The sequence below is a fragment of the Companilactobacillus insicii genome, assembly GCF_003946015.1.
In the GTDB taxonomy this organism is placed as follows: domain Bacteria; phylum Bacillota; class Bacilli; order Lactobacillales; family Lactobacillaceae; genus Companilactobacillus; species Companilactobacillus insicii.
In genome coordinates this window covers 1-55,252 of sequence record NZ_RHNU01000015.1, presented here as the reverse complement: position 1 = coordinate 55,252, position 55,252 = coordinate 1, and the positions used below count along the sequence as shown (strand labels likewise).

Sequence of the window (55,252 nt, the reverse complement as noted above, 5' to 3'; positions counted from 1 at the left end):
AAAACATCCTCTCGCTCTGTTTATTTTGGTTGGTAGCCGATAAACAGTATACCGAAAGGGTGTTTTTTTAGCTAAAGCCTTTACTAACCCCCACAAGTAAAACTTGTGGTTTATTTATCACAATAATATGAAAAAAATACAACTAGACACAAAATGTGTTTAGTTGTATTTTTTAAATCTATAAAGGAATACGGTCGCCTGAGGCGACCCCATAAATAATTCTAAATGGCGTAGCCATTAAGAAAGCAAAGGTATACGGTCGCCTGAGGCGACCCCATAAATAATTCTAAATGGCGTAGCCATTAAGAATTATTAATTAAGTTTCTTCTTACTTACAACTTGTAACTTGTCATCCAAGTCATAAACAACTGGTTCACCAGTAGCCATTTCAACGTCCATGATGTCAGCATCACTGATGTTTTCAATGTACTTAGTCAAAGCACGTAGTGAGTTACCATGGGCAGCGATGATTACGTTCTTGCCATCTAATAGCTTAGGAGCAATTTCATCTTCCCAGAATGGAATTACACGTTCCAAAGTAACTTTAAGGTTTTCACCACCAGGAATAATTCTTGGGTCCAAGTTAGCGTAACGACGGTCATTAGCTGCTGAACCTTCGTCTGTAGCTTTCAATAATGGTGGCAAAGTATCATATGAACGTCTCCAGATATGAACTTGTTCATCACCGTATTTTTCAGCTGTTTCTTTCTTGTTCAATCCTTGCAAAGCACCATAGTGACGTTCGTTAAGTCTCCATGTCTTTGTTTCAGGAATCCATAATTGGTCGCAGCCTTCAAGAGCGTAGTGCAATGTCTTGATAGCACGTGTCAATACAGATGTATATGCTTGGTCGAATTCGATTCCAGCTTCTTTAAGAAGTTTACCAGCATTTTGTGCTTGTTTAACTCCTTCTTCACTAAGGTCAACGTCAACCCAGCCAGTAAATTGGTTTGATAAATTCCATTCACTTTGTCCGTGACGAATGAAAACTAATTTTGACATTTAAAAATCCTCTTTTCATTTCTTATACAACATTACATTTTACACGAAAACAGCAATAAAAAAAAGCCAGTTTCATGTAAACTGACTCATTAAATACATTATTGTTTGTATACGGGTGTTTCCACATCACTAAGTGTAGAAATATCCATCTTGATCTTAGAATTCTTGTTCAAGTAACTATTAACCTTATCTGTACCTGCAAAGACTGCTGTGACTTGATCCTTACCACTTAATAGATCAGTTATAACCTTAGCATTTTGACTTTGTGTCATGATCACTGGTATCACTTCGAAACCATTATCACGAAGTGACAATAATTTCTTGTAATATACAGAATCAATAGATACAAATATCGTTGCATTAACTTGACGTAATGCTTGGTTTTTCAACCACCAAACAATCAAGTCTTCATCAGTATCAAATGTACTGATAAGTACGTTGCCTTGTGTAAATAATTGAATATACGGATCATCATTGGTATAGCTCTTAATTAGGACTAATGTTCCATCTTGGCGATAGAAGTTTTCACGAATAACCTTATTAGGATCATGGTGATTATAGAATTGTGTTGCGGAGATAACACCGTTAGCATCGAAGATATCACGACTCAACAACTTTCCATTGCTGTAATGGCGAATAACTTGTAATTGTTGGTTAGCTGTACGCGATACTTCCATAACCAAATTATCGTCAGCATCCAAAATCTTATCAGTCTTGTCACTGATATGTTGAATACGATATGATTCTTCGAACGGAATCTCAGCAGGTGTAGCCGCCATGTTCATTGAGCGTCCCTGCAAGTCATTGTACATGTTTAATAGATATGAGTTAGGGTCAACCCAACCAGCATTTTGATAGTTCATCCAAGTTTGGTTAACTTGATCATCATAAGCAACTGAAATAGCGTTAGCCATCAAATTATGACCGGCTAATGTACCAGTAACTTGTTGCCACATCTTACTTACTTCATTTTCAGGATTGGCGTCTAATTGATCGGTAAAGATGAAATAATTGCGGTTTGGATCAAGATAGATTTCGTTAGCCATCTCATCAGTGTCGAACCATTTTCTCAACAATGTATTGATCTTAGTAATACGTTCAGCAGCATTATCACGCACTTCTGTCTGATCACTACCAACACTACGCAATACATGGTTACAGTATCCACGATCTGCCAACAATTCATGACGCAATTGGCTCTTCAAGTTTTCACCTTGAGCTAGAGTATCTTGTAAATAATCCTCAGTATACTTCCAGTCTTGAGCATCTTCAGCTTCAGGAACCGGTTGCTCTTCATAATAATTACCATTTACTTCTGGTGAATTACTTTGAAGTGGACCTTGTCCTTGATCTTGAACGTTACTGAAATCTTGATATTGTTGATCCATCATTTGTTGGAAATTTTGTTGGTTATTATATGGATCTTGTTGTTGATCCATCTGTGGTTGTTGTGATTGTTGAGGCTGTTGTTGATTAGGATTTTGACCTTGATTGAAATCAAAATTCATTTGAGGTTGATTTGAGGACTCATTTTGATAATCGCCTGCATAATCATTTGAATAATCATTGTCCTTCTTTTTTCTATCAAAAAATGACATACACCTATTCTCCCATCTACTCAGTTATCCCTATTATATATGACTGTAATACTTTTTTATCGTAATTTCTTCAATTTTATTTTCTTTTTTGGTTCATTTTTTTGAATAGAATGAACTCCTAAAATATCTAAGAAGAAAACAAAGATTGGAATACCGATAATTAATCCCCAAGTACCGATCAATTCCTCTGATACGATTAGAATTACAAATGTGAAGAAGATTGGTAAGTGTGTCATGCTCGACATAAATTGTGGATTAAGGAAATATGTTTCAATCATATGAATAACAATTATCATAATTATAATATAAATTACATATTTAATTCCACCAACAGAATAAGCAATAAAGCCTAATGGTATTAATGAAATAATAACACCAGCTACTGGAATCAACGAAAGTATGAAAACCATAACCGCTAATGCAATAACACTTGGCATTTTCATTACCAATAAAGTTATCGTTGTCAAAGCTGTATTAACGACCGCAATCATTAATTGAGCTTCGATTACAACTCCAAATGTATTAACGAACTTCTGACCGTAATAGCGCAAGTCGTCGAATAACCATCCGTACTTACTATCTAAGAATTGTCGACCAAAGCCATTCATCTGTTCAACTTGACTAGTATAGAAAAAGCTCAATAAGAACGACAAGAAGAGATTCAATCCCATTGCTCCAATACTCGACAAGTAATTAACAGCTTGTGTAATTGCTGTCTTGATTTGAGCATCAAGATTGATCTGTTGTAAATAATCATAGACAACATTTAAATACACATTCGACCTCATCTCATCACTTTGATAGAACTTCTGTAATGATGTGAACATCTTGGCAGTCTGACTAATTATTTGTGGCACATAGTTTGCGACCGCAAAGACTATTCCAGCAATTATCAATAGATAAACAGGCACAATTACCCCAACCGGCCTAACACGTGGAAATTTTTTCTGAACCGCCCTTACTAACTGAACCGACAAAAATGTAAAAGTAAACGTCAGTAAAAACAAGCTCATCATACTACGAAACAAATAAAATAAACCCATTACTACAATTAGTAACATAAACCTTCGTAGCCGTTTATTGGCTACAAAATTATCGTATGAAATAACACGACACTCCCTACTGTAAAGCACTTAATAACAAAACTATGATGACAAAAATAACCGACATAACGGTGTACCTATAATACCAAACTATTGCCGTAAACTCACGGAACATTGCTGGCCAACGCAAAATTGGCAAAGTCCTTGCTGGCAAATAACTGACTGTAATTCCCAAACTTCTTAAATAACGCAATGTTCTGGGAATATGAAACTCACTAGTAACTATCGTTACTCTGGGACTAGATGAATCATGCCAATTTTTCTTCAACAAGATCGAAGAATACTCCAAGTTCTGCATAGTATTCAATGACTTATTCTCCAAGATAATCTTTGAAGCTGGTATTCCCTTATTGACCAAATAATCTCTCATTAAACTGGCCTCAGTTATTGGCAATTTGGAACTGTGACCGCCACTAACAATAATTATCGGTCGATTATTCAAGCGATGAAACGCCTCAACTGTAGCATCGAGTCTATCTTGCATAACTGGTGGAACTCGCTTGGTTATAAAGCTAGTGCCCAAAACCAATAAATAATCGGCATCTTCAAATTTAGCTTTTTTTAAGAAGTAATAAACATAAAACATATATCCTAACAAAACCATCAAGAACACTAAGTCCACTGCAAATAAAACAATCACATAGTATTGAATAATTGCTGGTGCCTTGCATCTTAAAATATGAACAAAAAACAAAACTAATAAGATGAATAACGCTACTGTCGTCACAACTGGATGTCGGCTGAACATGTAACGCGTCCGGAAAATCAAGAATAGTTCAATTACTCCGGCAGCAATTGCCAAAAGAACATATCCCATATGAATCCCTCCAGTAAATCTTCTAAGGAATTAGTCTAATGTAAATTTTAAAGCTGGAACTTTTAACTTAACATTATTAACCAAGGTCCAAGTCACGGTCGTTGAATCTTTATCTGGTTGTTTTAACAAGAACAAACGATTATTTAACATACCATAAATCAAGAACTTACCTTGATTAGTGGTAATTGTCGGTCCATTTTCTTTGTACACCGCTGGTGTTACCAAGAATAGATATTGCATCAAGGGCTGTTTATTGCCATCAATATCTACACCTTGATAATCGGTCGGTACTTGATCAATTCCGTATTTGCCACCAAAGTTTACTGCAATATCCCCTAACTTCTTATCATTATTATCAGAAATTGCTGCAGCTAACTGCATGAAGTCTGCATTTGATTGTACCGGATTAGCTAGATGATCCTTATGGACCTTGTATGTCTGCGTAATTGCATTATTCAGACTAACTTGTGGTGTATCAGATTTGGTCAAATAATTACCGTTTGACACCTTTTGGCCAGATTGCTTACGAACTGAAAAATCTGATGAGAATAAATATATTTGTCCACTATCAATTTCAATTCTTGTTCTGGCACGTTTTATTTGGTTTCCAGTACTCTTAGAATTTACTTTTAAATTAACGCTTTTTGGTAACAAATTGTCTTGATTCTGACCATGGAAATAATACGTGATCGTTAAGAAGTTCATTGGTACTAAGTAGACCTTGCCGTACATACTCTGAACTTGACCTGATTCAATGGTTGTAGCCATTACCACCTTACTATCAGTCGTATCAGTATTAGGTTGTGCAGCATGCTCTGTAAGAGTCATCTGATAAGTACCATTATTATTAACAGTCAAATTACCATCCGTACGACGATAATCTATAATAGTAGAAAAATTAAAATTACCCGCTAAATCCTGATTCTTAAGCGGTGTAGTCCCTGAATTAACATTGATAATATGATCGGGCATTGAACTGTATGCAATTGACTGCGACTTCTTCTTAGTTGGCGTATTGGCAGCCTTTTTGTCGACCTTAGTTATATACCCAAACTTATAAGTCTGTCCCTGATATTGGACATAGTAACCCTTCATATGTCTTCCATAAACATTATCCTTATATGGTTTAAGCAGCTTAAAGGCAACCTTCTCACTAGAATTGATCACAATCGTCTTGCCATCACGATCAAGTTCATAGCTAGGATTAGTATTATTATTATTCATTCGATTAATTCCAACACTATCTCCTAATGAAAGAATATCCTTAACTTCAGCCTTGTTATTCTTCAAGAACTTAATCGAAATAACGTTCGACTCTCCCTGATCTTGAAACATATACCAAGTCTTAGTAGTATCCACAACTTGAGCATTTTCCTTTTTACTACAACCCGACAGTAGAACAAAGAGGAACAATATACCCAATATTGCAAAAAGTCTTTTTCTCATCAACGCATTCTCCTACAATTTCAATCTCCTGTTTACGTATAATTATACAACGAGCTGTTATTCTTTAGGACTTAAACTATCAAAAAAGAACCCGCATTCCTGCGAGTCCTTGAATGTATCAAGATTAAATAACGTATTGTGTTGATACCCATTCGTTTGTAGCAACACGACGGTATGTAACACCATTAGATTCTCTTGTCTTATCTGTATACCATGGTGTCTTATTCATTAATGCACGGTTAGTTATATTCTTAACTGAACCATCATCTTGGAAGGCAACGATAGGAACATAATCACCATTAGCGTTATTAACATTAATAGTATTGCTATCTGTAACACCAGTATCAGTATCTGGGTTAGTAGAATTGCCTCCACCATTAGTTACTGAACCATTGTTCTTAAGATTGTTGTAGTATTGACCAATCAATTCATAGAATTGATCCATACTGTAACCCCATGATGAGAAATATCCAACTGGATCAGTATGGTTAGTGTCACCATAACGTTGTGAAACATCATTGTGTGACAATACTGTTGTACCAGGTGTAAATGGTAAGTTGTATTGAATCAACTTGCTAGCAATATAATAAGCATCATTAGAGATTGAACGAGCAAATGCATCTGTACTATTTACTTCACACAATTCGATTTGGATGTATTTACCGTTGGCAGTTGGACCAGCACCCCATACACCGTAATCAGTATTGTGAATATTAATAATTTCGTTATTATCAACAAAAGCATGAACGTATGAATACATATTTTGCCATTCACGGTTAAAATATGTTACTTCGTTTCTAGCAGTGGCACCTGGAGTAGCAGTCTCATGAACTACAACACCTTCCGGCTTACCAACCCCGTTGTCGTAACCGAACCAGTTGCTAAAAGTACCTTCTTCATATTGGATAGATACTGGTTGAATATTATTATTTGCAATATAATCGTTGATTGCTGAAGCAGCTTGAACATTTTGAATTCCTACATTAGGAACTACATTTTGAACAGTCACATATCCGGCGCCAGCCAAAGTAGCGGCAGTTGCTAGACTGACCATAAATTTCTTATTTGATACCATAATAGATAATTCCTTCCCACTGTTAATTTTCTTAACTCCTAAATTATAACAAGATTTTCCATAAATTAATTGAAAGTAACATATCTGTAATCAGATAGTAACCTTTATGCCGTTATGTGAGCACGCAATTTTACCAAAAGCCTATTCCGATGGTACCTGAGGTTACGAGTACTACATTCATAACGCCGTGCTAATATTACTAAGCTCTTATTGTAAATGAAATGTTCTTGCAATATTTGGATTTCTAATGCCGTTAAATCCTTTAAATTCAAGCTATCCAACAAATTATTAGTTTCCTGACTAATTGTCGAAAAATCAAATTCTTCTAACGAATGAATCTCAGAATATTTCATTTCTTGTCGTAATAAATCCGTCATTCTCCATCGTAATTTTTGATAAATATAGCTATTAAATTTATCTTCATCGTTATGCTCAGACATAAATTGTTCAAAAGTCAGTGCATAAATGATAATGGCTTCTTGAAAATAATCTTCATATTCTGCTCTACTGGAATAGACATGCAGTTCCTTCAAAACACCATGGATCAATCGTTGATTTTGGATAGCATGATTAAAACCTTCTTCTACTAAATTCAATTGTGAACCTTTATTCTGCAATACTCATAAGCGCTTATGGCATGTATAAAGATAAACTATTGAATTTTATTTGTTTAGTTGCTGGTTTGATCGTAGAAGTGCTGATATAACAGCATTCCATTTTTACTACAAACTAAAAACGCCCTACCAATGGTAGGACGTGATGGTTATTAGTAAAGTTTCATCAATCGATATATTTTTTGATGATAGATTTCTTTGGTAATATCTGATTCTATTTCACCTTTAGTTATAGCCTCCAGCAAAAATTGCTCGAACCTATCAACACTCAAATCTACATCGGTCAAATTCACAGGTATTTCTTTGTGGAACAAACAGTGACAATGAGCATATTTGTCAGACAAGCCAACATACTTCGGGGGTATCATCTTCATACCACCTTTGGATAATATTACATCCAACGTCTTTACCTGATGTTCACTTAAGAAGCAAGTATCATGAACACGGTCTTGCAGATTACCCCTTGGAAAATCCAGTTGGATTATTAATCCGTTGTCTGTTTCAAACCTAGCATGATCTCCACGTTGCTTTGCATCGTTCAACCAATGTAACGCGATCCAGTCGGTACAGGTTCTACTTCCTCCTCGCATTGGCATGTACGAACAATAGCCAAAGACCATTGGAATATTTTGTTTCAATTCAAAATAATTCATCAATGCCTTGGATAATAAGAAACCAATCTTATTGAACTTATAGAACTCATTCATAAGTTGTTTAGTAGTTCGCTCGACAAAGAATATGCCGTACTTGTCGTGAATCACAATGGTATTACCATTTATCATTCGAGGCATATTGCGAATATCAAGTAGTGCCACGATCTCATTATCAACCGTGAAGTCATTCTTACTAAATAACTGATTAATACCTTTATTTAGCAAATATTCAGATGTGATAATCACACCTTTGTAGTTATCTAATGTCACATTATTTACTCCCTCTGGGTAAATGGTCAAACCGTATAGCACTTCAGGGTACAAAAAAAGACGCATATGCGTCCTTTAATTTGCGGTAAATATGCAATACTTGCCATTCACCCAACCAGAAGATACTCTATACCATGTCTGTCCGTCAACTATTTGCTTCGAAGTAACTTGCCATGTTGTACCGTCGGCCAAACGAGTTCCTGTAAAGCGATTGTTAGCAGCAGGACTATTGTACACATTGACACCATAACCTGGAATATAGTTGATCTTGACTGAACCTTCAACGGTCTTAACGTAATTAGATCCTCTAACTTGAACATCATTAGCATTGACCCATTGGCCAGTTGCCACACGATACCACACAGAACCATCTGAATGTGTGGACTTCTTATCGATCTTCCAGTCAGTATTATTCAGTAAACTTACTGCTAGAGCAGTATGCTTGTCATTGTAGACCTTAGCACTTGGAGTTGCCGTTACATGGATAATGTCTGGATACGAAACAATTTGATCTTGTTTGTATTCTTCGTCATCCTTAGCAGACTTCAAGGTTACATCATCTTCTGATAAGTAAGAATTAGTTCCCACAAAGTAGAACTTCTTACCATGACTATCTAAAACATACTTAGTAGTGATCCACTCTGATTGATATGGTAATACACGATTGGTTACGGCATTACTATTAGCTTCACTGTATACTTTAGCACCAACGCCTTTAATAACTATTGCTGTATCCGAAATAGACACAGGTGGCTGTGTTGGTGTTGTTTCTTCAGACTTCAACTTAACATCTTCAGCCTTAACATATTCATTTGAAGAAACCTTGTAATAAGTCTGACCATCGTCAGTGACGACCTTAGCTGTGACTACCCAAGGGGTTTGATATCCGAGAGCACGATTGGCAGGTCGGTCTGGGTCAGCATATAAGTAGAGCATTGCACTCTTTGAATTGGTTACTGTAGCAACGTCATTCATCTTAGTTACAGTACCTTTAACTTGTTGGCTCGTATTATCACCCGAATTATTATTTGATCCGCTATCAGTGGAAGCTTCTCCATCATATTGAGTCAAATTATATTGTTCAATAACTCCATTTAGGGTTTGAGCGTAAATTGGACTCGTGGCATATTTGCCTTGCAGAGCAGCCGTGGCATCACGATAAGATGAGGCATTCTCTCTCCACGCTCCACTGTAGTAGCTGGTATTCCATGATACACCATTACGTAGCTTATCTCCATTATCTGCGAAAGATTCATAATAACTTGGATATTTTCTGAAATTAGCATAGATTACATAGTAACCTTTATCGGCACTCCATTCCTTAGTTGGATAGTTAATGTAGGCTCCATTGTATTCGCCCTTCATTCCAAATAAGTTATGTGCTTGTGTGGCTAGGTCAGATTGACCCCAACCACTTTCAATGATTGATTGAGCAAGCATAACAGAAGCAAACAATCCATATTTAGAAGCCGCCTTTTGTGCCATTGGTACTGCCTCATTCAAAAATGCTTGTTGGGCAGTAACACTGGCTGTGGTAGTAGCCTGTGTCAAAGCAGTGGCAGCACTTCTAGACATAACACTGGACTTCGATGAGTCAATCGCATCAGCAGTTGATTCATTGATTGGAGCGCCATCATTATCCATGACACTAGCTACAGTCGAATCTTTTGCGGTAGATACTTGATCAGTTTGATCTTGATTATCATTATTGTCGTCATTATCAGTTACCGCAGCACGAACATGTGCATTGTTGGATGAAATACCTACCGCAGCCAAAACACTTGCCAGAGCGGTAGAAGCGACCCATTTTTTGTTCATAATCTTACTCCCCCTTGGTTCTACATCTACCACCCAGATTACTATGTATTGTCATTCTCTTCAATTAAATCTTAAGAAATCTAACGTTTTTTAACATTTAATTAAAAAAAGCAAACTCTTACGAGTTCACTTAGTTTTAGTTAATGCTTATACTGTTCAAATTTAGTGTCAATACTCAAAACAAAAAATGTTTTATCAAGTAACTTCCTACTTTTATTAATTGTCCACTATTAGGATTATCAGTATTAATTTTTATTATACTTCATCATTAACAACAATCTTTTTAAAATAGTTAATCATTTCCTCATCAGAAATAGGCTCACTTTGCTCCGTATTTTTCCAGGGACTTTCCTTATGCGTTTGCTTCATCAAATCAATTGCTGACTTATTGCCAAAAGTGTCATAAACAGTATTAAGAACATTGGACACTTTTTCAACACTGTTTAATTCCTTATAATCGTCTCTATCTGTATCAGATATCTCACCAACAATTTCCCTTTTACCAGCATATCTATCATGAACTTTAGAAACAGCAGGTCCATATTTCCATGCAATTATATCTTGTGGAAACATTCGTTTACCTAAATATATCAAACTAGTACCTTGTACATAATAAAGTAACTTCATTACTTTCATTTGAGTAAGCTCTTCAGCAAAATCATCAGTTCTTAATTCTGCAAAATTCTTTACACGCATCCAATTAACAACCTTCATCACATCGTACATAATTTTAAGTCCTCCATGCATGTATTTTGTTTATTCAAAGGTTTATTTTAATTATCCATTTGAATGAAGTCAACGTATTCAGCTTCAATCCATTCGCCATCTTGAGCAATGCGGTAGAACGACTTACCATCATCACCTGTTCCCTTAGCATCTGTGTACCAAGTTGATTCACCCTTAACAAACTTATCTTGAAGCATCTTGCGATCCATTTCATATGAATCGAATAAGAATACAACATAACGACTATTTTGATTTACTTTTACAATACCATTTACATTTTCAAGCATTGAAAATACCACCTTTTAGATATTCTAGTCTAATTATACCCTATTTTTGATTCTATACTAAAGCATCAAATGATTTAATCAATTTGGCATCAACTGAATCATGAAATTTATCATTTATCGAAGTAAAGCCATCTCTCATACTATTTTTTTGCGAATGGTAGTTTTTTTCATTACTAAAAATCAGATGATAAGGATCATAAAAAATAACGTATAAAATATTTCCTTCAATTTTGTCATAATTATATAATGTAAAAACTCTAAATCGTCCCTTGTGAAACAAAGGTATATTGGAATCAGATACAATAGGTGTCTCTCTGAAGCTATCTTCATATTCATCCAAAACACTCTTATTCAAATAATTGCTCAAAATCATTTGAATTCTATTCCTATTGTTTGAATTAATTCTAATATAAGTACTATTTTTTGAAATAATTTTAGGATTCTCAATTAAATACTCTAAACAATTCTTAGTTATATAATCATTTGAAGTTATATAATTTAAAAATTTAAAATCTTTTAGATCAATGGACTTTCCACAATTGCTCATAAAATAAACTTTTGCGTCCAAGTTTCTAACATTTAAATTAGAATTCAGATGATCTTTATTCATTATTAATTTAGGTGCTGAGCCAGCATGTATATTATTAGATACAACATTGTTCGTTACACCTATATCAACGTTAAATTTTAGCTTGTTGTTCGACATAATGTATATAATCCCTTTTTATATCATTATTATTCATAGACGTATGTAATTCATTATCGTTGTAAACACTCTTATAAGCCTTATCCTTATGTGATCTTTCTACTAGACCAAAATCATTAACATTATCCACTTGAGAAATTATATCATCCAAGAATAATTTTATTTCCTTATCTTGAGTTGTCTCAGGCACAAAAGACTCCGTAAAATTATTAATAACATCAGATTTATTCCAGCTATACACATCATTATCAACTGGTCCGTATTTCCATGCCTCAAAATTAGCTTTGAATAAATATAATGGATACGTGTCTTCCTCTTTAAACTCAGATTCAGTATCATAATCAATATTACCGTATGTTGCAGCATAGAATGCCCAAACAAAATAAAGTGTCTTTTGCAATTTTATTGGTGTGGGATTAGATAATGCCTTGTATATGTATGAAACCAATTCTTTTTTGTCATCAAAAAAATATTTTTTGGTTTTAGTCATCAACATAACCTCCTACTCACTCCTAACTATATTATCATCAATCAATTTTAATTAATATATATTTGTTATCTGCTAATCATAGCGTACATATGTTCGCTAATCAATGAATTAAAATAGATATAAAAAGATAGTTATTAGTAGCATAAATATGTAAATAAAAAGTGTTCAAGTCAATCGGCTTGAACACTCGTTATTTACTTAACACCCTTTAGTTTAACCTGATACTTCTTCAAACTAACTTTGCCCTTATAAAACTCAATCATCAATAACTTTGCCAATATTGCTTTTAGAAATACGAATTTCACCATAATCATTATTTCCGAACAATTGATCATCCAGTATTTCATGTCTAGAACCATCCGGAGAAACAAATGCTGATTTTTCATTTATTGATGAATCAGTTACCGGCAAACCATATTTTTCAGCAACTTTTAAGATTCGATTTTTATCATACATAAGTCTTCCTCCATATCAACATTATACTTGTCTTAATTTCAAAATATCAAAACTTATCAATTCATATCAAAAATATTCCTTTAAACTTTACTATAAAAAACTCCTTAGTTTGGTTTTGTATCCAAACTAAGGGGTTAACCTCATTAAAATAAAAGTCGAGAAGTTTCTTAAACACTACATCAAATACTTATTAACAATCGGAATCTTACTCATTATCCAAACCGATACAATGCAGATAACTATCGCAACTGGAAATACAAATACATACTTCATTGGATCAATAATACTCTGAACTAGAGCAATTACAATTCCATGAATAAGATAAATACCATAAGTCAATGGAGCAACCCACTCAACTACAACTTGTAACTTAACAGGATATTTACCCTCAAACTTCTTTAGGATCAAGAACAATGAACCCGCTAAGATAGGAAGTAATATTGCCGTCGGAAATCCAGCCAATGGCTTCTGTTCTAATGCATATCTGTGCACAATGTACATATTAATAATTGCTACTAACATACCGATACTGAAGATACTGGTATGTAACTTCAAGTTAATCTTTTCTTTATCTATATTCGACAATTTATAACCCAAGATAAAGTACCCACCCATATTACACAAGAACATAAACACTGAACTATACGCATTGAAGTACACGCCATATTCTGGTGGCAATGATGCTACAATTCCCGGTAGAAAAATATTAGTAATATACCAAAGAACTAGAATGTAATTAATCACTGACTTACTGGCACCATCGATGAATGCCTTAATTGCTGGTGAAAGTAAATAAAATCCAATCAACGGATATAAGAACCAAAATGCCATTATTACAGGTTGATTGAACATCATCGCAATTTTCTTGAGAATAAGATCTAGCTTGAATCCATCGCCGGTTATTTGGAAGGAAAATGCCGAAATAATTGACCATAATATAAATGGCACTACAATTCTAACTATTCTGTGCTTGAATAAATACTTCAAATCACGTGTCTTAGAACTGTTCAAGATAGTCACCCCACTGATCATATAGAACAATGGAACTGCAATCTCAGAAATGGTCTCTAGGATATTCGCCGGAGCCCACAATATAGAACCCTGTCCTGAAACTACCATATTACTGCAAGTGTGAATGAAAACCACAGCCAACATGGCTACGTCCCTTATCACATCCACATAAATAATCCTCTTACTTTTCATCCTACTAAATTCCCCTATGTTTGATATTATTCAATTATACATGAATATTTTCAAAAAAATTAAGGCAAGGGTGCCAATTTAAAAAAAGTTTATTAAAAATAAAAGAACCACACAAATGTGTAATCCTAGTTGAATAATGCTTATTACTAAAATTATATTAAATAATTAAACGCTATATAATCTATCAATTAATTGACTGTATAATTAAATAATAACAATCACAAAGGATCTGAAAAATGAGACGTAAAAGAATTATTTATATTGATATCATCCGGGTGGTTGCCATGCTGGCGGTTGTCTTCGCTCACACATGTGCCAATATACTAATTGCCGGACCAAGTTCTAGCAGGACGTGGGCTCCGGCTAATATGTTGGTCACTGTGACCGAGATTGCTGTACCGCTCTTCTACATGATTAGTGGTGCAACTATACTTAATAGTTCCAAGACAACAGATATAAAGTACCTATTCAAACATCGACTAGTTAGAGTTGGAGTACCATTTATAATCTGGGCAATCATCTCAGCCGTTTACTTCCAAACAATCAATGAAGGGTTCAATCTGGGAGCAATAGTTAATAAGGTTGCATTGCTTTACCATCAACCAGTTGTGACTGCCTTTTGGTTCCTGTACCCATTATTAGGATTTTACCTAGTCTCACCAGCCATCAAAGCATTCATTGATAAGGCAAGTGATTCAGTCATTAATTACATCTTAATCCTCTGGTATATCACCAATATCTTCTTACCAGGATTAGTATCGTCGTTGCCACCTGAATCAGGAATATACTTCACAGCCTATGGATCAGTATTCACATTCTTATCAAGAATGGCTGGATACTTCATATTAGGTTATAAACTATCTAACGTAGATAAAGAAAAGATAAATCTAAAGTTACATCTAAATACCTTCATCATTGGTATGTTACTGGCGATTGCTAATATGTATGTAATTAGTAAGTACTCATTACAACAGAAACCACTAGCTAGTTTATTAACAGCTGCATTATTACCTTTCCTAGCAAGTTCAGCGTTCTTAATATTGAAAAAGTTCGAAGATAAGTATCCAATGAGAATTCAAAGCAGTGTTGAAACCATTGCTCCACTTACATATGGTATTTACCTTACACATGGTATTGTGATTGACCTCGTTCAACATGTTATTAATCCATTAAATTACTTAGCTGTATTTCCCGTAGCTATACTTGTATGTATTGTTTTTGTTTGGGCTTTGAGTAACATCCCCTTTATTAACCATTATTTTATTTAATTACTATTTCATCGGTTCTTGCAACCGTCAGCACAAACTATTAAATAATAGAAACGATTTTATCGATATTTCCAGATCAATTAAAAATCGAATACATATGCAAAAAGACAAGAACAGTAGCTAATCAGCTATCATTCTTGTCTTTTCTGTTTGAACAAAGGATATTAATATGTGGAACTTTAATAGTATCTTTTTTCTCATATACTACATCAACGATAATTGCAGCACATAATAAAATAGCTATTAACCAAACATTCCTCATAATAATTGACCAAACACTTGGATTAGCATAAACCATTCCAATGATAAATATCACAGAAAAGCTAAATATCATAAGAAATCTTGTTGGGAATGAAGTCTTATAAGATTTATTTGTTAACTTCGAAATACCAGTTAACAATGCAATAAGAATCATATATGTACCAAATAGAAATACCGCACCTAGCATTAATTCACTACCCACATCTTGGTGTGAAAGATGTTTTATTTTTCCAAAAACATTTCCCAACAATTGCAGACCACCAAAAGTAGCAAACGTAATAGCTGTAAAAATGCCTAATATCGTAATAACATCTGAATACATTTTACCCTGCATAGATGTCAACTGCTTGTTAAGTCCTTCAACTTTTTCTTCAGATTGATCCAAACTTCTTTTATATTTATCAATATCTATTTTCAATCTAAATATTTCCGCTTTTCGATCATCTATTAGTTTCTCTTTTTGCATTGTTGCAAGTTGAATATGATCAATTAACTTATGCATTTTATTCTCTAGAACTGAATCCTTCTTTAATCCTTCTTTAATTCTTCATCGAGTTTATCATCCACAATTTCGTTAAGAACATCGAGAAACTGTGGATCAAGACTATTTTGATAAATAAGTCCAGATATTACAACATATGGAATTCTTGAAACATTTTTCAAATAATCCTTTAAAGAAATATAGTCTTTCGATTTTATTATTTCATTGGGAGAACCGACTAAAACTTCCATAGATTGAAGTATATTTCTAAATTGTTCATTGTCATTTTGCGCCATAAGCTATATCTTCCAAACTGTACTCCACCAGTTTATGCTTTTTAATCTTTTCTTCGTTATCTTTCCACTTATCTTCTTGATGACTTCTTTTAACCAATTCATAGACATTTTCATTAGAATTACTAATTATGTATTGATTAAATTTCTCAAAATCATCACACTCTTTACCACCATCGAAAATATCGTTACTACCATACATGCTATTCTTAAAGTATTCGTCTCTATTTACTGGACCATAGGGCCAAGCTTCGAAGGGGATATCATACATATCTTCCAACTCAGAATCTATTCCATTATCACGTATGTAATCTTGAATAGAAAAGTACATCACCTTTTGCAATTGCAAATTAGTAATTGTTTTATTTTTTGATGAATTATGAGCAACATATATGACATGTTCTGCAAATTTATTCATATTTTTCATACAATATGCACTCCCTTTCCTTAAAGCATTATACCAATTATTGTTACGCATTAGTAGAACTATAGTATATCAAACGTATGTTCCCTTAGCAACTATCTCCCATAATTTGTCTTCTTTGAATTTATAACTTGATCTAAATAATAAAGTAACATGGTATACTCATGCTTACTTGAAAATTCAGTAAACCAAAATGGTGAAAATAATCCAATCGAAAGTAAAGTAATAAATACAAGAAAAAATTCAATTGAAGGACCCACAAAAGTATTTATTTGCGATAACATTCCACCAAAAGTAAGTGGTATCATAACTTCATCTATCTTAATAAACAATCTTCTGACATCAAATCCATTCTGAATTTTTTCTCTCATTAAATACAGAGTACTGATATTTAAACCTCTAAGATTACTAACAAATATTTCAATATTCTTTTCTTTACTTAGATAATTATTCATATACAATACCGCTATTGATGAATACAGTTTTTTTAACACATAATAGTCTGTTGAATTAATATCAATCTTCTTTTTAGACATTAGTTCTATAACTTCTCTAAATCTCTTAGTTGGTAACACTACCCTTTCTTTAAAATCTTTATACTCAGGAATCAATACTGCTCTAATCTCAAAAACTAACGGAATAATCGTAATATAAAGAAATAATATTCCTAATAATATTTGAATATCAAACAAAATGGATATAACCTTTTCTCCTGTTATGACACCTATAATAATGACAATAATAAAAGTAATAACTAAAGAAACCAATAAATCAGATAAAATTTTTTTTGGAGCAAACATCTCCTTTATTAATTCCATAGTATTATCATCTCTCCTTTCATTGAGTCAAAAAAATCCACTGCAATAAGCAGTGGATTCACAATATTACTTAAAATAAAAATAAGCATCGTCATCTCTGACATATTGATTTGTTGCAACTAAATAATAAGAATGTCCATTATACTGGTATCCCTTAGTAGTTGCCCATGTACTGTTTTGAGGTAATCCACGATTTGTGAACTCTGAATTAAAATTACCGTTAGAATCATAGATACGAGCAATTGTGGAAGTAATAACTACCACTCCGCCAGTTCCACCAACACTAAATGGAGTTCCAACACTTGCTTGTACTGTCTGTACATTAGTAACTGCCATTGATACAACTGGTGCCATTCCAATACACATCACTGCTGCCCCTGCTAATAATTTATTCATCTTCATACAAATATCCCTCCAATACTTTAGTAAAAGATCACAAGTCATTATTTATAATAATTTGTGAATCTTTTCACTATTAGTATATACTTAGTTTTACATTATAACAACAGCCATAACCAAAATAAGACCACGACAGTAAACATACCATCGTGGTCTTATTTTGACTATTTTTTAACTTGTTTAATAGAATAACTAAACTTTTTCAAACTAATCTTACCCTTATACATCTTCTTGCTCTTAGCATACTTAAATGTTTTCTTGAAGTCTGATGACTTAACCTTATGAGGCTTCTTCATAGATAAACTATCCATATTATTCAAAATACCAACTGCTTTGTCACTTACTCCATACTTACTTAATACCATGTCATAAGCCACATAACCTTGCTTATTGATATCTCTAATTGTTTCTTTGATTACACTATATAACGAGTTAGTGGAAGCAACATTCTTACTTAAGAAATCCTTAGAAAATACAAGAATATTTCCGTTATCCTTCTTATAAGATTGCTTATTCAAAACCTTAGCGCCATTTGCCTTGGCATTACTAATCGAAGGATCACTTAAAATTGCAGCAGCAACTTTCTTATCCTTCAAGTCACTGACTCTAGTTGATTCTGAATCAACTTGCTTGATTTTAACATCAGATAACTTCATCTTGTTCTTCTTCTTCAAAAGATTCTTAAGATAATAGCCACTGATGTCTTTTTTATCTACAGCAATTTTTTTACCTTTTAAGCTCTTAATACTCTTGTACTTCTTATTTGCAACTAGGCCATTATAACCAGGCATAGTACTACCAATCTTCCAGTTACTTCCTTTAGCGAATGAAGAATAATTAACTAAATCTGTAACTGCAACATTGATCTCATTATTAGCAATTGCTTGATTCAATTCAGCATTTGTATCATAAAGCTTCAATTCAACATCGATACCATTCTTAGTGTATAACTTAGACTGTTCAGCCGCATACAATGGTAATGAAGATACTGACTTAGTTGAACCAACGATAATCTTATCTGTACCAGCATCTGCAGCCTTTACTTCGCTTGTTCCAGCCAATGCTAGTATTCCAATCGAGACTACCAACATAGACACGATCAATAGAACTCTTTTTATATTACGTAACATCTAATTCTCCTCTCAAACTCTATGTCTCTATCATATAGTTTTCAGAGTACTCTTTCCATCAAAATCCAGTAATTTTAAAAAAATGCAAAAAAAAGGAACTCCTTACGGAGTCCTTTAATTAAAGATTATTAGTTAGCAGCGTTGAAAGTAACGCCTTCGCCACCCATAACCCATTCGTTTGTAGCAACTTTGTAGTAAGTATTGCCATCAGCATCTTTAGCTGTAGCAGCTACTTGCCATGCAGTGTTGTCTCCACTTACGGCACGACCTTTGATAGTGTCACCGTTAGCGTCGAATAGTGGGTAAACGTAGTTAGCACCCTTGTTAATTACAACAACACCCTTTGTCTTAACGATATCTGTTAAGCCAGTACCATTGTTGTTGTCAGTTGCTTTGTCACTGAATGTAACTGAATCTGCATCGATCCATTCACCAGTAGCAACACGGTATTGTTTGTTACCGTTTTGGTCTGTACGAACAGCGTTTGTCTTCCAAGCAGTGTTCTTAGCAAGAGCACGGTTCTTGATTGAGTTGTTGTCGTTGTTCTTCAATGTGTAGTAGTCAGCATCGTTCTTTGTTGTAACTACGCCTGAAGTCTTTTCTGTTGTCCATTCAGCTTCTGAATCAGAAACATTGATAGCACGTACAAATGAAATTGTGTCATCAGTATTTACAAAATCATAACCTGCTGAAGCTTTCTTACCATTTACATATACTGAGTAACCATTAGGATCTGTTGTGAACTTGCCAAGTAATGTAGCAAGTGATGAACCACTCTTAGCAGTATATGTTACACGTTGGTAATATGTACCAGCTGTCTTGAATTCATCCAATGTAGTTTCATCATCTTTAAGACTGATATCTGCTTCTTTAACATCACCAGTATCAGGGTCAGTTGCCTTCATAGCTTCTGAATATGTATAGAAATAACCTTTACCAAGTGTGATTGAATCTGTAGCAATCGAGTCACCATTTTGGTCAGTCAATGATACGTTTGAGCCATTAACCAATTGTGTAGCAGCAACCTTAGAGTTCTTAGCAACTGTAAGTGGTGTTGTGAACTTAGCATTTACTGAAGTTAATTCGTCTTCGTCAGACTTGTTCAAGTTAAATGTAGCAGCTTGCTTGAATGGAGTATAACCAGTTCCATCAAGTGCATTGTATTGAACATAAACAGTAACTTTAATAGGTAGATAGCTGTCAAGTGCCATAACACTATTCAAGTCAGATGAGTCTTTACCAATTGTACCATCATAAGTTGTACCCTTAAAATCTGTAGCTGTAACATAAACTTTAGCACCTTGTGCTTTAAGCTTAGTTAATTTAGCTGTATTGTCAGTATTCAAAAGTGCACCAGCATTTGTTTGGAACGTTGCCAAGTCAACAGCATTATCTTTGCCTAAACCAATTAGATTTTTAGCAGCAAAAGTAACGTCAGAAGCATCTTGATCACCAAATTGGTTACCGAAATCAGTAATACCCTTGTCGATTTCGCTTTGGTCAGCATTCTTGTCTGAATCTGCAGCTTGTACAGTTGTTACGTTTGAGACAACAGGAGCAGCAACTGGTGCAACAGTTAGAAGTGTAGCAGCAGCGATTCCTGCATATTTAATAGATTTTTTCAATGTTAATCCTCCCCTGGACTACAAGAATTTATTATTTAATTTGTTCAGTGGGCTATCCCACTGACAATCATTATATGAAACTCCGGCTTATGAATCAACTATTAATTGAAAAAGGTTGAATTTTGTAACATTTCTGTATTATAACTAACAATTTTGTAACATTCTCGTATTAACAAGAGTCAAAATCATAGAAATGTTATTAACTCATTCTCTTTTAACTAATAGTATCTCCAAATAACGCCTACTCTTATAATAGTCGATTCGATTCAATCCCTCAAGGAATATCCATGAATTATTTAATTTTTTTCAACAAAAAACCTGTAACGGTTAAGTTACAGGTTTGAATGGTGATAATTGGAAGATTACATGATGATACAAGCTACGAAAATCAAAATGCTGGCTCTTGTTCTGTATTGTAATTGATTTTTTTATATAAACTACGAGGAATTATAATAATGATCCAAGAAAGTATAGTAACTAATACAATTGCAAGATAAACTTTATTATTCTGATAACTTGTAACAAGAACTAACTTGTCATGATCCTTAGGTGCTATTATTTCAGAACTACCTTTTTTATTCCTATAAACTGGTACTCGTCTATTACCAGTTTCAACTACTGTACCCTTATAGTAAGTTACAGGGATATCGATGATATCTCCTTTGTCAATATTTCGTAATGTATATACATTACCTTCTTGAGATATCTTTGGCTTAACTTGCTTTACTTCACCATTGATTTCTAAATTATGATTTACTACATCGTCCAAATGAGACTGGGCGTTTTTGGGAATGTATTGTTCTAAGTAGGAATCCGGAACTTTATTTTCTCTTATCATTTTATTAGTAATGACCAAATCATCTCTGGATAACAGAGTCTTATGAACAGAACTATTAAACGAAATTGACCATAACCCACAATTGATCACTATAAACATCCCCGCAATAACTAGCCCTGTTCTAACTCTATATTCTTGAGAAGACAGTTCAATTATCTTGGCGGTAATTACACCAGTAAAGAGTGTCGTAAACATCAATATCCTAAAAGGAAACTGAATAACATTAATTGGTGTATTTTGTAGTAATTTCCATGGGAACAAGTTAGTAGACAATAAGAAACTACAGATTGATATCCAATAAACAATTCTATATTTCTTTTCGAATCGTTTATAAAACAATATTCCAACAATTAAAATCATCAATAGAATGGGACCAATATTGTAGACATTACCCTCAATTGCTCGATTACTAGTATTGTTCCAACTGCTCATAACTAGTTTAGATATATTTTCACCTTTCAGTATTGTTGGCGATGGAACGCCGAACTTTTGAAATGTTTCTTCTATAATAAATGGAACGGTAAAAATACTAGTTGCTAAAATAGTCATAGTAACAGCCTTGACCAAAGATACCAATCTTTTATTAAGTCGATCAATAAACTGAAAATTAACTACTATTAATATAGCGAATAGGATAATTAGTAGGAATGTCGTAATGATATGTGAGAATATGACCATTGATATTCCAACAACTAGTGTCTTCCACTTACTAAAATCACGAAATACTACTTCATAGAATCCCAATAAACATAACGGCAAGAATATCGTTGCAATATATTCGGCAATCGAAGAACGAGCAATCATTTCAATAAGTCGATAAGTGCTGAAATTATATACCACTGCAAATATTACAGCTTGTTTAGTAGATCCTGAAAATGACTTCATTGAATAATGACTGATTATAAAAGAAATAAAAAAGAAAAACGACAATCCTGCGTAATATATAGTAATAGGGTTAGTTGTAAAAAAAGATATTATTGCAAACGGAAGTAGAGTTACCCATGGATAGAATATATTGATTCCATACCCTATTAATCCAAAATTATTAATAGATATTGTTGGTATCGTGTGTGCATCCCTGACTGAATAAATAATATTTTGAATTCTTTGGAATTGGTAATAGATATCATCACCATTCCAAATGAAGTTTCTTTTGATTGTTAAGAACATAAAAAGTGTCAGCCCTGAATATAGAAGGCAGAGTAGCAGGATGTTAGGTACTGTACCCCCCCCCCCGACTATTTATTGACTTTTTCAATTTTTCCCCCTGCGTACGTTTGATAATTCAATTTTATATTACTTACAAAATTATTAATATAGAGAATATGAAAAAACCTGTAACGGTTGGGTTACAGGTTTGATTGGTTGGTTTTGGGATTCTATTCTGAAACGAGTTGCGAAAATCAACTCCCTCCGCTTACTACGAATAGTGGCTTCACCACTTCGTGGCAAACCCACTATTCTAGGTAATGCTCAGGAGTTCCCGATTTTCTCCACTCTCTAGCGCTTAAACAACCATATCTTCTGAAAACAAGTGCGTTTCAGTACGTTCCACATATTTGGCAGCAGATACTTGCATATATAGTTTAATACCGTCTTTTTCAAATAATTGACTAGCCACGATCTTGTCCATGGCCTTTCTAACTGTGGGTGTGTCTAGATCATCTCGTACGTAATTCAATACCAAATTACGCTTTTGACCTTTTGATGTCTTGAATGTTAATTGTAGTTTCTTCATATAATATGTCCTCTTTTCTTAGTCTTAATTAGTCTGTAACAACGTCAGTGTGTTGTACTACTTCTGCCTTAACGAATGCATCCCCATCTGACAGAATTGTTAATGCTTCGGAGAATAAGTTGATTTGTTCCTTTGTTGGCTCCTTAACTACATTGTTGAATGGTTTGATTTTCTTACCACCTACATATTTGTCGTTCGCCATTGTTACATTAAGAGAAGTTCTTTTCCAGCTCATTGTGTTTACCTCATTTGTTTGATTTAGTAAGGAACTTATCGGCCGTTTAAGTTGCTTACATAAATAATAACGAGTGAGAAGGTCCAAAACGGAAATACTATTTGAAACTTTTTTCAATTAATTGTGATTTGAGATTTTTGCTGTTAAAATATGATTGTAATAAAAAAAGACGGTAAGCACCTACAATGTGCTATACCGCCACAACCCCACAAACGTGGTGGCAGGTAGTCTAACTCAAAAAATAAAGTCAGGGACCGTCCAAGTCAACCATGGCTTTATTTTTTTAGCGTCTTTTTTAGTTCCCTGTACGTCTCTACAAGGTGTATGAGCGCAGTCATCAATCCATCGGATTGTGTATCGACTACCTTTAGTACACCAAGCAGGACTCCCAACGCTAGCAAATAATACAACTGCTACTCCTTTCATTAGAGTTTAAACTATGTTATTCATAGCCAATACCTCGCTTTACTTGAAAGTAGCCACCACTTCGACAAGCTGTATTTATATTATGTATTAAGATTTAACCTATATAAAGGACAAAGGGAGAATACAATTACTTAAATACTATTTTAAATTATATAATTATGTAATCGACCATATTTTTGAATCACTACTTAACATGGTATAATTCAGTCAGCATCTTTAGGAGGAATTATATGAAAAAAGCACTAGCATTACTCGCAACAACTTTTGTTGGTATTTTGCTTGTTGGTTGTAGCAATGGTTCATCGTCTACATCTTCATCAAGCTCTAATAACAACAATGATTACAAAACCGAGATGTCTAAAGGTAATAAGGCTGTAGATAAGAAGGACTATGAGACAGCCGCAGATCACTTTGAATCCGCAAATGAAGCTAAGAATACTAAAAAATCTAAGGCATCTGAGATCCAAGCTGACAAACTTGCTGACGCTATTGAAGACATGAAGGATCGTGAATTCACTGACGCTAAGAAATCTTTGACAACAGCTAAGAATCAAACTGATGGTAATAGTAAGATGACTAGTCATTCTAAGAAGTTACTATCACAAGTTAAGACTATTATTAGAAGACGTAGTGATTACAACGCTAATATCAAAACAGCTAAGGAATTGATCAAGTCCAACAATAACGACCAAGCTCGTACGTTGCTTGAACAAGTAACCAACGCTGATGGTATTAAGGGCAAGTATTACTCAGATATTTATAAGAAGGCTAAGAAGTTATTGGATAACTTACCTGCTAGCTCTTCTACTTCTGAGAATACTACTGCTGATAATAACAGTTCTGATTCTAATTCTTCATCAACTGACAATAACTCAAATGACTCATCTGACGATAGCAACAATCCTGCTGCTAAGGGTGACTTCGATATTGAGAAGAAGGAAGTTGACGGTAAGAAGATTACTGATGAAGATATCGCTAAGGCTAGACAAGACTTAACAAACCAAGGTGTTAAGAATGTTGGCGCTTGGAGTGACAATGATATCGTTCGTGCAATTAAGAACGCTGCTGCTGATGGTAGAACAACTATTAAACCATCTGATGCACAAGTTAGATAAGATTATAATAATTAAGGAGCAAACCTGACGGCTTGCTCCTTTTATTGTTAATAATGATCTATCACAGAATATATAAATAACTGATTGTCCTGAACAACATATACTAGCCTATGTTCTGCAGTTATCCTTCGTGACCACTTACCTGCTAGTTCATACTTTAGAGGTTCAGGTTTACCCAAACCATTGAAAGGATGTCTTTCAATATCTTTTATTAGCTTGTTGATTCTTTTAATCATTTTATTATTACCTTGATCATACCAATACATGTATCCGTCCCACGCTTCATCTGACCACGTTTTTCTCATCATCTTCATCAATCAATTCATGTTCTTTAAATCCATTACTATTGAATTGCTTTTCAGAATTTTGCAATCTTTCCATCAACTCTGAATTAGACATAATTCTCATTGTTTCAGTCATTGAATCGTAATCATCCTTTGACATAACCACAACATCATCCTCCACATTTTTATTCGTAACGATTAATGGTTCCGAATTTTGATTTACTTGCTTAAAATACTTTTTTAAGTTTTGACGAAAATTAGAATAAGACACTGCTTCCATTATAATTACCTCATATTTTTATTGTACAACAAATTGTACAATGATTATTAGCGACTTTCAATAATTCCGTCTACTTGAATTACGTAGAATTTTAAAGAATGATATAAGAACTTCTGAATCAATTGTTAAAGACTACATAAGAGAATATGCTGGATTTAAATATGCTCAATGGGAGGGATATTTATCATGAAGAAGAACTCGCTACTTCTTGGTACGGCAATGGCGGTTTTGCTGGCACCGGGAATACTAACTAATGTATCGGCGCAAAATGTCGAAGCGGCATCTAAACTAGTCGGTGTCGTCAAGCGTGGCGGCGGTACTCTCTATGATGCTAATGGTAAGGCTATTGGTCGCACGGTAGATAATTTCACTTCTTGGCAACTCGGTAAGTCTACTACTATTGGTGGAGTTACCTATTATAAGGTTGCTACCAATGAATGGCTACGGGCTGACTCAATCGAGATTCAAGGTGCTACTGGTAATACTAATACTGGAACTACTTCCACTACTGAAGTCAAAACTTCAGGTTATATTGGACGTATCCTTAAAGGTGGAACTGTCTCAGTTGATGACAATGGTAAGTATACTGGCCAAACATTCGCTAACTACACCGCTTGGAAGTTAAGCGCCAAAAAGACTATCAACGGAACGACCTACTACAAGGTTGCTACCAATCAATGGATCAATGCCACAGCTATGACTGTGCATGATGCCGGTGGAACATTGGTCAACGAAGCAATTAACTCTACTACTATAACTAAGACTCCTGGCTACATCGGTACTATTCAAAAGGGTGGAACCTTGTCATACGACGATAAGGGTAATATGACTAATAATGCCTTTGGCAACTACTATACTTCGTGGAAGCTAGACGCTATGAAGGTCGTCAATGGTATCACCTATTACCGTGTGGCTACTAACCAATGGATATCTGCTAGTGCAATGACTGTCGCAGATAGTACCGGCAAAGTCGTAAGTGCTGCTGATACAACTGATCCAAGTGTTGACACTAACGCCAATGCATCTAGCAACATTACTAAGACTACTGGTTACATCGGCGAAGTATTAAGCAATGCCGGTTCCGGTACCAATTCATATGACGATAATGGTAATCCTACTGGCAAGTTCTACGATCAGTATTCCAGATGGAAATTGACCGGTACTAAAACGATCAATGGCAATCAATATTACCGAATTGCTACTCATGAATGGTTGCTTGGCAACACAATTAAGGTATTTGATGCCAGTGGCAATCAAGTAAATAACTCTACTTCTACTTCAAATAACAAAGTTGCTAAAGTAAACAACTACGCTGAAATATTTAATGACCAATTTGTTTCCACTCAATATGTCCTAACTAAGGATACCGAGTGGAACATCAGTGATTCTAAGACAGTCAACGGTGTCTTGTATTACAAAGTCGCTGATAATCAATGGATCAAGTCTAGCGCAGTGACTGTTAAAACGGTAGATAATACAACCACTCCTACTGTGAAGTACGTCTTGACTACTACTGCTAACGCACAGATTTATGACACTTCAACCAACTCATTCACAACTGATAAGAATCAAGCGGGAACGTCTTACAATATCTTAGGAATCGTTTACAACAAGAATAAGACTTACTTCTTCCAAGTAGGGCCTAATTCGTGGATTCTCGCTAAGTACACTAATGTCAAAGATGATTCCGTCTATCAAAATGCTGGATACGAACCTGATTTTTCATTGAGTGCAACTAACGCTCCTACCGAGACTCCTACAACTATCAATAATAAGGTTGCTACGGTAATTAACGGTGGAACGTACTTCTACAATGATTCTAACAATGGTTACGAAACTTCACCTGTAACGGGTGGAACTAGTTGGAGAGTATTCAAGATAGTAAAGAATGCTAACGGAGAATTGTTCTTCCAAGTCGGCAGTCATGAGTGGATTGATGGATCTCATGCATCTTTGAATTTTAACTTGAGTGACGTCAATATTGAAACTGATAATAACTTTGGTATTGCAAAATAATTTCAAAACTCTGTGTTTAAAGGTAATATTCCGCCTCCAGGAGCCAGAAAATGGAGTCGCTATGGGACCGTCCCGAGCCACAAAGCGGTCTCGGGTCTCGATTTTGAACTTCGCAAAGTACGCGAATTTCAAAATTCGTCCCGTGGTGTAAGGTCGGAAAACCACCGACCTTACACCACCTTCACAGCGACTAATTTTCTTGCTCCTTCCAGCTGTTTTGATAAACAATGTAAATAAAACAAGCGTGAGTAAATCCTGACTCTACTAGGATTTATTCACGCTTGTTTGCTATCTTGTGAAAAAAGTTATTTTTTATAAATTGTCTTATTAGTATTACTGACATTTAATTTTTTATATTTAATACGAATTATTCGTTATGCTTATTGCATAGAAAATAAGCTGATGTATAGGATAATAGAATGGCGTTAGTTAGTTAAGAAGGTGGCTAATTCTTATTTAGGAGGTGATGCGTATGGTTTATACGTATCTAATTCTATTGAAAGGAGAAGCACTTAGTATTATCCATCCATGGTACTCTGGAGTTAATGCTGATGTCTTGTCTGGTTTTATTGGCAATTCTGACGTACCTTCAGAATGGTAAGAAATGAGGACATGAAAAAAGCCATCTTAACTTTGGCAGGCTGATGACTTTTATCATTAGTTTTAAAATAGTTTCATAGTCACCGTTTCTTCTTAACGGGCTATCGTGGCGAGTCTATTACGACTCGTCGTTTTTTATTACATACACATTATATCAGCAGTGAAAATCCTTTACAATCAATAAGACATTAATCAAAATTGTTGACGGAAACGACACAACATCATAGGAAGAACAGCCAGACGTAAAAAAGCCATCTTAGCTTTGACGAGTCTGATGGCTTTTTCATTAGATTGAATTAATAGTTTCATAGTCACTGCTTCTTATTACACGCATATTATATCAGCAGTGAAAATTCTTTACAATCAATAAGAATCAAAGGAATTATTTAAATATGGCTAAATATAAAGCAACATATAAACAAATGATTCAAATTATGAAAGCTAAAGGTATTTCTTTTAATTTAATCTCTGAGAAAGAGGCGATTTATTATTTAAAGAATCAAAACTACTATTTTAAACTTACAGCATTTAGAAATAACTTTAAAAAATCTAATGGCACTTATATAGATCTAGATTTCCAATATTTAATAGAAATTGCCACAATAGATTCAGATTTACGAAAAATACTCCTCGACATGTCACTAGACATCGAACATTCACTTAAAGTAAAACTATTAGATATGATTACTCAAGATCCAAATGAAGATGGATATTCCATTGTCAGAAGATTTAAAGGGTTTAGTGAGTGGAACTACTCAGAAACCATAAAGTTTATGATGAAACCTAAAGAATATAAAACAGACTTTTATAACAAGCATCACATAAATACAGAAATATGGGCATTCTTAGAATGTGCGGGATTCGGGACTCTAGCAAAGTTCACAGAATTTTATTATGAAGAAAAAAGATATAAAGATTTGAAAGTTATAAAAGAACTCCTATACAATGTTAAGCACTTAAGAAATGTATCTGCACATAATTCCTGTATTCTTATAAATCTATTTGAGCCAATAGAGCGAATTTCAACATCAATAAATATTAAAAATATTAATAGAGATAATTACAAAATTTTAAATAAGAAACATTTGAATGACGTTAAAATCAATGATCTTATAAGTATATTCTTCCTGCACAAAAAGTTATGTAATAAATCAGTTGTTTCGAATAATATAAAATCATTTAATAAACTTCTAGAGCAAATTGAACTTAACAAAAATTATTACAAAAATTCTCCTAAAATTATGAGTTTCAATACAATATTAATCAAACTTGTTGACGGAAACGACACAACATTATAGTATTACATTATAGGAAGGACGGTTAGACCGTTCGTGGTATGAGCGCTAGACGCAATTATCATTATCGTTTTAATAAAAGAGGTCAACTTCTTTTCAGAAGTTGGCCTCTTTTATTTTAATCTTCAACAATATCTTCTTTATCATCTTTAACTACTTTACTCGCCTTGTCTGTATCTTCTTCTGCCTTTTTACCAAGGTATGAATGACGCATCCCATATGAGAAGTAGATTACCAATCCGATGGCGAACCAGATTCCAGCGTACAACTTAGCTTCATAGTCTAGTCCCCAGAATACGAACAAGGCTCCTAAGAACCCAAGTGCTGGCATTACTGGGTAGAATGGCATTTTGAATGATGGAACTGGTAAGTCTTTACCTTCACGTCTACGCAATGCGTAAATTCCTAGTGAAACAAACATAAAGGCAATCAATGTACCAGCTGAAATCAATTGTGCCAAGAAAGCAAATGGACATAAGGCACCGATAATAATACCGATAATTGTTAGTGCTGATAGAGCATGATTAGGTAGATTCTTATTGTTCAACTTACCCAACCAGCCTGGTAGCATTCCATCACGTCCGAATGAATAGATCAAACGTGAACCAGCTAACATCATACCGATCAAAGCAGTGAACATACCTACAACAGCAACGGCTTGAATCGTACTTGCAACAATCGGATGACCAGCCTGACGCAATGCCCAACCAACTGGTTCAGCATTATTAGCATAGTCTGAATAATGGAACATACCTACAAGAACCAAAGCAACAGCAACGAACAAGACAACGGCAATAGCCAACGATCCTAAGATACCACGAGGCATTGTCTTACCGGGATTCTTAGCTTCAGCAGAATTAGCAGCGATGGAATCAAATCCGATATATGATAGGAAGATCATTGATACACCAGCATAGATTCCTTGCCAACCACCAAAGGCTGTACCGTCAGCATTAACATGGTACTTAGGAACGAAAGGAACATAATTTTTAACATGAATGGCTGTAAGACCAACAACGATAAATGTAAGAACAGCTAGAACCTTGAGAACAACCAAGATATTTTCAACTTTGGCAGCTCCAGAAACACCCTTGGAAAGCAACCACGCTACGGCTGCCAGAACAATTACGGCAGTGATGTCGAGTACACCACCGTTGACCCCCATTGTATTAGAAATCGCATTTGGGAACTTGATTCCTAGTGGTAGAAGTAATCCTCTGAAATTGGCTGACAATCCAGAGGCAACAAAGGCCACGGCGATGAAATATTCTGCCAACAGTGCCCATCCGGCTACCCAGCCGAAGAATTCCCCAAACATAACATTGATCCACGAATACGCAGATCCCGCGAATGGCATGGCTGCAGCCATTTCCGCATATGCGAAAGCAACAAGACCAGCAACGATTGCGGCTACTAAGAATGAGATAGCAACAGCAGGACCAGCATGTTGGGCAGCAACTACTCCGGGCAATGTGAAGATTGAGGTTGAAACGATTGTTCCAACACCTAAGGCTAAGAAGTCCTTAACTGTTAAGACCCGCACCAAATGTGAATCCTTATCTTCGTAAATACTCGGATCTTCTTTTAAAGTTAATCTTTTAAAAAAACCACTCATATAATTTCCTCCTAAATTATCCTATTATATGTAATCCTAAAATGAGTTACTTAAACTAGCTTGTTCTACTTCCTACCAGCCGACTTTTCCTTCTGGTACAACAACTTCATCATTTTCAGCAGCTTTGATCCCTGCTTCTAGAACGTCTAGCACTTTGTCTAGTTGCGCTCTTGTAATTACCAACGGTGGTTGGAATCTTAGAATGTTCCCCTTCAGAGTAATGATGACTACTCCATGTTGGAAGGCGTAATAGATCACTTTTGTCGCAAAGTCAGTATTAGGAGTCTTCGATTCCTTATCTGTGACTAATTCGATTCCGCCATCTAAGCCATACATTCTAACATCGCCGATTTCTTCAAATTTTTGTTGCATATTTAAGAAACGCTTCTTAACATATTCCCCGTCTTCGACTGATTTTTCAAGTAATTTTTTCTCATCTAGAACATTTAATGTAGCAAGTGCTGCCGCACAGCAGACTGGGTTACCCGAAGTTGTGAATAAATGGGCTGGAGATTCGAGGCTCTCCATTACTTCCTTCTTACCAATTACCGCACTCAACGGCATCCCTGAAGCAAGTGATTTACCAACGGACATCAGGTCGGGTTCGATATCCTTGAATTGTTGAATACTCCACATCTTGCCAGTTCTTCCCATACCTTGATTGACTTCATCAACAGCGAAGAGAATTCCATTTTCATGACAGAATTGATATACGAGTTGCATGAATTCTTCTGGAGCTTTGCGAATACCTCCGTCACCTTGGATGGGTTCAATCAGTACACAAGCCGTTTCATCTGCTGGCAAGAATGTTTCGAATGGTTGCATGAATTCCTCAAAGTATCTTAACGCCACATCATGAACTGTTTCACCAGGTAATCGGCGATATAAATCTGGATACGGAACGTGCACTACTCCGGGAAGTAGTGGTCCCATCTTGCGTGTCATGTTCAAGCTGACACCTGAAAGTGTCATGGAGCCGTAAGTAGAACCATGATATGAGTCCATAAACGACACGATGTACGGACGGTCTGTATAGGCACGAGCAAATTTAATAATTGCATCGTTAGCATCTGACCCTGAATTACCAAATGTGACTTGTTTTGGCGCTCCGGGGACGAGCTTAGCCAGTCGTTCCGCCAACTCTTGTTCCGGTTGATGGTGGAAATAACCAGGAGTATAGTGAACCAGCTTTGCGGCTTGGTTTTGTATAGCTTTGACGACTTCTTCGTTAGTGTGTCCAACGTTAATAGCTGAGGCGCTAGCCAGGACATCAATATACTCATTCCCATCAACATCGACTAATGTTGCATCGTGTGCATGGTCGATTACTAAATCATAGTAATCCATCCGAGCTGATTTAGCGTAAAACTTATTTTCACGTTGAATCAATCGGTGAGCCTCCTCGTGATCATGATCTACTTTTTGTGCATCCATAATGACACCCCCTAGATTGTTTGGTTGAAATATTGTCATTCTAATAGTTTTCTAATTTACTTGCAAGACTTTTTATAAATTTGTAATATTTCACTAGAGTTTATGGGAATAAAAAAGGGAAATCACATTAAATTGTGATTTCCCTTTTATTAAATTTAATTTAATTTATCCTACAAGAATGAACGTAGGATTTCTTTCATTGGTGGTAATTCAGGCATAGACTTCTTGTCGATCAAGTGTCCCATACCGAACTTAGCGTAACCCTTAGCTTCATCCATAACGATTTTACCAGGTAGTGGAGCTTCGTCAGTTACAGCTACATCTAAGACAACTGGACGATCTGTATTCTTATACTTCTCGATTGCCTCAGCATATTGTTCATTAGTTGTAATAGTCTCACCAATTCCTCCACAGGCCTCAGCAAACTTAGCAAAGTCAATATCAGGTAAACTAATACCGTAGTTTTGTTGACCAGCTGATTGTTGTTCGTACTCAATGAATGCTAATAGTTTATTATTCAAGACAGTAATTACCATTGGCAACTTGTATCTAACTGCAGTTGCGAAATCTTGCATGACCATTGAGAAGGCACCATCACCGGCAACAGCATAAACTGGACGGTCAGGCATTGTCATCTTAGAAGCAATTGCGCCAGGCAATGCACATCCCATTGTTCCTAACCAAGCTGAGATTGTGTACTTCTGAGTTGGTTTAGCATCAATGAATCTAGCTCCAAAGGCTGTAGATGTTCCGACATCAATTGAGAAGACAGCATTATCCTGAGCAGTAGTTGATAAGTCATGGAACATTTTAGATGGCAAGACACCTTCATGATTCTTGCTATAAACATCTTTCATCCATGAACGCCATTGAGCCATGTGACTAACAGCTGTATCCAAGAATGGACGTTCCTTTACTTCATCACCTAATTCAATCATACGTTGTAATACCTTTTGAGTCTCTCCTTGAATGGCGACATTTACACGATGACGCTTACCTAGCTTATCCCCATTAATATCCACTTGAATAGCATCAATCTTGTGATTCAAATAAGGTGCATAAGGATAGTCAGTTCCAAGCATAATCAATAAATCTGCTTTTCGCATCATTTCATAAGCGGCTTTCGTACCCAACTTACCTAATTGTCCTAAATTATAAGGGTGACTATCATCAACCATCCCCTTAGCAGGCATAGTTTGAATAATAGGAAGTTTAAATTTTTCGATAAATTCAAGTGTTTCCTTCTTGGCGTTTCTAATACCAGTACCAGCTAATACGATTGGATTAGCGTGAACCTTGATCAAGTCAAGAGCTGCTTGGATTTCCTTATCATCAACTTGATAATCTTCAATCTTGAAGTTATCAACATTAGCGTTGAAATTATCAGAAATCATGTGTGCTGGAATATCATCAGGAATCGTTAATACAGCTACACCCTGCTTAGAATATGCAGTGCGAATGGCTTCATCAACTATACGTGGTAGTGATTGTGGATCCATGATCATCTTATTATATACAGCCACATCATCAAACAAGACATGAGTATCGACTTCTTGGAAGAAGTCTGTATTTAACATCTTCGATTGAACTTGTCCCAAAATTGCTAGAACTGGTGCATGATCCATCTTGGCATCATATAAACCATTAAGTAAGTGAATGGCACCTGGTCCACCAATTGAGAGACAAACTCCGATTTTTCCTGTTAATTTTGCTTGAGCAGCCGCAGACAATGCTGCAACTTCCTCGTGTAAAACATGCGTAAACTTGATTTTATCTTGTGCTCGATACATTGCATCAATTGTCGTGTCAACAGAATCCCCAGGTAATCCAAAAATATTGTCGATTCCCCATTGACTCATTATGTCGATCATCTTATCTGAAGCACGTACTTTCATTTATAACTTCCCCCTTGTAATTTAATCATCTATAATACAATACCACTTTTATTTCACAATCCAAAGTATATGCTTATTCCAGTTTTTGCAAGGATTATAGAGACAATTGCAATCAATTGTGAATCTTTTGTCTAATTCTAATAATTTATTTGTGGTAAAATTTTGTTATTATAGGAATATATGCATTTGGGGGAAGTGAAAAAATGGTCAAACAGTTCCAACTTTATCGTTGGCTGCGCTTTGTTTTTTTATTAGTGACAGGAATCTTAATTGTTATAGAACCGATTCGAAGTCTGAATATTATCATTTATTTGGTCTCAGGATATATCGCTATTTACGGAATTCTATCAATTATGGATGGAATTGGCATTCGCAAAAAAACTGGAGATACTAATATTGCCATCGGTTTAGGTGTTGGAGCTTTGATCCTTGCTGCAGCTATTCCTATCGTAGCGAGGCTAATCGTTGTATTAGTACCACCAGTTTTAGGAATCATTCTGTTAGTTAACGGCATCAATCAATTCAGAGATTCTCACGAGACAAAAAAACAAGTCAATATTACACCTTGGCTTGATTATTTTTATTCTGCACTGTTGATGATTGCTGGAGTAATGTTTATTCTACAACCACCAAAGATGATTATTTTTGTTTATCAACTATTTGGGATTGGTCTCATCCTACTAGCATTCTTTGAAATTGTTAATTCTAGACTGTACCGTAACTAATTTAGCTTAGTCTTTTTCAAGGTGACAGTACTCATGCTATTGTTGATAGCACTATCTTCTGGATGAGTTATGACTTGCCAAACTTGAATCGAATAACCAATTTTGATTGGTAGAGCTTCGGCTATCAGTTTTCCATCTTTAACAGTATTAAGGTGATGTGTCGATATGTCTACTCCAACAGCCACTTCATCAGGTTCTGATATGTTAAGATTAGCTCCAATACTAGCGGCGGTTTCTGCCAATACAGCATTAATTCCGCCGTGCATAATCTTGTATGGCTGTAGATGTTTATCTTCTACTTTCATCTGTAACGTAACACGATTTTTGTTCTGTTCTATTACTTCTATACCCAAATTTTCTAATAAGTTCATTATTAACACCTCGGAGGTTATTTTTATGAGTGAATGGAAAAACATTAAAGATTACAAAGAAATTATTTTTGAACGAATGGGCAAAATTGCCAAGATAACTATCAATCGTCCTGAAAAGCGCAATGCCTTCACACCTGTCACTGTACAGGAAATGATTGACGCTTTCAATATTTGCCGTGATGATGCAACAATTGGTGCCATCATTTTAACTGGACAAGGCGACCTAGCCTTCTGTTCTGGTGGTGACCAAAGCGTTCGTGGTAACGGTGGATACGTTGGCCCAGACCACATTGCTAGACTAAATGTCTTGGATCTACAACATCTGATCCGCATCATCCCTAAGCCAGTTATTGCCATGGTACGTGGCTGGTCAGTCGGTGGAGGAAATATCTTACAACTAGTGTGTGACTTAACTATCGCAGCTGACAATGCCAAGTTCATGCAAACTGGTCCAAAAGTTGGTAGTTTTGATGCCGGATACGGTTCAGCCTACTTAGCAAGAGTTATTGGCCACAAACGTGCTAAAGAAGTTTGGTTCCTATGCAAACCTTACACTGCTGAAGAAGCCTTCCAAATGGGATGGATCAACAAAGTGGTTCCACTAGCTGACGTTGAAAAAGAAACTATCGAATGGTGTAACGAAATTTTGAAGAAGTCCCCTACTGCCATCAGATTCATCAAAGCAGCTATGAACGCTGATACAGATGGTGTAGCCGGATTGCAACAATTAGCAGGCGATTCAACAATGCTATACTACACAACTGACGAAGGAAAAGAAGGCCGTGACGCCTTCCTTGAAAAACGTGATCCTGATTTTGATAGGTTTCCTAAGTTTCCATAGAAACCAGAGAGTGGAGAAAGCCGGGGGAACTTTTGAGCACTGCCTAGGATAACGCAGGTGGAACGAAGTGACGCATTCGTTATTCGTAGCAGGCGCAGAAAGTTGGCTTTCGCAACTCGTTTCAAAAATCAGAGAGTGGAGGAAGGGCGTTCAGACCTTGAGCATTACCTAGGTTAGTGAGTTTGCCACGTAGTGGTGAAGTCACTAATCGTAGTAAGCGGAGAGGTTTGCCCTTCTGCAACTCGTTTCAAAAATCAGAGAGTGGAACAAAACGTTTAACTTCTGAGCATTACCTAGGTTAATAGATTTGCCACGTAGTGGTGAAGCTATTAATCGTAGTAAGCGGAGGAAGTTGTTTTGTGCAACTCGTTTCAAAATAAGAGAGTGGAGAAGAGCGATTAACTCCTGAGCACTGCCTAAGATAGTGAAGGTGACAACGAAGTTGGCGCGTTTGCTATCTGTAGCAGGCGCAGGGAGTTGCTTTTCGTAACTCGTTTCAGAAATCAGAGAGTGGAACAAAACGCGCTTACAAAAGACAATACTCTGCGCTTACTACGATTAACAATTGCACCAACTCTGTTGGCACAATCGTTAATCTAGGTAATGCTCAAGTATTCCCGTCTTTTGACGCGCTCTAATTAAAAAAGGAGTAAAAACCGTGGAAAACTGGCTAACTAAACGTGCAAAATTAGACCCAAATAAAATTGCATTGATCATTGAACATTCAGATTTTACCTTTAGTGAACTGAATTCCACTGTTCAACTTTGTGCTAAAAAATTACATAATTATATTCATGAAGGAGATCGTGCTGCACTTTTTATCAGCAATTCATTTAATGGTTATATTGCTATTTTAGCGCTTCAACAAATCGGTGCTGAGATTGTTTTCTTAAATTCCAGATTGTCTAGTGACGAATTAAAGTATCAACTTAACGATTCTGATGCAAAAGTCTGCTTGGTCGATGATTCAAGTGAGTATCACCAAATAAATAAGGTAAACACTAACAAAATCTTCCTATCAGATATTCTAAGTATGAAGCCTGATCCTGATTACAAGCCTGTTGCGGAATTTGATAATAATTCTGTAACTTCTATAATGTACACTTCAGGTACTTCAGGTCGTCCAAAGGGTGTTCTACAAACTTTTGGTAACCACTTCTATTCAGCAATTGGAACTTCGTTGAATCTTGGCATTAACGACAAAGACTCTTGGGTCTTAACTGTCCCATTATTCCATATTTCAGGATTCTCTATTATGATGCGATCTTTGATTTACGGAATTCCTGTATATCTCATTACCAATTTCAACGAAGACTACATCAACAAAGTTCTCATCAATGAACGTGCTACGATAATATCACTCGTTCCTACTATGCTTAAGCGATTATTGAATAACCTCCCCGCCGGCAAACATTACAATGACAACTTCAAATGTGTCTTTCTTGGCGGTGGTCCCATCGATAATTGGACTTTGTTAAGATGCAATATGCTACACATCCCTGTCATCCAATCCTATGGTATGACTGAAACAGCATCTAATGTCGTTGCACTTAACTTCCGTGATGCCGAACGAAAAGTAGGTTCATCGGGGCAGGCACTATTTCCAGTCAACCTAAGAATCAGCAATCCTAATGATGATGGTATTGGTGATATTGAGATCAAGGCTCCTAATGTCGCAAAGGGATACTTAAATAAACAATTACTTTTTGACAAAAAAATAACCGACGACGGTTTCTATAAAACTGGCGATATCGGTTATCTAGATGACGAAAACTTCCTATTTGTAAAAGGCCGAAAAGATGACATGATAATTTCCGGTGGTGAAAATATTTACCCTGAAGAAGTTGAGAATATCTATGGAAAATTGTCAGGACTAGAAAGCATTTTTGTTATCGGTGTTCCAGATGATGAATGGGGCGAGGTCCCTGTTGCCTATGTAACAATGGCCAAAGATGCTTATTTATCAGGTGAAGATTTGATTAACTTCGGTCGTGAGAAAATGGCTCATTACAAAGTTCCTAAGGAATTTAGACTAGTGACTGATGTTCCTAGAACCGCTAGTGGTAAGGTCGTAAGACGTAAGTTTAAGGGTATTGAATATACTAAAATGTAAAAAAAGAGATTCCACATTTTTGCGGAATCTCTTTTGGTTTGTAATCAACTAAGATTTGAAACAATATCTTTTATTTTTCTAATGTATAAACACTGATTATTAGGTGTTCTATACGATAGTACCTCATTAAAATTATTTTCTAAATAAAACTTTCTCAAATGGATTTCATCATCAACTTCCAAATATAGGATTCTTCCACCTATTAATTCATAAATTTCTTCAACAGTTTTATAAATCAAATATAGCAGTTCATTTCCGGAAATTAAATCAGCATAATTATTATTTTTTCCTAATTGACCTACAAGAATAGATTTTATCTCATAGTTTTCTCTTTCCGTTTTATGTCCAATACCCAAAAGTTGCTTTTTCAAAGAATTAGAAAGTTTAGAAAAATTCCTTTTTGAAATAACTAAGGGCTTGTTTGTTATTGAATAATATCCTACTAAAACAAACTTTTTCTTATATGAAGAAAAAATAAGATACGTTCTTGATAAGTCCATTTTCTCAAATTGTATAGATTTATATAATAAAAATTCCTCCACATCTTTATTTACAGAGGAAAAACTTTTAAATATATTATTTAACTTAGATTCTTCAATATCTTTAAGTTGAATCACAGTATAACCCACTAATTAAAGTCCTTTAAAACTGAGTTAATAGTTTTTATATCTTTTTTATCAACAAATTTAACAGTTTTTTTTATTCGTATACTTTCATTGTTAACAGATATATTACTCAATGTATTAGCGAGACTTTTGCCACTTTTTTGAGTGAAAATAAACTCCGTCTGAAAACTCTTCGTTGACATTTTATAACACATCCTTTCGTTCAATTAAGTACTGTTTACGTAATCATATCATCTACAACATAAATTAAACAACCACTATTACTTAATAAATAAAATGAAATATTTTATGGTAATCAATACAAATAATACTCAAAAAAGTTAGCAATCTTATCCATAAGCCGTGTTTCAACTAGATGTTTTGCTTTATATCCAGTAATAAAGGCAACTTGCTCCGCGTACTCTTTACCTTGAATACTATCGAAAAACTTCTTAGATTGAGAGTATGGAATTCTCTCATCATCAGTTCCGTGCCAGAACAATAGCGGACGCTTATTAATTGTTTCCGGATAATTGCTCAAATCATACTCATCTATCCAACTAGTCAAACTCTTCATATCCGAAGGAATATACAAGTTATGTTTTTTTGCGGATTCTCTAACTAACTTAGCATAAGCACTTAGATTAGGTGTCCCCATAATTATTGTTGCCGCGGTTATTTCCGGGTGCTGCGTTAATAAAGCTCCGGTAGTCATGCCACCCATCGAATATCCACCGACACCGATTTTTTCATCCAAAATCAAATTTCGTTTCAAATAAAAATTCTTAATCAAGTCAAATTCAGCTAAATTACCTTGAATGCTATTCCAGAAAGTAAAGGACGGAATGGAAGAAACATCATGACGACGCTGCCCATGATTCATTGCATCAGGTAAAACTACACGAATTTTTTTCTTAGCGAGCTTTCTTGCTTGCGTCAAAACTAATTCCTTATCAGATCTCCAACCATGATAAAAAATTACTAGCGGAACCCTGCTATAACGATATTCTTCTTCAACAACTTCTAGTATCGGTACATCTTGCAACATCCTTCGATAAATTTTTACCATAATTATCACCTCATTCCTATCTTACTTGATTGAGGGTATAAAAAAAAGATTGAGACCATAGCCCCAATCCTAATATCTATTTGATCGATTAAAAGATTGATTAATCTTAAAAATAAGTTCGTCAACATCACGCTCATTAATATGATCTGTTTTTTCGTCGTATTCAATTAAGTCTCGTCGAAAATCTAATAATGCTGGCTCAAAGTCGCTGTTTTCGAAGCGATCAAGGTATTGCATAACTATGCCGATTAGATTTCTCTCAGAAAGCATGTTGAATTCTCCGACAGATTCTTCAATCGTCTGAATTATTTCTTTACGGTCCATTTTAAGCTCTCTCATTTCCTCCAAGGTATTCCCCCGCCTTTCTGTTTAGAAATTATTGAACTCCCCTGTATCTCATTGCGCAGAACTTGTTGTAAAGCTCATGAAGTCATTATCTAACAAAAGTTGGCGGTTTGGAATTCATTTTTATATAATAAAATTATATTTAATTGACGCATTGCCGTCCTGATAGGGTTTTTCACTTGCTCAAGCGGGAATAAATTTCTTTTGGCATGGTTTTAAATAATTTTGACCAATTCCTATCACATTTAAGATAAAATCATTTATCATTATTGAAATATTTATTAATTGATATAGATATTATGTTATTTGAGCTATATAATAAAGATGTTTATACGGGCGGGGATGTATAAACAAAATAACGAAAGTTATTAATTAAAAGTGGTACTCCTTCTCAACTGCTTATAGATTAGGGTTTGTGGTAGGCTTTAATCTTAATTCTCGCAAAGGGGGTAGAGACTCGTGGTAGGTCTCTGCCCTTTTATTTTCAGAGAGTGGAACAAAACGGGTAACTTCTGAGCATTACCTAGGTTAATAGATTTGCCACGGAGTGGTGAAGCTATTAATCGTAGTAAGCGGAGGAAGTTGTTTTGTGCAACTCGTTTCAAAAGTCAGAGAGCGAAAGAAGGGCGTTTAGACCTTGAGCATTACCTAGATTAGTGATTTTGCCACGAAGTGGTGAAGTCGCTAATCGTAGTAAGCGCAGAGGTTTGCCCTTCTGTAGCTCATTTCAGTCAGAGAGCGGAGAAATCCGGGTAAATTCTGAGCACTGCCTAAGATAAGGAAGGTGGCACGAAGTGACGCATTACTTATCTGTAGCAGGCGCAGGAATTTGGATTTCGTAGCTCATTTCAGAAAAATCAAAACAAATTCAAAAAGCTCGTCACAGAAAATAATTATTACTTTCCGTGGCGAGCTTCTTTAATATCATTACTAAGAATTATTAGAATCATCCATATCACGCTCAATATCAATGCCATATAAATTATTAACTGGTGCATCCTTGGGAGCTGGATGGACGACTAAGATGGTTGTTGCACCTTTACTACTTACATAACCAACAAATGTTGTTACTTCCTCAACATAATATGGCAATCCATCAGAATGAATTATGTATTGACCAGCAACTGGCATATTTTCAACAAATACTTTATTCATCCTAATATAATCATCCCCATCGTGGAGAACGATAAGTACCTTATACATTTTAATATTATCCCTCCTTTTTTAATACTTATACAAAAGTTGTAACATATCCTAGATATAGATTGACAGTAAATTACTTATGTTTTATTAAACGAGCACGATAAACTTCAGGTATCTTATCAATTTGTTGTAATAATTCCGAACTATTATCATTCAAATTATCCACATCAATGATTGTATATGCCGTATCCTTCTTAGCAGCATTAGACATACTCGCAATATTAATGCCAATTCTGGCCAATATTGTCGTTATCTGACCTACCATGTTAGGAACATTCTGATGAATAATGGTGAATCGATATGGTGCTTCAAATGGGACTTTCATTCCAGGAAGATTAACTGATTGTATCGTATCTCCAGTTTCTAAATATCTCATAATTGTAGTAGCTGCTTGCGTTGCCCCATTGGATTCAGCTTCTAATGTTGAACCACCGATGTGCGGAGTAATGATTACATTAGGTTGATCAGCAATAATTGGCTCACCAAAATCAGTTACATAATACTTTAACTTCTTATCCAGCACAGCTTCGAGTGCCACTTCATTATCAACAATCCCTAATCTAGAATAGTTGAATAGTATAGAACCATTCTTCATAGCAGTGACGACATCCCTATCAATCAACTTATCTGTTTCATTATTCTTCGGTACGTGGACTGTCACATAATCAGCATCTTTTACCGCTTGCTTGATTGTCTTAGAACGATCAACGTGATTGTTGATGTTCCATGCCGCATCTGTCGATAAATATGGATCATATCCGATAACATTCATACCAAGCTCTAGGGCAGCTTCTGCGACTAGTGATCCCACATGACCTAATCCAATAACGGCTAACTTCTTACCCATCAATTCTGTACCATTGAACTTAGTCTTATCAACTTCGGTACGCTTAGAAATATCAGCTCCAACGTGATCGTTAGAATATTCATTCGCCGCAAAAATATTTCTTGAAGCAGAAATCATCAATGATATTACCAATTCCTTCACAGCATTAGCATTGCTTCCTGGTGTGTTGAATACTGCAATACCAGCCTCAGTTGCTCGATGAATTGGAACGTTATTCGTACCCGCCCCTGCTCGAACTATTGTCTTAAGAGAACCAGGAAACTGTGCATCACGCAAATTAACTGAACGTATCAAATATGCATCCGCATTATTAGTTTGATTAATTTGAAAATCACTGCTGAAAGTATCTAGCCCTCTTTTAGCAATTGCATTAAAAGTTTTTACTTGATAAGTCATATTATATTTCCTCTTGATGTTTAGTTTCAAATTCATCCAAAAAGTCAACCAAAGCAGTGACACCTTCAATTGGCATCGCATTGTACAAACTTGCACGCATACCACCTACTAATCGATGTCCTTTAAGATTAACCAATCCACGAGCGGCCGCTTGTTTAATAAATTCTTGGTCGAGTTCTTTATTACCAGTCACAAAGGGAATATTAGTTAAAGAACGGTCTGAATCCTTAATCAAATTATTAAACATCTTCGACTGGTCTAGGAATTGATACAGCTGATTAGATTTAGCACGATTTATTTTTTCCATTTCGGCAATTCCACCAATATCCTTCAGCCACTTCAGAGTTAATCCGGCTACATAAATAGCGAACACTGGTGGTGTATTGAGCATTGAGTTCTTATTAGCTAGTAGTTGATAGTCCAACATACTTGGCAAATCCTTACTACCAATCAAATCATCCCTTACGATAACAACAGTTAATCCAGCAATGCCCAAGTTCTTTTGTGCACCAGCATAAATGGCGCCAAAATCCTCTACTCTATATTGCTGAGCTAAGAAGTTAGAAGACATATCTCCAACTAAGATTTGATCAGTTTTTGGTAATTTATCAAATGCAGTTCCTTCTATAGTGTTATTAGTGGTTAAATGAATATAGTCATATTGATTGCCGTCATCAATATAATCAGGCAATTGATGGTAATCATAATTTTTAGATGTCGCTACAGTTGTGACTTCAGTTCCAATTTTTTCAGCTTCTTCACCAGCTCTAACTGACCAGTGCCCGGTATCGATCAATCCAATATGATTGTATTTGGTTGCTAAGTTAAGAGGTAGCGCCGTAAATTGTAATGTTGCGCCACCTTGCAAAAACAAGACTTTGTAATTATTAGGTATATTCATCAGTTCTCTTAAATCCGCCTCAGCGTCACCAATTACATTGTCGAATAAGCTGGAACGATGAGATATTTCCATGACACTCATACCTGAATTATTAAATGAAGGAATGTCCTCTTTAATTTGATTTAATACTGGTTTTGGTAACATAGCTGGTCCAGCTGAAAAATTATAAACTGTCATTCTTATTTCCACCTTTGTTTTAGAATAAAAAAATAGAACCCTCACGAAGATGTGAGAGTTCCCAAACAAAAGTCTGAATTATTGCCCTCACAGCTTCAAAATCATGAATCCATGAGGGCTTAACCGGAAGTTTAATAGGCCTACATGGATAACCGTGTAGACAAGGAGGAGCTTATTAAGCTAAAATGTAATTGTTTAGTCATAATTAATTTACCTCCAATAAACTTAAAGATACTTTAACAATCCAATTGGAGAAAGTCAAACAGAAGGAGAACAAAATGACAGAATTTTATTTCATCAGACATGGACAAACAGACGCTAATGCCGAAGATATCAAGCAAGGTACAATAAACACAACCATAAGTAATCTTAACGATACTGGTAAGAGTCAAATGAAAAAATTGCACGAAGTTTTTAATATTAGCTTCGCTGACGAATTAGTTCACAGCCCTCTTAATAGAACATTAGAATCTGCTCAAATATTAAATGAAGGCTACAATCTACCGATGTCCACTGACGAACGTCTTCTCGAAATATCATATGGAGAGTGGGACGGACAAAAAAATTCTGAATTACGCGAAAAATATCCACGTTATTTTGATAAACACCTTCATGATGTTCTACCTGACTATGTTGAAGTTGCAACAAAGGGTGAGACTTTCCCACAAGTAGTAGCACGTGTTAAATCATTTATGCTAGAAAAGACTCTCAATACACCTGATAAAAAATACATTGTCGTTACTCACGGCTTTACAACAAAAGCCGCTGCACTCGGTGTAGTTGAACCGCAAAATCCGATGACACTCCCTGAACCGAACAACGCTAGTGTTACAAAAATAGTAACATTGGCGAGAACTCAGGATATGTATTTAGAATATTATAATCGGGAGTTTAAGTTTTAGAGAGTGGAGAAAACCGGGAGATTCTGAGCACTGCCTAGGTTAAGGAAGGTGCCACGAAGTGGTGCATTTCTTAATCGTAGCAGGCGCAGGAATCTGGTTTTCGGAACTCGTTTCAGAAACTCAATCTGGTTTTCCAAAACGAGTTACACAAAACAACTTCTTCCGCTTACTACGGATAGTGACTTCACCACTGCGTGGCAAATCCACTATCCTAGGTAATGCTCGGAAGTTACCCGTTTTGTTCCACTCTCTACTAAAATGGTGATAAACATGCAAAACAAACGCAAACTAATTTCAGATCGTATCGTAATAAAAGTGGGTACAAGTACCCTCATACATCAAAATAGCAAGGTTCGCTTAGAGGTCATCGACAAACTTGCCCATGTTATGAGTACTTTAAAAAAAGACGGCAAGGATGTTATTTTAGTTTCATCCGGTGCTATCGGAGTCGGAATGGGCGTTCTTCATCTCGATAGTCGTCCTGTCAAAATCTCTCAACAACAAGCTGTTGCCGCAATTGGACAGGCCGAGTTGATTCAAATCTACAATGAAGCACTTCATAAGTATGGAATGTGTGCTGCACAAATGTTGATAACTAAGGACGTAATAGACTATCCTGAAAGTCATACTAATGTAATGAACAACTTCCAAGCCCTATTGGGGATGCCCAATGCGATTCCTATCGTCAACGAAAATGACGCTATTACTGTTTCAGAATTGGATCACTTAACAAAGTTCGGTGACAATGACCAATTATCAGCTATCGTTACTAACTTGGTTGATGCCGATCTATTAATCATGCTATCTGACATCGACGGATTTTATACTGCAAACCCACTCAAAGTACCTGATGCAAAATTAATCGATCGTGTTAGAACAATTAATTCTGACATCATTGCTGCCGCAGGTGGCCATGGAACTAAGTTTGGTACTGGTGGAATGACAACTAAATTAAAGGCTGCTGAAAGAATTCTAAAACACAATCAACAAATGGTTCTCGCAAATGGCAAAGACCCCGACATTATCTTTAACATTTTATCAGGTGATACAGTTGGAACATTATTCACAAAAATTTAGGAGGTCATATCATGATTGATTTGATTGATATGGGTAAAAAAGCTCAAAGTGCCTCGTTTGATTTGGGACAACTAGGAACTAACGAAAAAAATAACGCATTGTTAAAAATGGCTGATGCTTTGATAGACAATACAGACAATATTATTTCTGAGAATAAAAAAGATATCGAAAATGCCAAAAGTAATGGCATTGCTAAAGCAATGATTGATCGATTAATGTTAGACAAAGATCGAATTGCTGGCATGGCGGATGGATTAAGGCAAGTCGTTGCCCTACCCGATCCTATTGGTAAAATCGACCGTGGCTGGACTACAACTACTGGTTTAGATATCGTCCAAGAACGTGTGCCTCTTGGAGTTATAGGGATGATTTATGAAGCTCGTCCTAACGTAACGGTTGATGCGGCTGGACTATGCTTTAAGGCAGGTAATGCGGTAATCTTACGTGGTGGTAAAGAAGCCATTAATTCAAATATTGTTTTGGCTGATACGTTACGTAATGCTTTAAGGGAGATTGGTATAACTGAAAATGCAGTCCAATTAGTATCAGACACTAGCCACGAAATAGCCAATGAAATGATGCAATTAACTGATTATATTGATGTCCTAATTCCTAGAGGATCTGGAAAATTCATTAAAATGGTCGTAAATAAAGCCAAAGTTCCAATCATTGAAACTGGTGCCGGTAACTGTCACATCTACGTCGATAAAGACGCCGACCTAGACAAGGCTTTGCCAATTATCATTAATGCCAAAGTCCAAAGACCATCAGTATGTAATGCCGCTGAAAAAGTCGTCTTACATAAAGACATTGCTGAAAAGTTCCTACCAAAACTATATCAAACTTTGAAGGATAACAATGTTGAAATACGTGGTGATGATCAAGCGGTTAAAATCGTACCTGATATCATCCCCGCTACTGAAGATGATTGGTATACTGAATATAATGATTACATTATTGCAATTAAGATCGTTGATGACTTAGATGAGGCTATCAAGCATATCAACAAATATAATACAAAACATAGTGAATCAATCATCACAGAAAACTACGCTGCAAGTCGCAAGTTTATGAAACAAATTGACGCTGCTGTAGTTTATGTTAATGCCTCAACACGTTTTACAGACGGAAATGAATTCGGCTTCGGTGCTGAGATTGGTATTAGTACACAAAAGCTACACGCCAGAGGTCCCATGGGTGCCAACGAATTAACTACTACTAAGTACTTAGTTCAAGGTGACGGACAAATTAGAAAGTGAAAAGTAAAAGGTAGACTGCTAACTTAAAAGTTAAAGCCGTCTACCTTTTTTTGTGACCTAATTAATTACCAATCTATTCGATAACTGTCTCTCATAAGTATACTGGTACATTAATAACAACACTGCACCAATAACGATACCAATTCCATTAGCAACTACATCACTAATATCACTAGTACGATTGATAAAGTATACATGGGACAAATAATACTGCATTGTTTCAATACCAGTTCCTGTAATAAAACCGATAGGGATCATTGAGCCCAATGACAAATTAGAAAAGGCTTGTTTGATCAAGAATCCTAGCGGTACGGTCAACACGATATTCTCTAAGAAACCTAAGTCATAATTAATATGATACAAGTTCACTCGTCCAATACCGGCGGGCATAATATAAATATTAGTTCCATCAAATGACAATGGTGTAAACAAAATAACTCCTAAGAAAGTCATATAAAACAAACTAACTAACGCTATTCTTCGATTATAAAATTCTTTTATATTATCCAGAATGTAAGCCCCATTTAAAAACGATAAAATTAAAATTATTAATAAAGGTATCCAACGCATAGGCAACACTCCTTTTTGCTTTGTACACTAAGACTACCGCCTATTTGTTTAATCCATCTTAAGAAAGTTAGACTTTTTTGTGACGAATTAAAAAATATGTCTAATCACATTCTTGTGATCAGACATATTATTGAAATCGGAATAGAACTCCTAAATCTAAGCTGGAGAACAAACACTAAGAAGTCCGCTGTGGTAGTGGTGTTAGAGATTCATCGCTTACTCCACTGGACGTATTTTGAAATTTGCGTTTTTCGCAAAGTTCAAAATCGAGATTCGAGACCGCTTCTCAGGCTCGAACCGGTCCTCATAGCGACTTCTTTGTTTTTGTTCGGAGGCGGAAACGCGCTTACGATAGACAACTCCCTCCGCTTACTACGGATAAGAAATGCACCAACTACGTTGGCACCTTCCTTATCCTAGGTAATGCTCAGGAGTTCCCGTCTATCGACACGCTCTACAATCTCCCGGCTTTTTACACTCTCTTTTAATACCCTTCATCATAATTAACAACATTCTCAACAACTTCACCATTTTCAACGTACGACTTCAAATTACGCTTAAAAATATCAAAAGCACGTTCAGCGTAGTGTACACTGGTTCCGGCATTATGAGGAGTAATAATTACATTCTTCATTTCCCACAATGGGCTGTCTTCATCTAGTGGTTCAGGTGTTACAACATCCAATGCCGCACCCGCAATTTTCTTTTCTTGTAAAGCATCAACTAAGTCATCCATACTAGTTGTTTTTCCACGACCAATGTTGATATAAAAAGCTTTTTTAGACATTTGATCAAATAAATTTGCGTTAAAAATACCATTTGTTTCATCAGTATCAGGTAGTGCATTAATGACAAAATTAGCGTGTTTTACACCATCTTTAAATTCTGACATCGGAATCATTTCGTCAATATTTACATCAGATTGTTCAGAACGACGAACTCCGATGGTTCTCATCCCAAGAGCTTTAGCATATTGCGCAATCTTACTCCCAACATGACCAACTCCAACGATCATAACAGTCTTGCCATATACTTCGTCATAAGGCTCATCGAACTTCCATTCTTTCTTTGCTTGATGTAGAACTGACAAATGCATATTTCTCATCAACATTAGCATATAAGCTATTGTTTGTTCCGCAATATTAATTGCATTAGCACCTGATCCGTTAGTCAACGTAATTCCTTTTTCAGATAATTCACGCAAAGGTAATGATTCTACTCCTGCACGAACGACTTGAATCCAATTTAAATTAGAACTATTCAGAATACCGTCCTTCAATGAATTAGACCAGTTATATAAAACCTCAACATCGTCTAAATCAGCTGCTGTAACGTTCTCTGGTGAAGCTACTGTTAGCTCAACACTAGGGATTTTCTCAATTCTTTCTCTCTGGTGATCTGTCAAATTTACCAAGCTAAGAACTTTCATATCCACTACCTCTTATTTAAAATTTATCTTCAATTATAGCCATCTATTACTAAACTATCCAGTTTTCTAATTAATCTATTATGAAAAAGGATTTATATGGTACACTTATAAATGTTGTTCGTAAAATTTGATTTATTCAAGCAAATATGTTAATTAATTGCTCCATTTCTGGGGCAATTTTTTATTGTCTAAATCACTTTTACAAATAAAAAAATTTATTAGGGGTATAATTTAATGCACTATACGTTATTAACGCGCTGCATTGCGGAATTTATCGGAACCGCAATTATGGTAGCTCTAGGTAATGGTTCAGTTGCCAACGTTGAATTAAAAGGTACTAAGGGATTTCACGGTGGGTGGATCTTGATTGGTTTTGGTTATGGTATTGGTGTTATGATTCCAGCCATGATGTTCGGTCCTGTTTCAGGTGGACAGATCAATCCAGCTATGACATTAGCCTTAGCCTTCAATAATGAATTCCCGTGGGCAGAAGTTGGCCCATACATCTTGTCTCAAATGTTGGGAGCAATTTTTGGTCAAATCATGGTTGTAGCAGCTTACAAGCCTTACTACAACAAGACAGAGAATGTTGAATCTATCTTAGGAACATTTTCAACAATTGATGCAGAAAACAGCCGTTTAAACGGATTTATTAACGAATTTATTGGTACCTTCATTCTTGTTTTCGGTGCCGTTTCACTTACTTCAGACCATATTGATCCTCGTGCCGACTTTATCGGTCTTGGATTCTTAGTTATGTGTCTAGTTATTTCATTCGGTGGTCCTACTGGTCCAGCTCTTAATCCAGCTCGTGATCTTGGTCCACGTTTACTTCATGCTATGTTGCCATTCCCACACAAGGGTACTTGCCAATGGAAATACGCATGGGTTCCTGTAGTAGCACCAATCTGTGGTGCCATCTTAGCTGTTCAACTATATGGATTAATATTTTAGCTACTAAAAAGATGCTGTGAAATAACCTTAAAGTTTATTAAATTGGCAGCGTAAACGCGCGCCAAAACACAACTTCTTCCGTTTAACTACAAACAACCTCGCATTTACTTACGTAAATACGAGGTTGTTTTAGGTTATACTCAGAAGTTAAACATATTTTACCACGCTCTTTTATCTGTTATAAGCAATTCCACGCTTAAGTCTCTTCCAAAAACTAGAATCATCCGTTTGTAACATTAGACCTTGATAAATCTTACCAATATAATATGCCATCAAGAATATTGTGGCAATTAAGATTAGCAGTGAAATTGCCATTTCAATTGGTGATGCATCCCCGTTAATAACACGCATTGGCATGAAATATGATGAGAAGAATGGAACATACGACAAAATCTTAACTATCAATGCATCCATATTATTCTGGAATGGGAATGTAACGAAAAATGCCAGCATACTGAGCATTGTAACTGGTTGAGCAGCTTTAGACGCGTCTTCTGATTTGGCTACTAAGGCTCCACATAATGCTGCCAAAATAGTATAAATCACAACTCCTAGTAACAAATATACTAAGTTAATACTCAACAGATTGTGTAAAACCGCACTGATAAGATCTTTATTTTGCGCAAGTGCAGTCTTGGTTAAGCTAGAATGTTGGGCAAATGAGAACATCCCCCAACCACCTATTACATAAATCAGGATTTGTGTGACAATAACCATCATTACTCCCAGAACCTTACCAATAAAGTACTTAGTTGCAGTGGTACTAGAGAAGATGACTTCCATTATCTTAGTACCCTTTTCAGAAGCAATCTCCTGTGCAGTAATAGAAGTGTATGTCACTAAGATCGTATAAACTAAGATAACCATGATCCAAAATGAAATCATCTTAGCCAAGTTATCAGTCCCAGTCTTCTTAGTTATTACTTCCTTGAATTTTGGTTGCTGCTGCAATGACTTAGCTTGAGTTGCTGAAAGCTGTGCTGTACTGTAATTCAATTGTTGTTGAACTGTGCTAGTAAAAATTGTCAGTTTATTTTTCAAGCTGTTGCTCATAGAATTAGATCCATGATACGTTGCAGATACTTGATTATTATTCGTCTCCAAAATCAAATATCCTGATAATTTATTGTCTTTTATTTTTTTCTTTGCTGATTTTACCGACTTAATACTAGTATCAATATCATCTTTATTTTGCTTAACAAAAGCCTGCTTTAGTTCACTCTGACCAAAAACTGCAATATCATCACTATGACTTGCACCGCTAGCACTCATATATCCAGCACCAATACTAATTCCAAAAATAATAAAGGGACCTATTATCAATGCCACAAATCCCCATGACTTGACTTGTCTTAAAAAAGTTTCAAAGGTTACAATCCAAAGCTTATTCATTACGATCACCAGCCTTCATTCTAAATATTTCATTCAACGTTGGTGGCTGTTGACTAAATTCCTCAATATATTGACCATGAGTTAATTCGTCAAAAATATCTTTACCGGCGGATTCATCATCCAAATCCAACAAATAACGATTCTTTTCACGTTGCGTCACTGAAACAACATGTGGTAATTCAGACAATTTGTCAGCAGTCCAGTCAGTCGTAACGAACAATCTGGTTTTACCGAATGTATCACGAACATCCCCCACGGTTCCATCAAGAACTATCTGACCATTCCTCAACATAACTAAACTATCGCAAACTTCTTCAACGTTCTCCATGTCATGACTAGAAAAGATAATCGAAGCTCCATTATCTCTGGCATCAATAATTGCCTGCTTCAGTAAGTCTGAATTAACCGGATCCAGTCCGCTAAAGGGCTCATCTAAAATTATTAATTTAGGGTTATGGATTAGTGTACAAATCAACTGAACTTTTTGTTGGTTACCTTTAGATAACGATTTGATCTTGTCTTTCTTAGTACCTTTAACGGCAAATTTCCTTAGCCAAGTATCGATCTGTGGTCGAATTTCTTTGGCCGATTTATTTTTTAATCTAGCTAAATAAACAATTTGTTGCTCCACCGTTAATTTAGGCATTAAACTTCGTTCTTCTGGTAAATAACCGATTTGGTCAAAAACAGATTCAGTTATTGGCTTATCTTGCCAAGTTATTTTACCGTCATACTGCAAGAAGTTAAGGATACTGTGAAATGTTGTAGATTTACCAGCACCATTTTGCCCAATCAATCCTAAAATATGACCATTAGGTATCGTGAAGTTAATATCATCTAGAGCTTTTAAATTACCAAAACTCTTACTCACGTGTTGTACACTAAGCATTTTGTATTCCCCCTATATTTTGTTGATTTAAGTATACCGTATGTTCTTTTCTAACGATAATAATGTGATAGCATATGAGTTAATGATTAAGGGGGGAAGTACTTATGACAGATCAACAAAAAGGTTTGTTTTACGCTATTGCTGGTCCAGTCCTATGGGGATTTTCCGGTAGTATAGCACAATATTTATTTAGTTTTGAGAATATTCCGACCCAATGGTTAGTCGGATTAAGGTTAATTTTGGCCGGTATTTTGTTACTTATTTGGTGTGGCATAGCAATGCCTAAGGAACTATTCGGTATTTTAAAAAAGCCAAAATACATATTTCAATTGTTGTGTTTCGGTTTACTAGGAATGTTACCAGCACAATATACTTATTTCATGGCAATTAAGTATGGCAATGCTCCAACGGCTACTGTATTACAGTTTTTAGGGCCATTATTTATTATTTTGTATTTATCATTACGCAATCTTCAAATGCCTCGTAGAATCGACATGATATCTATTGTTCTAGCACTGATTGGAACATTTTTGTTAGTAACGCATGGTCGTTGGAATACCTTGGCATTATCACCACTTGCCGTATTGTGGGGAGTTGGTTCAGGTATAAGTCAAGCTTCGTATACCCTATTGCCACGCGAACTACTTAAGAACTTTGACGCTAGAATTGTTACTGGCTGGTCAATGTTGTTAGGTGGAATTGTCTTCGCACCAGTTGCACACTTGAATCAAGTTCCACATTTGACTACAAAAGCCTGGTTGCTAATAATTTTTATCATCATTGGTGGTACAATGTTTTCTTATTTATTTTATCTTCAAAGCTTGAATTATTTAACCGCTACAACAACCGGTATGCTTAGCGCATTTGAGCCTTTGACAGCTACCATTTTGTCGGTTACTCTTCTTAGCACACACGTTGGACCTGCCGAAATAGCAGGAGCATTATTAATTCTTGGCATTACATTCTTACAAGCATTACCGCCTAAACTATTTATCGGTAAATAGATTTATAATATAAAATACCCCCGTATTTACATAGTAAATGCTAGGGTATTTGTCGTTAAACGAAGTTTTAGGCTTGTTTAGTTGGATAAATAGTAAATTCGTTAACGTTAACTTCTTCTGGTTGATCAATTGCAAAATTAACTACACGTGCTATCGAAATTGGAGCAATTCCGACTTGGTCGTACAATGCATCCATACCTTTTTTAGCATCTTGATCTGTAATTGTGTTTAACAGTTCAGTATTAATTGCGGCTGGATATAGGGTCGAAGTTCTAATATTAGTCCCTTCTTGAGCACTTTCTGTCCGGATAACTTCCATCAAGTTTCTAACTGCAAATTTAGTTGCTCCATAAACACCAGCACCAGGAAAGCTCTTTATACCTGCAACTGACGACGTTGTAATAATATGACCATGTTTTTGATTGGTAAATTCTGGCATTACGGCCGCAACTCCATTAAGAACACCTTTCAAATTAATATCAATCATGTCATTCCATTCATCAGTATGTAAGGCACTGATTGGTGAAGTTGGCATGATACCAGCATTGTTGAAGATAACATCCAATGCTCCATATTTATCATTTGCTAGTTTAACTAAGTCCTTAACTTCTTGAGGATCACGAACATCTGTAACTTTATATGCTGCTATACCGCCATCCGATTCAATCTCTTTAACAATCTTAGCTAATTTCTCTTCACGACGAGCACCGAGTACTACCTTGGCGCCGTTACTTGCTAGAAGTTTTGCTGTGGCTTCTCCAATACCTGATGATGCACCTGTTATTACAACTACTTTATTTTTTACTGACATTTAGTTTCTCCTTTATTTATCTAGTTTGTTATATTCTTCATCTGTAACTTTTTCTAACCATTCAGAGCTACCTTTTGTAATAGCAACGTGACTGAACCAACTATCCTTAGTTGCACCATGCCAATGCTTAATGCCATCATGAATTGCTACCACGTCACCTTTTTTCAACAATTGAGCTGGTTTACCTGCCTCTTGATACCATCCCTCACCACCTGTTACCAAGAGGATTTGGAATCCATCATGATGAATGTGCCAGTCATTACGACATCCTGGTTCAAACGTCACATTACCAACATTTACATCGATATTGTCATCAGCTGATACCAAATTTTTGAGATAACTTTGACCGATAAAATATTGAGCATAAGCTTCATTCTTATCTCCAACTGGAAATACTCCATTGTTTTTTAATTCCTCATATTTTGCCATTCTATATACTTCCTTTTTGTTTTTGATTTCTTATTAATTGATTACAGGAACCATTAAACTACTTAAAGTTAACTTTAAGTCAAGAAAATATTTAAAAAAAGCTAGATATTTTTTCTTGGTATAAACCCAGAATGAAGTGCAAGACAAAAGTTAGACAAAATTAAATATTTAAGCTGCTAAAGCATGTTCCCGGTATTCTACTGGTGACA

General features: G+C 35.6%; 56 protein-coding genes. 13 read left to right on the top strand and 43 right to left on the bottom strand.

Annotation, left to right across the window (positions count from 1 at the left end; translation table 11 throughout):
• Positions 1-312: 312 nt before the first annotated feature.
• From EKM79_RS06455 to EKM79_RS06385, 15 genes are all read right to left on the bottom strand, one after another.
• Positions 313-1,002, bottom strand: coding sequence for a 2,3-diphosphoglycerate-dependent phosphoglycerate mutase (locus EKM79_RS06455; RefSeq protein WP_125567074.1), 690 nt, complete (start codon positions 1,000-1,002; stop codon positions 313-315).
• Between the two features lie 98 nt (positions 1,003-1,100).
• A complete protein-coding gene (locus EKM79_RS06450; protein WP_125567072.1) occupies positions 1,101-2,600 on the bottom strand; it encodes a hypothetical protein in 1,500 nt (499 codons plus the stop codon).
• Positions 2,601-2,656: 56 nt separating this feature from the next.
• A complete protein-coding gene (locus EKM79_RS06445; RefSeq protein WP_125567070.1) occupies positions 2,657-3,661 on the bottom strand; it encodes an AI-2E family transporter in 1,005 nt (334 codons plus the stop codon).
• 58 nt (positions 3,662-3,719) lie between these two features.
• Entirely contained in the window at positions 3,720-4,520 is an 801-nt protein-coding gene (locus EKM79_RS06440; protein WP_125567068.1) for a YdcF family protein, read from the bottom strand.
• Positions 4,521-4,550: 30 nt separating this feature from the next.
• Entirely contained in the window at positions 4,551-5,966 is a 1,416-nt protein-coding gene (locus EKM79_RS06435; RefSeq protein WP_125567066.1) for a hypothetical protein, read from the bottom strand.
• A 124-nt stretch (positions 5,967-6,090) separates the two neighbouring features.
• Positions 6,091-7,041 (bottom strand): peptidoglycan recognition protein family protein, encoded by a 951-nt coding sequence (locus EKM79_RS06430; RefSeq protein ID WP_125567064.1) that lies wholly within the window; start codon positions 7,039-7,041, stop codon positions 6,091-6,093.
• 104 nt (positions 7,042-7,145) lie between these two features.
• Positions 7,146-7,637 (bottom strand): sigma-70 family RNA polymerase sigma factor, encoded by a 492-nt coding sequence (locus EKM79_RS06425; RefSeq protein WP_125567062.1) that lies wholly within the window; start codon positions 7,635-7,637, stop codon positions 7,146-7,148.
• A gap of 170 nt (positions 7,638-7,807) precedes the next feature.
• Positions 7,808-8,578 carry a hypothetical protein gene (locus EKM79_RS06420; RefSeq protein WP_125567060.1) on the bottom strand — a complete coding sequence of 257 codons (771 nt, stop codon included), beginning with the start codon at positions 8,576-8,578 and terminating at the stop codon, positions 7,808-7,810.
• 75 nt (positions 8,579-8,653) lie between these two features.
• Positions 8,654-10,396 (bottom strand): glycoside hydrolase family 73 protein, encoded by a 1,743-nt coding sequence (locus EKM79_RS06415; RefSeq protein ID WP_125567058.1) that lies wholly within the window; start codon positions 10,394-10,396, stop codon positions 8,654-8,656.
• Between the two features lie 255 nt (positions 10,397-10,651).
• Entirely contained in the window at positions 10,652-11,122 is a 471-nt protein-coding gene (locus tag EKM79_RS06410; protein WP_125567056.1) for a Panacea domain-containing protein, read from the bottom strand.
• 47 nt (positions 11,123-11,169) lie between these two features.
• Positions 11,170-11,409 (bottom strand): hypothetical protein, encoded by a 240-nt coding sequence (locus EKM79_RS06405; protein WP_025025129.1) that lies wholly within the window; start codon positions 11,407-11,409, stop codon positions 11,170-11,172.
• Between the two features lie 52 nt (positions 11,410-11,461).
• Entirely contained in the window at positions 11,462-12,115 is a 654-nt protein-coding gene (locus tag EKM79_RS06400) for a hypothetical protein (protein WP_125567054.1), read from the bottom strand.
• A complete protein-coding gene (locus EKM79_RS06395; RefSeq protein WP_246005643.1) occupies positions 12,090-12,605 on the bottom strand; it encodes a Panacea domain-containing protein in 516 nt (171 codons plus the stop codon). Before EKM79_RS06395 ends, EKM79_RS06400 begins: the two co-directional genes overlap by 26 nt.
• 255 nt (positions 12,606-12,860) lie before the next feature.
• Complete coding sequence (locus EKM79_RS06390; protein WP_125567050.1) at positions 12,861-13,061, bottom strand: hypothetical protein; 201 nt, start codon at positions 13,059-13,061, stop codon at positions 12,861-12,863.
• Between the two features lie 174 nt (positions 13,062-13,235).
• Positions 13,236-14,264: an acyltransferase gene (locus tag EKM79_RS06385; protein WP_125567048.1), complete on the bottom strand. Its 1,029-nt coding sequence runs from the start codon at positions 14,262-14,264 to the stop codon at positions 13,236-13,238.
• 236 nt (positions 14,265-14,500) lie between these two features.
• On the opposite strand from EKM79_RS06385, the gene EKM79_RS06380 reads away from it, so the two are divergent.
• Positions 14,501-15,532: an acyltransferase gene (locus EKM79_RS06380; RefSeq protein ID WP_125567046.1), complete on the top strand. Its 1,032-nt coding sequence runs from the start codon at positions 14,501-14,503 to the stop codon at positions 15,530-15,532.
• A 124-nt stretch (positions 15,533-15,656) separates the two neighbouring features.
• Here the strand turns inward: EKM79_RS06380 and EKM79_RS06375 are convergent, their stop codons facing one another.
• The 10 genes from EKM79_RS06375 to EKM79_RS06330 form a co-directional block, all read right to left on the bottom strand.
• Positions 15,657-16,295: a flagellar export protein FliJ gene (locus EKM79_RS06375; protein WP_125567044.1), complete on the bottom strand. Its 639-nt coding sequence runs from the start codon at positions 16,293-16,295 to the stop codon at positions 15,657-15,659.
• 26 nt (positions 16,296-16,321) lie between these two features.
• Positions 16,322-16,570, bottom strand: coding sequence for a hypothetical protein (locus tag EKM79_RS06370; protein ID WP_125567042.1), 249 nt, complete (start codon positions 16,568-16,570; stop codon positions 16,322-16,324).
• Complete coding sequence (locus EKM79_RS06365) at positions 16,557-16,994, bottom strand: Panacea domain-containing protein (protein ID WP_125567041.1); 438 nt, start codon at positions 16,992-16,994, stop codon at positions 16,557-16,559. Before EKM79_RS06365 ends, EKM79_RS06370 begins: the two co-directional genes overlap by 14 nt.
• A 92-nt stretch (positions 16,995-17,086) precedes the next feature.
• On the bottom strand, positions 17,087-17,809 hold the full coding sequence (locus EKM79_RS06360) for a hypothetical protein (RefSeq protein WP_125567039.1): 723 nt from the start codon (positions 17,807-17,809) through the stop codon (positions 17,087-17,089).
• Between the two features lie 66 nt (positions 17,810-17,875).
• Positions 17,876-18,211: an SLAP domain-containing protein gene (locus tag EKM79_RS06355; RefSeq protein WP_125567037.1), complete on the bottom strand. Its 336-nt coding sequence runs from the start codon at positions 18,209-18,211 to the stop codon at positions 17,876-17,878.
• Positions 18,212-18,372: 161 nt separating this feature from the next.
• A complete protein-coding gene (locus EKM79_RS06350) occupies positions 18,373-19,338 on the bottom strand; it encodes an ABC transporter substrate-binding protein (RefSeq protein WP_125567035.1) in 966 nt (321 codons plus the stop codon).
• 128 nt (positions 19,339-19,466) lie between these two features.
• Positions 19,467-20,963: a hypothetical protein gene (locus EKM79_RS06345; RefSeq protein WP_125567034.1), complete on the bottom strand. Its 1,497-nt coding sequence runs from the start codon at positions 20,961-20,963 to the stop codon at positions 19,467-19,469.
• Between the two features lie 388 nt (positions 20,964-21,351).
• Complete coding sequence (locus EKM79_RS06340; RefSeq protein ID WP_125567032.1) at positions 21,352-22,971, bottom strand: hypothetical protein; 1,620 nt, start codon at positions 22,969-22,971, stop codon at positions 21,352-21,354.
• Between the two features lie 337 nt (positions 22,972-23,308).
• The gene (locus EKM79_RS06335; RefSeq protein WP_125567030.1) at positions 23,309-23,539 is read right to left on the bottom strand and encodes a DUF2922 domain-containing protein; all 231 of its coding nucleotides are present in this window, start codon (positions 23,537-23,539) and stop codon (positions 23,309-23,311) included.
• Positions 23,540-23,567: 28 nt separating this feature from the next.
• Positions 23,568-23,774: a hypothetical protein gene (locus tag EKM79_RS06330; protein WP_125567028.1), complete on the bottom strand. Its 207-nt coding sequence runs from the start codon at positions 23,772-23,774 to the stop codon at positions 23,568-23,570.
• Positions 23,775-24,430: 656 nt separating this feature from the next.
• Here EKM79_RS06330 and EKM79_RS06325 point away from each other — a divergent pair.
• Positions 24,431-25,315 carry a hypothetical protein gene (locus EKM79_RS06325; RefSeq protein WP_125567027.1) on the top strand — a complete coding sequence of 295 codons (885 nt, stop codon included), beginning with the start codon at positions 24,431-24,433 and terminating at the stop codon, positions 25,313-25,315.
• 47 nt (positions 25,316-25,362) lie between these two features.
• Here EKM79_RS06325 and EKM79_RS06320 read toward each other — a convergent pair whose 3' ends face one another.
• The gene (locus EKM79_RS06320; protein ID WP_125567077.1) at positions 25,363-25,620 is read right to left on the bottom strand and encodes a Txe/YoeB family addiction module toxin; all 258 of its coding nucleotides are present in this window, start codon (positions 25,618-25,620) and stop codon (positions 25,363-25,365) included.
• Positions 25,598-25,879 (bottom strand): type II toxin-antitoxin system Phd/YefM family antitoxin, encoded by a 282-nt coding sequence (locus EKM79_RS06315; protein WP_125567025.1) that lies wholly within the window; start codon positions 25,877-25,879, stop codon positions 25,598-25,600. The genes EKM79_RS06320 and EKM79_RS06315 overlap by 23 nt, the downstream gene beginning before the upstream one ends.
• A 186-nt stretch (positions 25,880-26,065) precedes the next feature.
• Here EKM79_RS06315 and EKM79_RS06310 point away from each other — a divergent pair, with 186 nt between their 5' ends.
• The 3 genes from EKM79_RS06310 (at position 26,066) to EKM79_RS06305 (ending at position 29,793) form a co-directional block, all read left to right on the top strand.
• Positions 26,066-27,895, top strand: a complete 1,830-nt coding sequence (locus EKM79_RS06310) for an SLAP domain-containing protein (RefSeq protein ID WP_164506023.1) — start codon at positions 26,066-26,068, stop codon at positions 27,893-27,895.
• A 472-nt stretch (positions 27,896-28,367) separates the two neighbouring features.
• On the top strand, positions 28,368-28,496 hold the full coding sequence (locus EKM79_RS12475) for a hypothetical protein (RefSeq protein WP_281273214.1): 129 nt from the start codon (positions 28,368-28,370) through the stop codon (positions 28,494-28,496).
• Positions 28,497-28,887: 391 nt separating this feature from the next.
• Complete coding sequence (locus tag EKM79_RS06305; RefSeq protein WP_125567021.1) at positions 28,888-29,793, top strand: Abi family protein; 906 nt, start codon at positions 28,888-28,890, stop codon at positions 29,791-29,793.
• Positions 29,794-29,908: 115 nt separating this feature from the next.
• Here EKM79_RS06305 and EKM79_RS06300 read toward each other — a convergent pair whose 3' ends face one another.
• The 3 genes from EKM79_RS06300 to EKM79_RS06290 all read right to left on the bottom strand — a co-directional run bounded on the left by EKM79_RS06300 (position 29,909) and on the right by EKM79_RS06290 (position 34,734).
• Positions 29,909-31,405: an APC family permease gene (locus EKM79_RS06300; RefSeq protein ID WP_125567019.1), complete on the bottom strand. Its 1,497-nt coding sequence runs from the start codon at positions 31,403-31,405 to the stop codon at positions 29,909-29,911.
• Positions 31,406-31,477: 72 nt separating this feature from the next.
• Positions 31,478-32,839, bottom strand: a complete 1,362-nt coding sequence (locus EKM79_RS06295; protein WP_125567017.1) for an aspartate aminotransferase family protein — start codon at positions 32,837-32,839, stop codon at positions 31,478-31,480.
• 170 nt (positions 32,840-33,009) lie between these two features.
• Positions 33,010-34,734, bottom strand: a complete 1,725-nt coding sequence (locus EKM79_RS06290) for a pyruvate oxidase (RefSeq protein ID WP_125567015.1) — start codon at positions 34,732-34,734, stop codon at positions 33,010-33,012.
• 203 nt (positions 34,735-34,937) lie between these two features.
• Between EKM79_RS06290 and EKM79_RS06285 the strand changes: the two genes are divergently transcribed.
• Entirely contained in the window at positions 34,938-35,459 is a 522-nt protein-coding gene (locus tag EKM79_RS06285) for a DUF308 domain-containing protein (protein WP_125567014.1), read from the top strand.
• Here the strand turns inward: EKM79_RS06285 and EKM79_RS06280 are convergent.
• A complete protein-coding gene (locus EKM79_RS06280) occupies positions 35,456-35,830 on the bottom strand; it encodes a PaaI family thioesterase (RefSeq protein WP_125567012.1) in 375 nt (124 codons plus the stop codon). The genes EKM79_RS06285 and EKM79_RS06280 overlap by 4 nt on opposite strands.
• Positions 35,831-35,855: 25 nt before the next feature.
• Here EKM79_RS06280 and menB point away from each other — a divergent pair, with 25 nt between their 5' ends.
• Positions 35,856-36,671 carry a 1,4-dihydroxy-2-naphthoyl-CoA synthase gene (gene menB / locus EKM79_RS06275; protein WP_425454023.1) on the top strand — a complete coding sequence of 272 codons (816 nt, stop codon included), beginning with the start codon at positions 35,856-35,858 and terminating at the stop codon, positions 36,669-36,671.
• A 658-nt stretch (positions 36,672-37,329) separates the two neighbouring features.
• Positions 37,330-38,784: an o-succinylbenzoate--CoA ligase gene (locus EKM79_RS06270; RefSeq protein WP_125567010.1), complete on the top strand. Its 1,455-nt coding sequence runs from the start codon at positions 37,330-37,332 to the stop codon at positions 38,782-38,784.
• A 44-nt stretch (positions 38,785-38,828) separates the two neighbouring features.
• On the opposite strand, the gene EKM79_RS06265 is transcribed toward EKM79_RS06270, so the two are convergent.
• The 6 genes from EKM79_RS06265 to serC form a co-directional block, all read right to left on the bottom strand.
• Positions 38,829-39,401, bottom strand: a complete 573-nt coding sequence (locus EKM79_RS06265; protein WP_125567008.1) for a GNAT family acetyltransferase — start codon at positions 39,399-39,401, stop codon at positions 38,829-38,831.
• Positions 39,402-39,705: 304 nt separating this feature from the next.
• On the bottom strand, positions 39,706-40,458 hold the full coding sequence (locus EKM79_RS06260; protein WP_125567006.1) for an alpha/beta fold hydrolase: 753 nt from the start codon (positions 40,456-40,458) through the stop codon (positions 39,706-39,708).
• Positions 40,459-40,527: 69 nt separating this feature from the next.
• Entirely contained in the window at positions 40,528-40,782 is a 255-nt protein-coding gene (locus tag EKM79_RS06255) for a hypothetical protein (RefSeq protein WP_125567004.1), read from the bottom strand.
• Between the two features lie 951 nt (positions 40,783-41,733).
• Positions 41,734-42,006, bottom strand: coding sequence for a LysR family transcriptional regulator (locus tag EKM79_RS06250; protein ID WP_125567002.1), 273 nt, complete (start codon positions 42,004-42,006; stop codon positions 41,734-41,736).
• Positions 42,007-42,079: 73 nt separating this feature from the next.
• A complete protein-coding gene (locus EKM79_RS06245) occupies positions 42,080-43,249 on the bottom strand; it encodes a phosphoglycerate dehydrogenase (RefSeq protein ID WP_125567000.1) in 1,170 nt (389 codons plus the stop codon).
• 1 nt (position 43,250) lies between these two features.
• A complete protein-coding gene (gene serC / locus EKM79_RS06240) occupies positions 43,251-44,327 on the bottom strand; it encodes a 3-phosphoserine/phosphohydroxythreonine transaminase (RefSeq protein ID WP_125566999.1) in 1,077 nt (358 codons plus the stop codon).
• Between the two features lie 278 nt (positions 44,328-44,605).
• Between serC and EKM79_RS06235 the strand changes: the two genes are divergently transcribed.
• The 3 genes from EKM79_RS06235 (at position 44,606) to EKM79_RS06225 (ending at position 47,565) form a co-directional block, all read left to right on the top strand.
• Positions 44,606-45,229 (top strand): histidine phosphatase family protein, encoded by a 624-nt coding sequence (locus tag EKM79_RS06235; RefSeq protein WP_125566997.1) that lies wholly within the window; start codon positions 44,606-44,608, stop codon positions 45,227-45,229.
• A gap of 270 nt (positions 45,230-45,499) precedes the next feature.
• A complete protein-coding gene (gene proB / locus EKM79_RS06230; protein WP_125566995.1) occupies positions 45,500-46,306 on the top strand; it encodes a glutamate 5-kinase in 807 nt (268 codons plus the stop codon).
• Positions 46,307-46,317: 11 nt separating this feature from the next.
• Positions 46,318-47,565: a glutamate-5-semialdehyde dehydrogenase gene (locus EKM79_RS06225; protein ID WP_125566993.1), complete on the top strand. Its 1,248-nt coding sequence runs from the start codon at positions 46,318-46,320 to the stop codon at positions 47,563-47,565.
• A gap of 57 nt (positions 47,566-47,622) precedes the next feature.
• On the opposite strand, the gene EKM79_RS06220 is transcribed toward EKM79_RS06225, so the two are convergent.
• Both EKM79_RS06220 and EKM79_RS06215 read right to left on the bottom strand, forming a co-directional pair.
• The gene (locus EKM79_RS06220) at positions 47,623-48,018 is read right to left on the bottom strand and encodes a VanZ family protein (protein WP_246005642.1); all 396 of its coding nucleotides are present in this window, start codon (positions 48,016-48,018) and stop codon (positions 47,623-47,625) included.
• Positions 48,019-48,619: 601 nt separating this feature from the next.
• The gene (locus EKM79_RS06215) at positions 48,620-49,564 is read right to left on the bottom strand and encodes a D-2-hydroxyacid dehydrogenase (RefSeq protein ID WP_125566988.1); all 945 of its coding nucleotides are present in this window, start codon (positions 49,562-49,564) and stop codon (positions 48,620-48,622) included.
• A 234-nt stretch (positions 49,565-49,798) separates the two neighbouring features.
• Here EKM79_RS06215 and EKM79_RS06210 point away from each other — a divergent pair, with 234 nt between their 5' ends.
• On the top strand, positions 49,799-50,518 hold the full coding sequence (locus tag EKM79_RS06210) for an MIP/aquaporin family protein (RefSeq protein WP_125566986.1): 720 nt from the start codon (positions 49,799-49,801) through the stop codon (positions 50,516-50,518).
• A gap of 171 nt (positions 50,519-50,689) precedes the next feature.
• Here the strand turns inward: EKM79_RS06210 and EKM79_RS06205 are convergent, their stop codons facing one another.
• Both EKM79_RS06205 and EKM79_RS06200 read right to left on the bottom strand, forming a co-directional pair.
• The gene (locus tag EKM79_RS06205) at positions 50,690-51,910 is read right to left on the bottom strand and encodes an ABC transporter permease (protein ID WP_125566984.1); all 1,221 of its coding nucleotides are present in this window, start codon (positions 51,908-51,910) and stop codon (positions 50,690-50,692) included.
• On the bottom strand, positions 51,903-52,799 hold the full coding sequence (locus EKM79_RS06200; RefSeq protein WP_125566982.1) for an ABC transporter ATP-binding protein: 897 nt from the start codon (positions 52,797-52,799) through the stop codon (positions 51,903-51,905). The genes EKM79_RS06205 and EKM79_RS06200 overlap by 8 nt, the downstream gene beginning before the upstream one ends.
• A 104-nt stretch (positions 52,800-52,903) precedes the next feature.
• Here EKM79_RS06200 and EKM79_RS06195 point away from each other — a divergent pair, with 104 nt between their 5' ends.
• Positions 52,904-53,803 carry a DMT family transporter gene (locus tag EKM79_RS06195; protein WP_125566980.1) on the top strand — a complete coding sequence of 300 codons (900 nt, stop codon included), beginning with the start codon at positions 52,904-52,906 and terminating at the stop codon, positions 53,801-53,803.
• 67 nt (positions 53,804-53,870) lie between these two features.
• On the opposite strand, the gene EKM79_RS06190 is transcribed toward EKM79_RS06195, so the two are convergent.
• Together EKM79_RS06190 and EKM79_RS06185 are read right to left on the bottom strand one after the other, a co-directional pair.
• The gene (locus tag EKM79_RS06190; protein WP_125566978.1) at positions 53,871-54,614 is read right to left on the bottom strand and encodes an SDR family oxidoreductase; all 744 of its coding nucleotides are present in this window, start codon (positions 54,612-54,614) and stop codon (positions 53,871-53,873) included.
• Positions 54,615-54,626: 12 nt separating this feature from the next.
• Positions 54,627-55,043 carry a cupin domain-containing protein gene (locus EKM79_RS06185; protein WP_125566976.1) on the bottom strand — a complete coding sequence of 139 codons (417 nt, stop codon included), beginning with the start codon at positions 55,041-55,043 and terminating at the stop codon, positions 54,627-54,629.
• Between the last annotated feature and the right edge of the window lie 209 nt (positions 55,044-55,252).

Coding starts and splice junctions, on each gene's coding strand:
- EKM79_RS06455 (WP_125567074.1), bottom strand. CDS start 1,002: ATGTCAAAATTAGTTTTCATTCGTCACGGACAAAGTGAATGGAATTTA.
- EKM79_RS06450 (WP_125567072.1), bottom strand. CDS start 2,600: ATGTCATTTTTTGATAGAAAAAAGAAGGACAATGATTATTCAAATGAT.
- EKM79_RS06445 (WP_125567070.1), bottom strand. CDS start 3,661: ATGTTACTAATTGTAGTAATGGGTTTATTTTATTTGTTTCGTAGTATG.
- EKM79_RS06440 (WP_125567068.1), bottom strand. CDS start 4,520: ATGGGATATGTTCTTTTGGCAATTGCTGCCGGAGTAATTGAACTATTC.
- EKM79_RS06435 (WP_125567066.1), bottom strand. CDS start 5,966: ATGAGAAAAAGACTTTTTGCAATATTGGGTATATTGTTCCTCTTTGTT.
- EKM79_RS06430 (WP_125567064.1), bottom strand. CDS start 7,041: ATGGTATCAAATAAGAAATTTATGGTCAGTCTAGCAACTGCCGCTACT.
- EKM79_RS06415 (WP_125567058.1), bottom strand. CDS start 10,396: ATGAACAAAAAATGGGTCGCTTCTACCGCTCTGGCAAGTGTTTTGGCT.
- EKM79_RS06410 (WP_125567056.1), bottom strand. CDS start 11,122: ATGTACGATGTGATGAAGGTTGTTAATTGGATGCGTGTAAAGAATTTT.
- EKM79_RS06405 (WP_025025129.1), bottom strand. CDS start 11,409: ATGCTTGAAAATGTAAATGGTATTGTAAAAGTAAATCAAAATAGTCGT.
- EKM79_RS06400 (WP_125567054.1), bottom strand. CDS start 12,115: ATGTCGAACAACAAGCTAAAATTTAACGTTGATATAGGTGTAACGAAC.
- EKM79_RS06395 (WP_246005643.1), bottom strand. CDS start 12,605: ATGACTAAAACCAAAAAATATTTTTTTGATGACAAAAAAGAATTGGTT.
- EKM79_RS06390 (WP_125567050.1), bottom strand. CDS start 13,061: ATGTATGATAAAAATCGAATCTTAAAAGTTGCTGAAAAATATGGTTTG.
- EKM79_RS06385 (WP_125567048.1), bottom strand. CDS start 14,264: ATGAAAAGTAAGAGGATTATTTATGTGGATGTGATAAGGGACGTAGCC.
- EKM79_RS06380 (WP_125567046.1), top strand. CDS start 14,501: ATGAGACGTAAAAGAATTATTTATATTGATATCATCCGGGTGGTTGCC.
- EKM79_RS06375 (WP_125567044.1), bottom strand. CDS start 16,295: ATGCATAAGTTAATTGATCATATTCAACTTGCAACAATGCAAAAAGAG.
- EKM79_RS06370 (WP_125567042.1), bottom strand. CDS start 16,570: ATGGCGCAAAATGACAATGAACAATTTAGAAATATACTTCAATCTATG.
- EKM79_RS06365 (WP_125567041.1), bottom strand. CDS start 16,994: ATGAAAAATATGAATAAATTTGCAGAACATGTCATATATGTTGCTCAT.
- EKM79_RS06360 (WP_125567039.1), bottom strand. CDS start 17,809: ATGGAATTAATAAAGGAGATGTTTGCTCCAAAAAAAATTTTATCTGAT.
- EKM79_RS06355 (WP_125567037.1), bottom strand. CDS start 18,211: ATGAAGATGAATAAATTATTAGCAGGGGCAGCAGTGATGTGTATTGGA.
- EKM79_RS06350 (WP_125567035.1), bottom strand. CDS start 19,338: ATGTTACGTAATATAAAAAGAGTTCTATTGATCGTGTCTATGTTGGTA.
- EKM79_RS06340 (WP_125567032.1), bottom strand. CDS start 22,971: ATGTTCTTAACAATCAAAAGAAACTTCATTTGGAATGGTGATGATATC.
- EKM79_RS06335 (WP_125567030.1), bottom strand. CDS start 23,539: ATGAAGAAACTACAATTAACATTCAAGACATCAAAAGGTCAAAAGCGT.
- EKM79_RS06330 (WP_125567028.1), bottom strand. CDS start 23,774: ATGAGCTGGAAAAGAACTTCTCTTAATGTAACAATGGCGAACGACAAA.
- EKM79_RS06325 (WP_125567027.1), top strand. CDS start 24,431: ATGAAAAAAGCACTAGCATTACTCGCAACAACTTTTGTTGGTATTTTG.
- EKM79_RS06320 (WP_125567077.1), bottom strand. CDS start 25,620: ATGAGAAAAACGTGGTCAGATGAAGCGTGGGACGGATACATGTATTGG.
- EKM79_RS06315 (WP_125567025.1), bottom strand. CDS start 25,879: ATGGAAGCAGTGTCTTATTCTAATTTTCGTCAAAACTTAAAAAAGTAT.
- EKM79_RS06310 (WP_164506023.1), top strand. CDS start 26,066: ATGAAGAAGAACTCGCTACTTCTTGGTACGGCAATGGCGGTTTTGCTG.
- EKM79_RS12475 (WP_281273214.1), top strand. CDS start 28,368: ATGGTTTATACGTATCTAATTCTATTGAAAGGAGAAGCACTTAGTATT.
- EKM79_RS06305 (WP_125567021.1), top strand. CDS start 28,888: ATGGCTAAATATAAAGCAACATATAAACAAATGATTCAAATTATGAAA.
- EKM79_RS06300 (WP_125567019.1), bottom strand. CDS start 31,405: ATGAGTGGTTTTTTTAAAAGATTAACTTTAAAAGAAGATCCGAGTATT.
- EKM79_RS06295 (WP_125567017.1), bottom strand. CDS start 32,839: ATGGATGCACAAAAAGTAGATCATGATCACGAGGAGGCTCACCGATTG.
- EKM79_RS06290 (WP_125567015.1), bottom strand. CDS start 34,734: ATGAAAGTACGTGCTTCAGATAAGATGATCGACATAATGAGTCAATGG.
- EKM79_RS06285 (WP_125567014.1), top strand. CDS start 34,938: ATGGTCAAACAGTTCCAACTTTATCGTTGGCTGCGCTTTGTTTTTTTA.
- EKM79_RS06280 (WP_125567012.1), bottom strand. CDS start 35,830: ATGAACTTATTAGAAAATTTGGGTATAGAAGTAATAGAACAGAACAAA.
- menB (WP_425454023.1), top strand. CDS start 35,856: ATGAGTGAATGGAAAAACATTAAAGATTACAAAGAAATTATTTTTGAA.
- EKM79_RS06260 (WP_125567006.1), bottom strand. CDS start 40,458: ATGGTAAAAATTTATCGAAGGATGTTGCAAGATGTACCGATACTAGAA.
- EKM79_RS06255 (WP_125567004.1), bottom strand. CDS start 40,782: ATGGACCGTAAAGAAATAATTCAGACGATTGAAGAATCTGTCGGAGAA.
- EKM79_RS06250 (WP_125567002.1), bottom strand. CDS start 42,006: ATGTATAAGGTACTTATCGTTCTCCACGATGGGGATGATTATATTAGG.
- EKM79_RS06245 (WP_125567000.1), bottom strand. CDS start 43,249: ATGACTTATCAAGTAAAAACTTTTAATGCAATTGCTAAAAGAGGGCTA.
- serC (WP_125566999.1), bottom strand. CDS start 44,327: ATGACAGTTTATAATTTTTCAGCTGGACCAGCTATGTTACCAAAACCA.
- EKM79_RS06235 (WP_125566997.1), top strand. CDS start 44,606: ATGACAGAATTTTATTTCATCAGACATGGACAAACAGACGCTAATGCC.
- proB (WP_125566995.1), top strand. CDS start 45,500: ATGCAAAACAAACGCAAACTAATTTCAGATCGTATCGTAATAAAAGTG.
- EKM79_RS06225 (WP_125566993.1), top strand. CDS start 46,318: ATGATTGATTTGATTGATATGGGTAAAAAAGCTCAAAGTGCCTCGTTT.
- EKM79_RS06220 (WP_246005642.1), bottom strand. CDS start 48,018: ATGACTTTCTTAGGAGTTATTTTGTTTACACCATTGTCATTTGATGGA.
- EKM79_RS06215 (WP_125566988.1), bottom strand. CDS start 49,564: ATGAAAGTTCTTAGCTTGGTAAATTTGACAGATCACCAGAGAGAAAGA.
- EKM79_RS06210 (WP_125566986.1), top strand. CDS start 49,799: ATGCACTATACGTTATTAACGCGCTGCATTGCGGAATTTATCGGAACC.
- EKM79_RS06205 (WP_125566984.1), bottom strand. CDS start 51,910: ATGAATAAGCTTTGGATTGTAACCTTTGAAACTTTTTTAAGACAAGTC.
- EKM79_RS06200 (WP_125566982.1), bottom strand. CDS start 52,799: ATGCTTAGTGTACAACACGTGAGTAAGAGTTTTGGTAATTTAAAAGCT.
- EKM79_RS06195 (WP_125566980.1), top strand. CDS start 52,904: ATGACAGATCAACAAAAAGGTTTGTTTTACGCTATTGCTGGTCCAGTC.
- EKM79_RS06190 (WP_125566978.1), bottom strand. CDS start 54,614: ATGTCAGTAAAAAATAAAGTAGTTGTAATAACAGGTGCATCATCAGGT.
- EKM79_RS06185 (WP_125566976.1), bottom strand. CDS start 55,043: ATGGCAAAATATGAGGAATTAAAAAACAATGGAGTATTTCCAGTTGGA.